This is a genomic window from Pantoea sp. USMM079, assembly GCF_037153115.1.
Classification (GTDB): Bacteria; Pseudomonadota; Gammaproteobacteria; order Enterobacterales; family Enterobacteriaceae; genus Pantoea; species Pantoea communis.
The window spans coordinates 1-57,015 of sequence record NZ_JBBCKX010000002.1 but is presented as its reverse complement, the minus strand read 5'-3'; the positions used below and the strand labels follow the sequence as shown (position 1 = coordinate 57,015).

The window sequence follows — 57,015 nt, the reverse complement described above, 5'->3', positions numbered from 1 at the left end:
TATGCAGCGCCATTAATTCCGAAGGAACGGATCATGACCCAGGAAAATGGCACGGTTAATACACAACATAAAAACATCTTCTTAGCCAGGTAGTTGTATCCGGACTCTTTAATCATATACCGGTAGCAGATCGTTCCCAGTGACGAGAACATCGTGCCAATAATGATGATGGGTATAATTTCGGCAGATTCCATATACTTATTGCCATAAAGCAAATGGATAAAGTCATCACCAAACAGATAGAACCCACCTAGCACAACAAGAGACAGCAGGATAACAATCCTGTTGATTTTACTTAGTAATTCATCTACAGCAGGTTGATTCTTTTCATTGTAAATCTTTGAGAAGAAACTCGTTATTAATGCCAATACGATAAATGACCAGGCGCCTCCTATGGTTAATGCAACGCTATAGATTCCCAGATTTGAGTAAGAGATCATTTTAGCCAGAAAAATACTCGAAATCTGCGTGTAGATATCCGCTGATATGCTCGACAGAATTAAGGCCCCGCCGGTATAGAACATATGGCGGTTATACATCACAGCACCTTTACTACTTTCATTGACTGCTGTGGTCTGCCTAAAGTACACAAGACGCATAACGTAAGGGACCAGAGGGATAATGATGATAGGTATCGTGAAATAGTAAATCGGCAGTTCAAAGTGTGATATGTAGAATCTGGCCATCAGTGCCAAAGACAATCCGATGACATTGGTAATCGTATTGATCTTTGATTTTAATTGAGTGTTGTTATAGATCGAAAAGAAGTCCATCACGATGTAATACGTCGCGATGCAGTTGGCAACGCCAAAGATAAAGACCGTGAGATCCGTAAAGAAGTAGAGATACGTGAGTACTGCACTTGAGGAGATGAGAAAGAAAAAACGTCTCTGATTCTGCGTATGCATCGCCAAAGAGATACCTGAACGGGCTCTCTCACTCATGCGTTTAAAAATAATATTCTGGCCACCAAACCATGACAACGTCTGTACAAATATAAACAACGAGGTGGCGATGTTTATCTTGCCAAAGTTATCCGGGCCAATGTATTTAGCCATTAACGAATTGATATATATCAGTCCGATGATATTGACTGACTTCTCCAGCATGATCCATATCGCGTTAGAATACATGTCACGTCTCACATACACTTATGTTGAGTTGCAGTTGTTTATGCTTGATTGATGTTCTACGCTCAAAAGCAACGGGATTTATATGCATTACTGGTATATTTATTTGTCAAAAGGTTATATAGTCAAATAACCTTCATATTCTCTCTTTACTTTACGCTTTCATTTTAATTGGTCGATACTGTGACTGTTTACACAAAAATAGTGAAGGGTTTTCTGTTCGAATCAGATTAATAGCAGTCATTTATAATTATTAGTGCCAGACATTAATGAAGTGTTGTATTGAAGGAATTTATTAAATAGGAGAGTAATAATCAGGAAGATAGGGAATTAACTCGCGATTTTGAGCCGGCGTGCGCGCCTTACATGCCGCATAGCAGGGTTGAGTGATATGCCGATATAATCCTCTTACATAAAGAGTTCTCAGCATTTCGGCTGAAAAATCCCAATTACACGACCACCCTCTTCTTCATGACTGTGCCTCGTACCACTGCCAGCAATATCCCTCCTACAATCAGCAGCGTGCCGATCACTTTGCTGTAATCCAGCGATTCATGCAGAATTGCCACGCCCATTAACAGCGCCAGTGCCGGGCTCAGCAATGACCAGGGCAGAATCTGGCTGGCGGGGTAGCGTTTCAGCAGGCCGTACCACAATGAATAAGCGAGGATGGACGAACCCAGCGCGCTGTAGATGACCCCGAGCCAACCGCGCCAACCCGCTGCGAGTAGCAAAGTGAACTGGTGCTGCTCGGTGAGTAGCGAACTCACCCCCACCAATGGAATGGCAAACAGTGACAGCCATCCCGTCATCGCCAGCGGTGCAATCGGCGGCAAACGCTTGATCAGCACCGTGCTGCATGCCCAACCACAGGCGCTCATCAATAACCACATAATGCTTTGCCAGTGCGACAGCGCCGGACTGCCCGCAAGAATCATCACGCCCAAAAACGCCACCACTACGCCGCCGATTTGCTGATAGCGCAGCCGCTCTTTGAGCCAGAATGCTGCCAGCAGCATGGCGATCGGCGTGCCCATCTGGATAAACACGGCGGTGGTGCCCGCTTCGGTGGTTTGCATGCCAATCACCATTAACCCGAAATGCACAAAGCCAAAGGTGAATCCCAGCAGCATCATGCCAGGTAGCTGACGCCACGTCAGGCGATGAAACGGCAGCAGCAGGCCCGCCACCAGCACAAAACGCAGCGTCAGCATGAACAGCGGCGGCAGTTCCATCAGGCCAAACTTCATGGCGATAACGTTAAAAGCCCAGCCGTTGACCACCAGCAGCAGGATTAACAGGTCGCGCAGCGGAATGGGTTTCACGCACGTAGCCGGGTTGGCGTTTGCAGATGATAATCGTGCTCCTGCTGGAATCGACGCGCAAAAGCGAGCAGTTTGCGCTCAGCGCCATCACGTCCAATGAGCTGCATGCCAATGGGCATCCCTGCATGATCAAACCCGGAAGGCAGACTGATAGCGGGCAGTGCTGACAGACTTGCCAGCGCGTTGTAACGCATGTTGCCGGTCAACACGCTCTCTTCGCGGTCTCCCATTTGAATCGCTTCCAGTCCTTTATGCGGTGCGGTAAACGGCAGCGTCGGCACCAGAATCACATCCACCTGATTCAAATGCTGCAACAACTGCTGGCGTAAACCGGTGCGGAAACGTTGTGCCTGCAGATACTCCACTGCGGTAATGGCGAGTCCCGCTTGCAGCAGCTTACGCACATCCGCACCGTATTCTTGCGGACGGTCAGCAAGCCAGGCGGCGTGCAATGAAGCCGGTTCCGCAAGGTTGATTAGCACCAGCGCATTCACCGCCTGCTCAAGCCCGGTCAAACTCAGCGTCTGGCAGCGTGCACCTGCTGCGCTAAACCACTGCACCATTTGATCATAAGCAGTGCCGACATCGGGCTGTACCTGCTGATGCACATCCGGCAACAAGCCAATGCGTAATCCGGCCAGTTCCGGTAATGCTGTCAGCGGCTGTGTTTTGCCGTCGAGCACATTAAACAGCACTTCACACTCTTCGGCATAACGAGCCAGCGGCCCGACGGTATCAAGACTGGTGGCGAGGGGAAAAATGCCCTCCGTGGAGAGTCGCCCCACGCCCGGGCGCAGGCCGGTGATCCCGTTCATCGACGCCGGTAAACGGATCGATCCCCCGGTATCGGTGCCCAACGTTGCCAGCGCACTGCGCACCGAGGCGGCGACACCCGAACCCCCGCTGGATCCGGCAGGAATGCGGGCATCATCCCAGGGATTGCTGCTGGCACCGTAGTGCGGATTGTTGGTGGTGCCGCCCCAGGCGAACTCATGCATATTGGTGCTGCCGATGATTAACGCGCCCGCCTGCTTCAGACGTTGCACCACCACCGCATCACGCTGGGCGATATTGCCGCTGAGTATCTGACTGCCCGCGTGCATCTCCTCACCGGCCAAATCGATATTGGCTTTAATGGCAATCGGCATGCCATGCAGCGGGCCCAGATCGTAGCCCTGTTCCAGTAAGCGTTGGCTGGCTTTGGCCGTCTGACGGACCTGAGACACATAGACCTCATTGAAAGCATTGAGATCGCGTGTGATTTCCTCACGCGCCAGACAGGCTTCAACCAGTTCTGGCACGCTGGTCTGCCGCATGCGCAGCTGTTGCGCCAGCGTCAGCATCGAGACATCGATCAACTCACTCATGGGGCAACTCCAGCGGCGGCTGCAAAGCGGAAACCCAGGCGTTTGCCGGCAGCAGCGTTGGCGCGAAATGTTGCGCATCAAAGGCGCTAACGCCCGCCGCACGCGCTTCACAATCGGTAAGCAGGTGTTCCAACTCAACCGCATCAGCCGCGCAATGGCGCTGTATCAACGCCAGTCGAAGTGTCAGTGCATCCATAATCAATCCTCTTTTATTGCGGGCGCACAGCGTTGCCCCATCACTTTTCGAAGGTAGGTGAGGACTTACTTATCGCCCATCGCATCGACCGCTTCTTTGGCCTTAGTCGCCAGCGTCGTGTTCACGTTGTTCTGATATGACGTGGCTTCAGAGGGATAGGCTTTGATGTTTTTGGCATACAGCGCGATGTTCATGTTGTTATCCCAGGCCTTCTGCGACACCAGCACGTTCTCCGGATAGCCTTTGGCATCGATTTCACGCTGCACTGCGGTTTTCACCACCTCCTCGGGCAACGCCGGGAAGTATTTACGTGCAATAGTCACCGACTCAGCCGGATGCTTGTAGATAAAGCGTGAGGCCTGTTCAAAGGCGGTCACGACGGCCTGCGCGGCCTGTGGATTCTTATCAATATATTGTTGTGTGGTCGTCAGGCTAGAGAAGGCAAACGGATACCAGGATTGCGCGGCTGAGAACGAGTAAGCCACATGCAAGCCGTTTTGCTTTTCGGCCATGGTGACCTGTGGCTCCGCCGCTAACGCGTAATCTGCACGACCTGCCGCCACCGCCGGGATCTCATTGCCAATCGCCACATGCACCAGCTTCACGTCTTTGAGGTTGTTCTGTTTGATCAGATAACTCATAAACGCCCAGGTGGTATCAGGTTGCGGGCTGGTCACCACACGTTTGCCCGCGAGCAGTGACAAATTGTCCTGCAAAGAAGCCGCTTCTTTGCCGAAGATGAAGATGGTTGGCGCGTTCTGTACCCCGGCCACCACCACCCCTTTGCCGCCGTTTTCACGGGTTTTCGGCACAAACACCGGATCCTGAATCGAGAAATCTGCCGAGCCGCCAATCACCGCCGCCCAGGATTGCGCCCCGCCGCCACCGGTGCTGATTTTCACATCAACGCCCTGCTGTTTAAAAAAGCCCTGCTCCTGTGCCACATACAACGGCAGATAGAGCAGCGATTGAAACGCCTGGTTGATGCGCACTGGCGTGTCAGCCGCGTGCGCACTTACCAGAGAAGCCAGACAAACTGCGGCAGAGATCGTAGCTAAACGGAATTTTTTCATGATTATTTCCTGTCCCAGGAGAGAATGAGGCGTTCAATAAATGCCACCAGCGCGTTGAAACACAGCATCATCAGCATGACCAGCACGATGCCAGCCAGCACAATGTTCATACCGAAATTGGAACTCCCCAGCAGGATCATGTGACCCACGCCGCTATCTGAAGAGATGTATTCACCGACGATGGCACCGACCAGCGCGAAGCCAACGTTAAGCCTTAAGCCCGACAGCACCCACAACATCGCGGATGGCACCACCAGCTTGAAGAAAATGGTGCCGCGTCCTGCGTTGAAGGATCGCAGGAGGTTGATGAGATCGGGATCGGTGCGCATCGCGCCTTTATAAGAGGTGGTCAGTGACACCACCACGCAGGAAAACGCCACAATCACCACTTTGGAAAGCATCTCCGTGCCGAACCAGATGATGGTCATCGGCGCAATCGCCAGCACCGGGATTGAGCCAATCGCGGCGATAAACGGCGCGGCAAGGTCAGAGATAAAGCGCGAGTACCACAGCAGCAACCCCAGGATCGAGCCGCCAATCGCGCCCACGGCAAACCCCACCAGAGTTTCAACGGCGGTGACGCGCACATCAGTCACCATTTCACCGGACTGAAAGCGCTGGACCAGCACCTCCCACACTTGCGAGGGGCTGGAGAACAGGAAGGCGTTGATGTTGCCACTGCGCACACCGAGTTCCCACCCTCCCAACAGCAGCACCACAATCGCCATCTGTAAGAACAGCAGCGTGTAGCGACGTGCGTTAGCTGAGCGGAAAAAGGTTTCTCGCGAACTGCGATTTGCCGTCGCCGCAACCGTAGGGCGTGTAGACACTGAGTTCATTGTCATGTCGTCCTCTCGTTAGTTAACCGGCTCAGGCTGAATGCCGATGCTGCGCCAGATATGCTCGTAATACTCATTGAAACGCGGCGACAGGCGGCGTTCGGGTATCGACAGGCTATCCGTGCCGAGATCGACCTCAATCTCCTGCACAATTTCACCGGGGCGCGCTTTCATCACGTAAACACGATCCGACAGCGTGACCGCCTCTTCGATATCATGCGTAATGAAGATCACCGTCTTGTGCTGCTCTTTCACCACACTCAGCAATTCACTTTCCAGCGAGATTTTGAGCGGGTAGTCCAGCGCCTTATAAGCCTCATCCATCAGGATGATTTCCGGGTTGGTGACCATGGTGCGCATCAATGCCACACGCTGTTTCATGCCGCCGGAAAGCTGCGACGGATACTTCTGCTCGTAACCGGTCATTTTGTAGAGTTCGAACAGTTCACGCGCTTTGGCTCGCGCCTGTGCTTTGGGCATGCCGCGCACTTCCAGACCGAGGATCACGTTGTCGATCACCGTACGCCACGGGAACAGCAGGTCTTTTTGCAGCACATAACCAAGTTCCGGTGACGGCGTGCCGGTGGTTTCGCGATTCTTCAGCAAAATGCTGCCGCTGTCGGGCATCAGCAGCCCGGTGATGATGTTGAACAGCGTCGATTTTCCGCAGCCGCTGGGCCCGACAAATGAGACGAATTCATTGCGATTGGCATGGAAGTTGAGGTTGCGCAGCACCGTCACCTCACCCTCCGACGTGGGATAGCTTTTGTGGATGCCAGCGGCTTCCAGAACTTTACTCATGGTTTTCCCCCAAAGGTCGCGCGTGGCGATTGTGAACCGTCAACGTCGAAGGCGGGGCCTGCACCGCAACGTAATCTTTCAGGAAGTGATAGCCGAGATAGTCGCTGCTGCGGGCGCGCAGGATGGCGGACTGCACCTCGACGCGGGCAATCGCCATGCCTTCCGTGGTGCCACTGTCGGCCACGATATTTCCCAGCGGATCGATAATGCGGCTGTGGCCGTGATAGTGAAGATTGCCGTGCTGGCCGCACAGATTGGATTCGATCATCCAGCATTGATTTTCCAGTGCGCGCACACGGCCAAACAGCGTGTAGCTATCCACCATCGGATCGGCATCGCCTGCACTGCCGTCTCCGGCATAGCCCCATGCGGTGGGCATGATCATGATGTCCGCGCCTTTCAGCGCCAACTCGCGAGTGCTTTCCGGGAACACTTTGTCGTAGCAAATCAACATACCAATGCGGCCAATTGGCGTACTGAACACCGGGAAATCGCTGCCGGGATAGTAGACGTGCTTCTCATCGCCCGGCTGATGCACTTTGCGATACACGCCGAGCAAACCGTCTGGCCCCAATAGCACCGCGCTGTTAAACAGCACTTCGGCACGTTCAGGATGGCGCTCGGTCATGCCGAAAACCACATGCAAGCCCAGTTGCGTGGCGAGCTTTTGCATGGCCTGCACGCTCTCACCTTCGGTCACCACTTCGGCTTGCGCCATTTGCCACGCCACCGCTTCACCGTTCCAGTTAAGCGTATCCGGCAGATAGCCTTGTAAAACCTGCTCCGGGAATACCACCAGGTCGGCACCTTCCTGTGCCGCCTGTTCCATCCAATTCAGCAGGTTGTTGAGGCTGCGGGCTTTATCGTAAAACGCGGGCAGTGTAATGCTGGCGATGGTGGTTATGTTCATAGCAGCTCCCAGAAGTTTTCTTTTAAACTGCTACTCTGCTCACATTTAGACCAATACAATTTTCTTATGTGATAATTTTTATCATATGTGAGAAATTAACTGTCCAGTTCACTTATCAGAAGAATCATTGCCAATGAAAACCACCCGACAGCATGAAGCCTCCGGGCTGGGCGCCGCCTTAACCGGCGAACAAGATTTTGGACTGCGAATCAAAACGATACGTCAGGCGCGAGAATTGACGCTGGAGCAGGTCGCCGAGTTGAGTGGCGTGTCGATTTCGACACTTTCGAAGATTGAGAAAGGCCAGGTGTCCGCTTCATTCGATACTATTGCCAAGATTGCCAGCGCGTTTGATTACTCTCTGGCAGAACTGTTCGCCGAAGAGTTGCCCCTGCCTTCGGTGGCGAGCACCGCCATTCAGGGCCGCCGCACTTACACACTGGCCGGTAAAGGATTAGCCTTTACCAACCCCTATTTTCGTTATGAAGTGCATGCCGCTGAATTGCTGGTGAAAGGGATGATTCCGGTGGTGATGGGAATTGAGACGCGCGAGTTGCCGCCGCCGGAAGCCTGGTCCCAGCATGCCGGTGAAGAGTTCATTTATGTTTTGTCAGGCGAAGTGATGTTGCATACGCAGCTCTATGCACCGCTGCGGCTGGCACAAGGTGACAGCGCTTACATCGACAGTACGATGCGCCATACCTTTGTACGGCTAAGTGATGAAGCCGCCAGCCTGATCTCCATTTGTCAGACTGAAACGCTGGATATTGAGGATTTGACGCGCGGTGGCTGATCAGAGCCTTCCCGCCACGCCAGCAAACACAGTAAACTGACCGCCGATTACCCCACAAAAGGAACTTCAGCTATGGCACGGGAACACCACTATCAGGTCACGGTCCGCTGGACCGGCAATCGCGGCACCGGCACCTCCTCTTACACCGCTTACGATCGTAACAGTGAGATGGTGGCAGACGGCAAACCCATAATGCCTTTGAGCGCCGATCCGGCATTTCGTGGCGATGCCACGCGCTGGAATCCTGAAGAGTTATTGCTGGCTTCAGCCTCCGCCTGTCACAAACTGTGGTATTTGCACCTGTGCGCGGACGCGGGAATTGTGGTGGAAGCTTATGAGGATGCCGCGGAAGGCACCATGGTGGAAGGCGCTCGGGGTCGTTTCACGCAAATTACGCTGAAACCGCGCATTACGCTGCGCGATCCGGCAGATGCGGATCGCGCACGTGAGTTACATCATCAGGCACATGAGGCCTGTTATGTGGCCAATTCACTCAACTTCCCGGTGAATTGCGAACCGACGTTTGCCTGATCAGGCGGCGCCGGCCAACGGTGGTTGCGGAGGGACCCACAGCCGCACACCATTTCGTCCGGCGCGTTTTACCTCGTATAACGCTTCATCTGCATGGCGTAACCAATGGCGCAAGGACTCGGCGTTGGCGGCTGAAGCAATGCCGATACTCACCGAGCAGCGAAACTCCGCCGACGCTGGCAGGCGCACCTGAGCGATTTTTTCCTTTAAGCGATTTGCCAACGCTACCACCGTCTCATCGGTCGCATGGTGCACGATCACGCCCAGCTCATCACCGCCGAAACGCGCGGGAATATCCTGCAATCCCACATGATTACGAAGCAGTGCCGAAATCTCTGCCAGTAAAAAATCCCCGGCTTCGTGGCCCCAGGTATCATTCACCGACTTGAAGTAATCAAGATCCATCAGCAGCAGATACCCCGCACTGTCGCCACGACGCGTACTCAAGAATTCGCTCTCCAGACGACGTTCAAACAGGCGGCGGTTAGGGATCTCCAGACCAGGGTCCATTAACGCAATACGCTCCAGTTCACGGTTTCGTTTACGCAATTGCCAGGTCAAATTGTAGGACGTCACGCTCAATACCAGCATATAGCAGGTTGCCAACGGCAATGTCAGCCAGACGGTTTGCGGACTGAATGTGAGATTGACACCCGCGCCATCCACCAGCCAGACCATAACGAAAGCGCAGAGGAAAGCCTGCATGGCAGCGATTAACTGCGCTGCGCCTCCTGCCGCATAACGATCCGAGGCCAGCACCGCCATAATGATAAATGACGGCAATGGGCTAAGCGCCATCAGCGCTACCCAAATACCGCCAAATGCCGCGTCCAGCGTTAAGTTATGCCGTTCGGTGCCGGTGGAGTCTTCGGCACGCAATGCCCGGCGATAAGCCACCCACGGCCAGATAAATGCATTGATAAATAACAGGGCGCTGAACGCCAGACCGCGATCCATCTCCATCAATACCGAGAGAATTGGGAAGAAACATAAAATTGTGCCAAGCTGGCGCATGATAAACATACGACGAACGAAGCGCTGTGAACGCCGCTTCAGATGGCTATCATCAGGTGAGTAATAATTCATTCACTGGAAAAGTCTGATCGACAAGAAAAGCAGTTTAACGGGAAAAGGGGATAGCAGGTCGGAATATTTTAAGAATATTTACCTTGTGCTGAGGCAATAGTACAAAAACTCTTCGTTATGCTGAAAAGTCCGGCAAACATCAGCATGGAATAGCGCCCTTTCACATTAAAACTTTGAACCCACAGCGATTTTCAGCAGCTGATTAGCGCCAGCGGTTGTCACATCAGAAGCTTGAACGCAGGATGTTCACTGCCCCCTGTTGATAGGAAAACGTCATGTCTCTTTCTGCGGCACACAAGCGCGTGCTCATTGCCGGATCCGTCGGCAATTTTATTGAGTGGTATGAATTCGCCGTTTACGGTTTTATGGCCACGCTGATGGCTAAAAACTTCTTCCAGCTTGAGGGCGAAAGTGCCCTCACCAGTCTCATCCTGACCTATGCGGCATTTGCCGTGGCCTTCTTTTTCCGTCCTTTAGGCGCGGTAGTGTTCGGCAGGTTGGGCGATCGTTATGGACGCAAGCCGGTATTGATCGCTGTGTTGATATTGATGACGCTCGCGACCGCTGCGATCGGTCTGGTGCCGGTTTATGCCTCCATTGGCGTTGCTGCACCGCTGCTGATTACCGCGTTACGCATCCTGCAAGGGTTGTTTGCCGGGGGAGAGTACGGCGGCGCAGTGTCACTCATGACGGAATTTGCACCTCCGGGCAAGCGCGGCTTTTACGGAGCATGGCAGTCTCTGACCGTAGCGTTTGGATTACTGGCGGGCGTGGCCGTGGTGGCGGTTTTGCCGTTGCTCATCGGAGACGCAGCTATGATTAACTGGGGCTGGCGCATCCCTTTCCTGCTCGCACTGCCTCTTGGCGCTATCGCACTTTGGCTACGGTCGGGCTTAGAGGAGTCTCCACAGTTTGAGCAAGCAACAAATGCAGAAAGCGCGTCGGTCAGTGCCACTGTACGCGCCATTGTGCTGGGGATCGGACGACTGATGGTGTGGTCCGCAGCGGGCTATACCTATCTGGTGATCATGCCTACCTATTTGCAGGCAGCGCTGCATACCGGCTTCAATCAGGCGCTGCTGATTGCGGTGATCTCGAATCTCGGCTTTGCGGCGACTATCCTGCCTGCGGGTATCCTGAGCGATCGCGTAGGACGACGCACAGTGATGTTACTGGCGACCTTCTTGCTGCTGGTGCTGGCATTTCCGCTGCTGAAAGTATTGCAGGACCCACTAAACGGTTTGCTGATCAAAGCGGCGGTGGTGTTTGTGGCCGGGGCATTGGTCGGCATGCTTGCAGGGCCGGGGCCCGCGATGCTGGCGGAGATGTTCCCGACGCGCGTGCGCTACACCGGGCTTGGGTTAGCCTACTCGCTGTCGAATGCGCTGTTTTCTGGCTGTGCGGGGCTGATTATTACCGGTTTGATGAAACAGACCGGTAATGCGGATATTCCGGCCTGGTATGTAATGGGCACAGCGCTGGTGAGCTTTGCCGCGCTGTGGACGTTGAATAAAGACGATCACCGCAGGCCGTTATAAAAGGAGGCGGCTATCAGGCCGCCCCATCTTTCAACAAACTTAACGCCCCGCCCCCTGCAAGCGGAACTGCGCGACCAACCGCTCTAACATCATCGCTTGTTCTTCCAGCGAGTTTGCCGAATGCGAGGATGCGCTCACCAGCGTGGCGTTTTGCTGGGTAGTGGTATCAAGTTCACCTACCGCGCGAGCAATTTGCTCAATGCCACGGCTCTGCTCATCGGAAGCAGCAGAAATTTCCTCCATGATCTCATTCACGCGCGCAATGCTACCGAGAATTTGATCCATGGTTTCGCCAGCACGCGCTACCTGCTGATGCCCGTTGCTGATGCGGCTCACCGATTCACTGATCAGCTGTTCAATATCTTTTGCCGCACCGGCGCTACGCTGTGCCAGGTTGCGCACTTCACTGGCGACCACGGCGAAACCACGCCCCTGCTCACCGGCTCGTGCCGCTTCAACTGCCGCGTTCAATGCCAGAATATTTGTCTGGAAAGCGATGCTGTTAATGACGGCAGTAATGTCGGCGATTTTCTTCGAGCTGTCGGAGATTTCCCCCATGGTGCTGACCACATCGCGCACCGCTTTACCGCCCTGATTCGCATTGTGTGAAGCTTCTGCGGCAATCTGGCTGGCCTGCCGCGCGTTCTCGGCGTTATTTTTAACGGTAGCCGTTAACTGCTCCATGCTGGCAGCCGTTTCCACCACCGCCGCCGCCTGCTGCTCGGTACGTGATGACAAATCGAGGTTGCCCTGATTGATCTCGCTAGCGGCTTGCGACACGCTGCTGACGCTATGCAACACATCGCCAATCATACTGCGCAGACGGTCGTTCATCCGCCCCATCGCCGAGGTCAGCTTGCCGAGTTCATCATGACGATCGGTGGTAAACTGCGAGCTTAAATCGCCGCTGGCAATGCGCTCCGCCAGCTCAAGATTATGGAATACCGGACGCGTAATCTGACGGATGATGTACCACGCTACCAGTACGCCAAACAGAATCGCCAGCCCCCCAATCAACAGGGATAGCGTTGCTGAACCGTTCGCCAGTTCATCATTGCGCTCCTTGACGATAGCAATGATCTTTTTGATCGCCGCACTGCTCTTATCACCCGCGACTTTTACCGTGTCTTCTGAAGCACGCAGCTGACCATAGCTGTCCGCCGCTTGCAGGCTAAGATCTTTAAAGCGTTCGGTATCCTGCCACAGCGCGGTAAATCCGCCCTGCTGTTCCGGTGGCAGCTGAGCCAACAAGGCTTTCATACCCTGATCGGCCTGCTGGAAATGGGTTTGCAAGGTATTGCGCAGGGTATCGGAGACATTGAAGCGCAGCGCCCAGGCTTCTTCACGCACGTTGCTGATGGCGAAGAGCTGTTCATAGATCTGATTGGTCAGTTCTGGATTGGTCACTGGCGTGCGGATCAACTGCATATAGCGCGAAGTCATGTCTTGCTGGCTCAGGGAATCGAGCTGTGCTCGCTGGCTATTTAGCTGCTGCGTGGCTTGCGTCATCGCGCCAATACTGTTTTGGAAGCTGGCGAGATGAGTATCCAGTTCATCCACCAGCGCGCGGGCATTGTCTGTCCAGGAGAGTTGTTTAGCCTCGCGATTCAGCTGCTGTGCATGAGCGACATAGTCGGCCATCACCTTGCCGGATTTATCATCACCATAAAGGTATTTGAGGCGGTTAATTTTCGCCTGGAACACCTCGATATTGATGTCATAGATCAGATTGGTTTTCTGATAGATGTCATGAATCGCATTGAAACGCTGCACGCTGATGCCGGTGGCTAATGCCACTAACAGCAACACAATGCCAAATCCTGCTGACAATTTTCGGGTGATGCGTACATTACGTAAACGGGATACCAGCCCCATGTTCCCTCTCCTGCGAATGTTGTTTTTGTAAATTCTGGTAAGGGAGTTATCGGAGCGAAGCGGGATTTGTTTATCGCGGAGATCACAAAAAAACGATTACAGGATGTTATGCGCCGCCGGGCAGCGGCGCGAGCAGGTTATCGCGCGGATTGCGGGGCTAACTGGCTGATAAACAGGCCTGCCGCACTCACCGCATCCACCGCCACTTTCCCTAACTGCTGGCGAATGCTGTCGCCTAGCGCGATGGTGGAAAAACCGGTGCATGAGAAGGCGATGACTTCAATGCCATCGCGATAAAGACTATCCGCACAGGCCAGGGCGCTGGCGCGACCTTCTGCGCTCAGCAAGTCCGTAGTGTTCAGCACCCCTTCCGGACGCGCGTAGCGCACGGATTCACCCAGCAACTGACGGAAAGGCGCCGGGGCCGCCGCGCCAATCCCCATCACCGCGACAGGACGCTTGAGCATACGCGCAATGCTTGCCGATGCCGAACCGGCGCTGATGACGGGAATCGATACGGCATCGCGCAATGCCGCAAGGCCAGGATCGGCGGCGCAGCTGAGAAACAGCGCATTGCAGCCGTCGGACTCTAATTGCCGCCCGAGCGTAACGATCTTAGGCACCGCTAGCGCTTCACTGGCATCATCGAAAATGCCTTTGTGCTGATCGGGGATCGCCCGGCTAATTGAGTTGATAGCGTACTCCTGATGAATCAGCCGACCATGTTCTTCGACAAAGTGCTGATCTGGATGGGTTAGTACGCGGATTATCCCCAGCATGGCTGTTACTCCTGGTCTGATGTTAAACGGGTTTGCAAAGCGGCCTGGTTTTTTATTGTGTCGAGTAACATGGCAGGTTTATGCAAAAGCGGCAACACGTACCCGCCGCTGGTTTGATCTACAATGCTGCTCCTACTTCCGCGATCACACCGCGTAACCACTGATGCGCCACACTGTCCTGCGTCCTGCGATGCCACAGCAGATCAAATGGAATCGAGGGCAGCGCCAACGGCGGTTCAAACATGATGATGTCGCCCTGGCTGGTGCCCACGCGGCGCAGTACCGTAGCCACATAATCCGTTCCCGATAAGAGCGAGGGCACGGTAAACATGGTGGGCAACGTCAGACTAATGGTGCGCGCTAAACCTTGCTCTCGCAATTGTTGGTCCACCAAGCCGTAATGGTTGCCTTCCGGTGACACCAGGATGTGGCGCATTGATAGAAACGCTTGCAGGTTCATGCCTTTACGCGCGGCTTCGTGGTCGCGCCCGACTAAGGTGACAAAGTCATCACGTAGCAATGGCTGGGAAAGAATTCGGTTCTCTGCTTTGGTTGGCGGTACGCCTACGGCAATATCAATCTTGCCCGCATCGAGTAGCGCAACAACCTCATCGCGATCAATAAAATAACGCACATGAATCGTGCAATGAGGTGCCACCGCCGCGAGCTTTTTGGTTAGCGCAGGCAGCAGCACATGCATCGGATACTCCGTCAATCCCAGGGTAAAACTGCGCTGTTTGGCTGTGGGATCAAAGACCTCTGCGGGCTTCATTAAATGACGCACCTGCCCTAACGCATCGGCCACCGGTATCGCAATCTCCTGCGCTTTCGCCGTGGGTAACAAGCCTTCTGCGCTGCGGATAAACAAAGGATCGTCAAAAACACGACGCAGGCGAGAAAGCGCGGCACTCATCGCCGGTTGGCTTACGCCAGCCAGTGCCGCCGCTTTAGTGACGTTGCGCTCCAGCATTAAGGCATTAAATGCCACCAGCAAATTGAGATCGAACCCTTCAAAATTCATATTTTGTATAATGCTCTTTACCAATCATTTGTTGGATGGATAGTGTCAGATTCAGGAATACTGCACAAGCCGGTGAGATGCACCGCTAACTAATCCAATAAGGTTTCCAACATGTCTGCGACACAACCACTGAACCAACGCCTGCAAGCTGAACGTACTGCGGTAGAAAACCTCTATCGCGCTTTTAGTGACAAAAATCCCGATCTGCTGGATCTGGCGGTCACACAAGATTGGGATGACATCCCACTGGCGCCAGGTCAGGGGCCGGGACCAGAAGGATTTAAGCCACTACTGGCAGGTTTTATCGCCGCGTTCCCGGATATCAACATCACCGTGCACGACATGCTTCAGGAGCCTGGAAAGATTGCTGTGCGTGCAGAAATTACCGGTACGCACCAGGGTGAGTTTATGGGCATTGCACCAACCGGTCGTCGCATTAGCGTGCGCCTGCACGAATTCCACTTGCTCAACGGCGAGCGCGTGACCACCACCTGGCATATGGAAGATTGGTTTGCCATGTTCCAGCAGATTGGGCAATTCCCAACTCTCTGAAAGAAGCACTGCAGACAGCGTATAAGTCATGGCAGAAGTCCGCTGCTTAGTTAGTCACTAATAACGCAGCGGAAAGTGAGGGACATAACAAGCCTTTGACGAATTAAAAGCGATCAACTGCACGGTTTAAGCCAGGCATAATCTTCCCCTGCTATGCTAAGCACCAGACGTTAATCAGTGTTCACAGGCGGAAGAATGAAAGTCGTGTTATGTGCGTATCATGAGATGGGATGCGCGGCGCTGGAAAGTTTGCAGGAAGTGGGATTTGAAGTGGTGTGCGTGTTCACCCACGCGGGAGCCCATCAGGAAAATAGCTTCTTTGACTCGGTTGAAGCCATGGCGCTGCAGCAACAGATCCCGGTGTTTTGTCCGGACGATATCAACACGCCAGAATGGATTGCCAAAGTAGCGTCGCTGCAACCCGATGCGATTTTGACCCTGTCTTATCGACAAGCGCTCTCTCCTGCCATGATTGCTACCGCCAAAAAAGGCGCATTCAATGTGCATGCTTCGCTGCTGCCCGCCTATCGCGGACGTGCGCATCTCAACTGGGTGATTATCCGCAATGAGCGTGAAACCGGGGTGACGCTTCATCGCATTAATGACGTGCCAGATGGCGGGCCAATTCTGGCGCAAAGCCGTGTCGCTATCACTGATGAAGATGAGGCGCTTTCATTACATCGCAAACTGGTACGCACCACACGTGAACAGTTGCCAAACTGGCTGCGCGCTCTGCGGGCGGGTAGTTTGATTGAACGCGTGCAGGATGAAAGTCTCGCCAGCGAACCGGGACAACGAAAGCCTCAGGATGGGCAGATTCACTGGCATCAGTCTGCCGATGAGATTCATGCTCTGATTCGCGGCGTTGCTTATCCGTGGCCTGGTGCGTATAGCCTGATGGGAGAACAGCGTTTTATCGTGTGGAAAAGCCGCGTGATTACCCAGTCGCATCAGCACGCAGCGGGCAGCATTATTTCCATCGATCCGCTGTATATCGCCTGTGGCGAAAATGTGCTGGAAATTGTCGCGACGGGGTTATCGCATCACGACAATCTTAGTGCGGCGCAGCTCGTGCAGCACTTCTCACTGTGCGTGGGGATGCAACTGAAGTCATGTTGAGCTGGCGATTTCAGGCTGAAATCGCCAACTTTTATCACCAGCGGGTCGCTGCCATATCAATCACAAAGCGATATTTCACATCACCTTTCAGCATGCGCGCGAATGCATCTTCGACTGCTTCACCCGCAATCAATTCGATATCTGCCGTGATGTTGTGTTCGCCGCAGAAATCCAGCATCTCCTGCGTCTCTTTGATGCTGCCGATGGATGAGCCGCTGATGCTCAGGCGACGGAAGACCATCGGCGTGACGTCAGGTGCCTGATGCGGTTGTTCCGGAATGCCTACCAGCACCAAACGACCATTGGTTTTGAGCGTGGCGAGGTAGGGATCGAGATCGTGAGGCGCGGAAACGCAGTCGATAATGAAGTCGAGAGAGGTTTGCGCCGCTGCCATCTGTTCCGCATCGCGTGAGACCACAACGCGGCTGGCCCCCAGGCGTCGCGCATCGGCACCTTTTTCCGGAGAGGTAGTGAACAGCGTCACTTCCGCACCCATCGCACTCGCCAGTTTTACCGCCATATGCCCAAGCCCGCCTAAGCCCACTACGCCGACTTTGTCGCCGGCCTGCACCTTGAAGTGACGCAGCGGTGACCAAACGGTGACGCCCGCACACAGCAACGGCGCAACGCCTGCCAGCGGCAGGTTCTGCGGCACTGACACCACAAAATGCTGATCGACCACCACATTCTGTGCATAGCCGCCCCAGGTGCTGTCGCCAGTGTGTTTGTCGATACCGTTATAGGTCGCGGTAAATCCGGCTTCGCAGTACTGCTCTTCCTGCTGCTGGCAGAAATGGCATTCACGACAGGAATCGACCATCACGCCGACACCCACCACATCACCGACCTTGAAGTTTGTGACCGCTGCGCCGGTTTCCCGCACGCGACCGATGATTTCGTGGCCCGGCACCAGCGGATAACGACTCACCGCCCATTCGTTACGTGCCATATGCAGATCGGAGTGGCACACGCCGCAGTACAGGATATCGATTTTAACGTCCTGCGGTTGCAGTGGACGCAGCGCGATCTGGCTGGATACTAAAGGTTTTGCCGCGTCGTGTGCGACTAATGCGTTGATTTTCATGGTGCCTCCGCAAGGTGCTGGCGTTATTGAGTTGAAGGCGGCAGACTATAGTCAACGTGGTGCGGAAATGATAGTAGTCACCATTTGGTGACCATAGAGGAGTGACACTGATGCCAGCCTGGGTTGACGGCAAGCTGTTTTTTTATGCGGATTCCCCGCCGCGTCGCTTGATGGATTTGTTCTCGCTGAAGTGGAGCAGCATGGTGCTGCACGCGCTTTATCACTGGCCGGGACAGCGTGCGCGCACCGGCGAGTTGCAGCGCAGCCTGCAGGGAATTTCGAAGAAGATGCTGTTTCAGACACTGAAAGAGCTGGAGCAGCGCGGATTGATTGCCCGCCATGTGTATGACGTGATTCCACCGAAAGTGGATTACCGTTTGACGCCGCTGGGACAGACCTTTGCAGCCCCAATCGAACAGATGTACCAGTGGGGACTGGAGAATCAGGCGGCGCTGGATGCAATGGACGCCAACCTGCGCGCGGCTACGGACGTGCCATTAGACGCGCCACCGTCTCACGATCTCTCGGCAAGCGAGGATTAAACACCACCAGGCTCAGGCCGGGCTTACCCTCAACGGCGAAGGTGCTGTATTCGAGTTCCAGCACGCCTTCGTCCGGTAGCCACAGTTGCTTTATCCCTTCGCCATGCTGGCTCACTTCCTGCGATTGCCAAAGCAGACGGAAGGTTTCGCTCATCGCGCTGAGTTCTTCCACCAGCGTGCGCACATGCTCGCTGGCACCGGTACGTGCTACGTCGGCACGGAAATTCGCCACCATGTTACGCGTGACCTGATGCCAATCCGGCAGGCGTTTTTTCATCTCTTCGTTGCTGAACATCATTAATAGAATATTGCGCTGTTCCGGCGGCAGTTGGGCGTAATCCACAAATACTTTGGTCGCCGCATGGTTCCACGCCACCACCTGCCATTCAGCGGTTTTCACTAGTGCGGGCGTGTGCGTCATGCTATCCAGGACGCGTTGCAACGAGGGTGAAACATCCACGCCCGCCTGCCAGGTGACGCCCGGCAAACGATTCTGTGCCAGCAGAAACAGGTGGTCGCGCTCGGCGGCACTTAGCTCCAACGCTTTGGATAACCGTTCCAATACCTCTTCGGAGGGCGCACCGCCTCTGCCCTGCTCCAGCCAGGTGTACCAGGTGGTGCTGACGCAGGCGCGCACCGCCACTTCTTCCCGACGCAATCCGGGCGTACGACGCCGCAGCAGAGGATAGCCAAGTTTGCCGGCATCCAGTCGCTGACGTCGTTCACGCAGGTAGTTGCCGAGCAGATTGTCGTCTTGTTGGGTCATGGTGTTATCCTGTTAGTGCCTATACCTGTATAAGCTCACGACTTTTCGCCGCGCCGCAGACTTTTATCATAGTGCTTCAACAGCCAGAAATAGGAGTACGAATATGCGACTTTTTGTGACCGGCGCAAGCGGCTTTATCGGTTCGGCCATTGTGAAAAAACTGCAGGCACGCGGCGTGGACGTGCTTGGACTGGCACGCAGTGACGCGTCAGCAGAGAAACTGCAACAGCAGGGAGTCCAGGTGATGCGCAGCGATTTAGAAGATATTGCCAGCCTGCGTAGCGCCGTTGAACAGAGTGACGGTGTGATCCATGCCGGCTATATCCATGATTTCAGCCGCATGGATCACGCAGCGGCTATCGATCAGCAGGCGATTCTGGCGATGGGTGAAGTACTTGCCGGGTCAAACCGTCCGCTAGTGGTGACCACCGGTACTGCATTGGTCTCGCCAGGACGTCTCGCGGTTGAACAGACTCAACCGGTTTCCGGCGGCCATCCTCGTTCCGACTCCAACATCGCCGCACTCGCGCTGGCGGATAAAGGGGTGCGCGTCTCGCTAGTGCGTCTTCCGCCCACGGTACACGGCGCAGGCGACCACGGCTTTGTGCCGATGATCATTAATATGGCGAAAGAGAAAGGCGCGGCGGTGTATATCGGGGATGGTGCGAATCGCTGGCCTGCGGTGCATCGTGATGATGCGGCGGAGTTGTTCTGCCTCGCCGCCGAGCACGCCGAAGCCGGCACGATTTTGCATGCGATTCAGGAAGGAGGCATCCCATTTCGTCAGATCGCCGAAACCATTGGTGCAGGTTTGTCTCTGCCGGTGAAAAGCCTGAGCATGGAAGAAGCGAGGGAGTGGCTGGGCTGGATGGCGTTCTTTGCTTCCATTGATAATCCGGCTTCCAGTGAATGGACGCGCCAGACCTTTAACTGGCAGCCCACCGGACCGGGACTGCTGCAGGATATGCGTGAGGCGGGTTATTTTTCGCGTTGATTCCGCACCGCCTCTTGCAGGAAATCAATAAACGCGCGGCTTCTTGCGGGAAGAAAACTCCGTTCCTGGTAGAGCAGCGCAATCTCAAGGGGTGCGGGAGCGAGTTCAAGCTCAATCACTTCTAACTGCCCACTTCGAATATAAGGCTCACAAGCCTGCGCTGAAAGGATGGCAAACCCGATGCCTTTCAGTGCAGCTTGCATCGCCATCTCACCACTGTCGACACGGAAAGGACTCAGCACATTGATGTGTCGAAATCCTTTGCCAGTGGTTATAAATTGCCACGCTTGCCCCTGAAGTGCACTTACGGTGGTGATGCAGGGCAGAGCCAGCAATTGTTCTGTATGCGTTGGTCTGGCGTATTTTTGCAGTAAAGTCGGCGCCGCAACAATCTGGCAGGGCAATGAAGCCAGCGGTCGAGCTATGACATCACTGCTGGCGCGCGTACCGCGACTGATATCAATGACAACATCGCAGTCATCCCACAGTGCCTCTGCTCCCTGCAGACTGGTAGTACAATGGAGTTCAATTCTGGGATATCGCATTGCAAAGTCAGCCAAAAGATTGCCGAAGATCACCGGCCCGACTCCATTCGGTAAACATACGCGTAGCAGCCCTTCCGGCTCAGTTTGTGCGTGGCTTAATCTGGCTTCCGTCTCATTCACCGAGTCCAGCAGTGGTCGCATGCTGTCAAAAAACATCTGCCCTGCTTCAGTAAGCTTCATTTGACGCGTACTTCGCTGTATGAGTCGCATCCCTAATCGTTCTTCCAGCTGCGAAATCTGGCGACTCACATTCGATGCAGGTATATTCAAGGCACGCGCGCCGCCGATAAAACTGCCCTTCTCTGCAACGGTGACGAATACCCGCAAAACATTTAAATCGATTCTACTGCGCATCGATTATCCCATTATTGATAATTAATCCTCTCACTTTATCGCTCTAATCATAATGATGCACGGGCAATAGACTAGGCCTCCTGTAACTTAATGGAGCAAACTATGCCTGCCCTCACCCCGCAATCGGGTTCATTCGCTGTGATCCGCATCGCTGTGATTATCGCTTTTGTTCAATTCACGAATGCCCTCGAATACATGATGTTTAATCCGCTGTTTGCCTACATGGCGTCTCAATTTTCAGTGCCTGTCACTTATGCAGGTTATGTCACGGGGACCTACACCCTGGGTTCAGTGCTATCCGGGTTATGTATTTGGAAATGGATTGACCGCGTTAACGCCAAACGGTTTTTACTGTGGAATATGGCGCTTTTAGGCGCTCTGACGGTGCTGATCACCTTCACGAGCGATTATACCCTGCTGCTGGTTCTACGATTTATGGCGGGCTTAGTGGGAGGAACAACCATGGGTGTGGGGATGAGTTTATTAATCAGCCTCGCGCCAGCGGCATTACGAGCACGGATGATTGCCACCGTCATTGCCGCTTTCTCTGTGGTCAGCATTGCAGGGATGCCGACCATGCTGTTTTTGAGCACACATTTCGGCTGGTATAGCGCAACGAGACTCATTGGTTTGCTGTGCCTGATAGCTTTGCTTCTTATTGCCGGGTTTATTCCTGATGCCCCGCGCAAAATCGCCCCTAAATCATCGATAACAATGACGCCAGAATGGTTGTTTTTCGCCAGCGGGAACGCCATCGCGCAATTCACTCCTATGCTCATCATTCCTGCTTTAGTGCCTTTATTGACCCAACACATGCAGGCTGTGAGCGCCTCGCTGCCCATGCTGTTCTTCATCGGTGGCATCGCTGGGTTGATGGCGACAAAGCTGACCGGAAAACTATTGGCTCACTGGTCCAGCTACACCTTAGCCGTTGTCTCAACGCTGATATTACTGGTCAGCATGCTGCTTCCCGTGACAGGTTTGCATGCCAGCGCATTATTCATGGGGCTGTTTCTGAGCGGGGCTTACGGACGATTGGTGGTGGTGTCGTGTGTGACGACGAGGTTTCCAAATGAGACCAGTCGGGCTGGTTTCCTGTCCCTGCAAACGGCGCTGATGTCATTGAGTACCACTGTCGCCTTTTTTGTTTCGGCCATGACTTTTGAGATAGCAGGGCCACTACCGATCATATTCTGGGTGCTGGTTGCCGGCAGCGCATTACTCTTGCCACCGCTGATTAAGAGGATGGAAAAAAGGTTAGCGAGACGTGAGGCCTGAGGTGATAAAGGTAGCGGCAGAATCGATCGCCCAGCTAAAAGTTTAGATCTGGTTCGATAAACTCTGCCGCGAGGGATTAGCCAAACGGCTCTTCGCGTGCCAGCAAGCGTGCTATCACGTTAAGCGCACCTTCGTCGTTGTTGCTGTCGGTTTTGTAACGTGACACTGCCTTAACCGCTTCGGCGGCATTGGCCATCGCAAAGCTGTAGCAGGCCTGACGCAGCATTTCGAGATCGTTAGCGCTGTCGCCAATCGCCAGCACTTCGCAATCGTCGATGCCCCATTTTTCCTGCAGCAGCGCAATGCCGTGCGCTTTATGGCAACCAGGAATGATCAGATCGACAAAGCCAAAACCGCTTGAGACCGGATGCATGATATTTTCAATCGCGCCCAGTTCTTTGTGCAAACGCTCCATCAGGGCGTCCACTCCTTCGTGTGCCAGATTCAACGAGAACTTAAAGATGGTGTCATCGATATCGTACAGATTGTCGCGCTTTTCCAGGCGATGATAGTGATTCGCCAGCATCGCAATCACCTCTTCCGGCATCGAGGTGTGCACATAAGCGCCGTTGCGACCGCACACCACGGTGCTGATATCCGGCTCTTTAGCCAGAATATCCAAAATTTGATGGACGCGTTCTGGTGCCAGTTCGCCGCAGAAGATCTCTTCATTGCTGTCTGACACCCAGGCACCGTTCTCGGCGACAAAGGCGATTTCATCTTTGATATCCGGGAAGTAGCGTTGTAACTGGTAATATTGATTGCCACTGGCGACCACAAAACGAACGCCTTTCTCTTTCAACAAGGCGTACTGGCGCGCGAATCGTTGAGCGTTGTACTGTTTGTTGTCATCGAGAAAAGTCCCATCCATATCCACCGCAATCATTTTTACTGCCATCTTACTCTCCCGTATCGTTTGACCAGCATTCCATCCAGCTGTGAAAAGGTTTTCATAGAGCTTACTCGCGGTGTGGATTAATGAGAATGGTAATAATGAGATTGTTAACCGCTTTCAGAGATTTCCAGTGCCATCTTTTACTGCAAATCCGCCCCTTTTTCCCTGATCCAGACACAGAACATCTCTGCCATGTCCTTTGCGTAGTCGAGAATCTCCGCCTCAGTGCGCGGTGTTTCGGAAAAATGCTTGCCCACGTTACCCAGTGTGCTGTTGATCAGGTCCGCAGCGCGCAGACGTTGTTTCTCTTCCAACTGGGGCAATAACTCATACAGGAAGTCACTCATCACGTTTTCACCCGCCGCGCGCGCGGCTGCCACTTCCGGTGCATCACGGTATAACGGCGCTGCATCGTTAAGTGCGGTCCGCATTGCCGCTTCTTCACACTCTGAGTGCAAGAAAGCGAGCGTGAGTTGGTGCAGACGTTCACCCGCAGGCACATCCTGATTGCGCAGGATCGATCCTAAAAGATCGCCGGTACGTTGCCATTCCTCACTTTGTAAGCGGAAAAGGATAGCCGCTTTATTGGGAAAGTATTGATACAGCGATCCAATACTGACACCCGCCCGTTCCGCCACACGTGCGGTGGTAAACCGCGTGGCGCCTTCCTGCTCTAAAACCTGAGTAGCCGCTTGCAATATTGCGGAAACCAGCTCGCTGGATCGCGCTTGTTTAGGAATTTTTCTCTCTGAAATCCTGGTGTTACGACGTTCAGCCACCTGATACTCCCGAACACGAATAGTGAAATGCGAATGATTCATCGTATTCTGTTCGCATAGATTAATCCACGGAGAATCGTCATGACTACCTTAACTTCCGCGCCCCTGGCACCGCTGCTTAATTACCTGTTTGAACTGGCCGACAATATGTCGCATCCAACCAACGAAGCCTTCCGCGTGATGTCCGATGAAGAGCAAAATCGCCTGCTGCAGAGCAAAACCGATTACCTCGAACTTTATGGTCACCTGAAAGATGTGCCCCTGGCGGTATCGCGTGAGACCGGCAAGTTGCTATACATGCTGGCGCGCAGCAGCAAGGCTCGTGCAGTGGTGGAGTTTGGCACCTCATTCGGGATCTCGACGCTGCACCTGGCGGCCGCAGTGCGTGATAACGGCGGCGGAAAGATCATCACCAGTGAATTTGAGCCGGGAAAGGTGGCGCTGGCGCGCAATCATTTTGCCGATGCGGGCGTAAGTGATTTGATTGAAGTGCGCGTGGGTGACGCGCTGCATACGTTGAGCCGCGACCTGCCTGCTGCCATCGATATGCTGGTGCTGGATGGCGCCAAGGCAATTTACCCTGAGATACTGGCGCTGGTTGAACCACATTTGCGCCCTGGTGCGCTGATCGTCGCCGATGATGCGGATTTCAGCCCCGAATATCTCGAACATGTGCACAGCGGGCGTGGCTATCTGTCGCTGCCTTTTAACGACGGCGTTGAAGTGTCAATGTGGCTCGGACGTTCACAGTAATCAGCACCCAGAGCCTGTGCTCTGGGTGATTTTTATTTCCGATACTGCGCTTCGACCCGTTCCTGCTTGATCTTGGCATCAATGGAGAGTTCTGCGGTGGGGCGGAGCAACAGGCGAGCCAGTCCAATGGGATCGCCCGTATCACGACAGTAGCCATATTCGCCTTGATGGATGCGCTGCACTGCCGCATCAATTTTTGGTAGCAGCCGACTTTCACGATCGATCTGGCGAAACAACAAGCGCAGTTCTTCTTCGCGTATCGCTTTGTCCGCTTCATCCCCTTGCTGTTCACTGCGTTGCAGCTGCGTTTTCAGGTAGTCGATATGTTCGAGCAGTTCCTGCCGCTCAAAACGCAATAAGCGCAAAAAATAGTCACTTTGGTGAGGATTCATATACTCTTCTGGCGGCATACTGAGAAGGTTTTGCTGCTCGGCTGCTGTGGGTTTGGTCATGTTGAAATTCCTTAACAGCTTCGTGTTAATGTTATATCGTCACATTTCAAATCATTCATTGAGGTTGCTGCGATGAAGACCACTGTTCCTCTGTTACTTATCGCCATAGCATCGGCAAAAGCAGGTGCCTTTCAGGCAAAGATTGATACGTTAAAACTGGCGCAAAAACCGGATACCGCAGTGGCCAACGTCGATTTGACACAGCCTCTGGCGACGGCGGAAGTGCATGCGGCGCTGTTAAAGCCCGTATCTGGCTGCCAGTGTCCGTTCTGTACGCAAATGCTTGCGCTGGCGGGCTAACTCAGGCGGATACGCGCGCCACGCGCTGCGGCCAGGGATCGGCAAATTCACCGCCACTTTGCCACCATGCAAGCTCCTCTTCATTGAGAAAGCAGCGTTTCAGGGCGTCGGTGAAGGCTTTCACTTCATCCGGTTCACCAATCACCGTTAAACTGCAGCGCCGATCGCCAAATCGCCCCGGCATTTTTGCCACTGCCTGTTCGACCGCCGCACGCTCCTCTGCCGTCAGCGGACTATCACGATGATTCAGAATTCCCGCTTTCCAGTAACTGATAAATTCCAGACTGATGCTGCCCGTGGCCTGATTCCACAATAGCGCTAGATCATCGCGCGTCGGCAACCAGAAAAAGCCTTTACTGCGATAGATGCCCGCGCCCATAAAGTGGTGGCAGGTATCCCACAATCGCTGCGGATGGAATGGACGGTCGTCGTGAATCACTTCGGAAGTCATTTGCCACGCACCAGGATCAATGGCATCCACCTCATCCGCTAATTCTTCAATTAACTGCGCGACCCGCCCGAAATCGTAGGACGGCATCGCCATGAGTTCACTCAGAGAGAGGTTTCCCCGCGATACCGCCATCACTGCCACATAGGGATTGAGCGGATGAATGGCCTGGGCAATGCGGGTAATGCTGGAAGACGGCAGCCGATCATTTTTGGTGAGCAGCAGATGGCTGCAAAACATAATTTGTTCTGTCAGCAGATTCTCGATGCGCCGCTTGTGACGAGTCAGATTGGCCTGCAAACGAGGAATCAGCGCTTCGCCCTGCTGGTAATCATCATTCAGCATCACGCTGTCGACCAGCGATAAGAATCCATTGAGTTGCACTTCGGCATGATCGCGGAAATAACGCACCAGCGGCAACGGATGGCTGCTGCCCGAGGTTTCCAGCAGGATCAGATCCGGACGATGTGCGTTGAGCATCGACTCAAGTGCGGCATCGAGTTTTTCGATACCCGTTCGGCTGCTAATACTGTCGGCCGAGAGCGTAATGAAATTATGTTTACTGGCGTTGACGATTTCAGTGTTGGCAATCAGCACGCCATCGACGTCAAGTTCGCTCATATCATTGACGATGACGCAGACTGCAAGTTGCTGTTTGTGCGCCTGAACCAACAGACTTTTTAATAGCGTTGTTTTGCCTGCACCCAGAAAACCGTTGAGAATGGTAAGGGGGATTTTTTGCATCGTGACCTCTTGCTGCCGCACGTTGCGGCTGGGTTTGCCATCCATGGCGTCATGCCGTTCCGTTAAACCAGGTTCTGCCTAAGTACCCGCTGGGGAACTGCGCTTCGCTCAGGCAGAAATATGTGGCCGGGCGCTCAGTTCATTGCACCGTCAACGATCTGCCTGGTTCCTCGCGTTCATCTTCCTCAGTGAAACCAGGGTTCAAACGGGTCCGGATATTCGGCCCAGTTTTCCGGGCCCTGCGCCATCTCTTCGTCAGTCAGCAGCGCATGTTCCAGCTGGTTGCGCAGACGGGCTTCATCCATCTCAATACCAATAAAAACGATTTCCTGACGCGCATCGCCAGTGCCCTCGACCCAGTTCTGCATGATGTATTCCAGCGTCTCGGGATCTTCCGGCCAGCGCTCTTTCGGCGCGCTGGCCCACCACATGCCTGCTAAGCCCTGACGCGTCACGCCACCGGCCTGTGACCAGGAACCGGCATAATGAGGACGACTGGCGAGCCAGAAGAAGCCCTTAGACCGCACCACGCCTTTGAGATCGCCTTCGATAACGCTGGCGAAGCGGGAAGGATGAAAAGGACGACGCGCGCGGAACACAAAGTTGCGGATGCCATACTCTTCGGTTTCTGGCGTATGTGAACCGCGCAGTTCTTGCAACCAGCCGGGGGCTTGTGAGGCCGCATCAAAATCAAATAAACCGGTATTCAGCACTTCCTTCAGTGCAACCTTGCCAAACTCAGAGGTCACCACGCGTGCGCGCGGGTTGAGAGAATGCAATATCGCCAGCAAGCGGGCTTTTTCCGCTTCATCAATCAAATCGGTTTTGTTCAGAATCAGCACGTCGCAGAACTCAATCTGATCCACCAGCAGATCCACTACCGTGCGTTCATCTTCTTCACCCAGCGATTCACCGCGGGATTTGATGCTCTCGTTGGATTCGTAATCGCGCAGGAAATTGAAGCCGTCCACGACGGTCACCATGGTGTCCAGCGCAGCGACTTCTGACAGGCTCTGACCATCTTCATCGGCAAAGGTAAAGGTTTCCGCCACCGGGAGCGGTTCGGAAATACCGGTAGACTCGATCACCAGGTTATCGAAACGGCCATCTTTTGCGAGCCGATCGACCTCCAGCAGCAGATCTTCACGCAGCGTGCAGCAGATGCAGCCGTTACTCATCTCGACTAACTTCTCATCGGTGCGCGACAACTCCGCCCCGCCCTCACGCACCAGGGCGGCATCGATATTCACTTCTGACATATCATTGACGATCACTGCCACGCGGCGACCTTCGCGATTATTGAGAATATGGTTAAGCAGCGTGGTTTTGCCCGCGCCGAGAAAGCCGGAGAGGACAGTAACCGGCAACTTTTTAAAATTCGGGGATAATGATGACATTGCAACTCCTTCAACATGACAAGTGCAGGTGCGGTGACATGCCACACCAAACGTTATAATTGATATGTTATAACATAACAATTACGGTTGTCATTGCGTCGAAGAAAGATTGTTGTTCAAGGCAAATAAAAAGCGGGCCGTTTCGGCCCGCTATAAAGCATTACTTATTATCGGGATAGCTTAGATCGATCGCTTCATCCGGTAACTTAGTGAATTTTTGCACGATAGTGCGGAAGTCGGCGTTAGGCGTCAAATCGGCAAACTGTTGCGGATAAAGGTCTCTTGCCAAAATTTCCATCCCCACGATGTTGTAAGGGTGGTTATAGAAATGATGGTACACGCCATAAACACGGCCATTTTTCACCGGCTCGATCTGTGCCAGACCGGTACGTTTCAACAGTGTCTGGAAAGTGGCATTCACCTCTTTCGGCTGCACGCCGTAGCCGAATGGCAGCACGTTGGTGTTAGGACGTTTTGAACCGGTCATGATGTAAACATCCGGTTTCATCGCGATAATTTTTTCCAGCGCGATAAAGCCCACGTTGCCCGGCAACAGCTCGGAACCAATATTCTTACCCCCTACGGCTTCGACTAGTCCGCCCCAGCCATTGTGACTGTGAGTGAAGCAGCAGTTATCGCTGTTACCGGCAATCGGCTCAATAAACACCGTCGGCTTGTTCTTCACCTCAGCGACGCCTTTGGTGATGCGATCAAACCTCTGCTGATAGAAATCGGTATAGGCCTTAGCCTGGCTCTCACGGTTCAACACTTTGCCCAACAGCGTGACGCTGGGTGCCGTGTTTTGCGCGGGGTGCAGTTCATAATCTACAAACACCACGGGAATATGCAGATTATTCAGCGTACTCAATACACCTGACTGTTGCAGCGCCGGTTTCGCGCGCAGTTGGGCAATCATCATATCGGGCTTTTGCGCCAGCACGCTTTCCAGATTGACCTGTCCTTGATCGCTGAAGCCCATATCAACAATTTTGGTCGCTTCGGGCCATTTGCCCTTCAGCAGATCCCAGGTTTGGGTGTCTTGTTTCTTCGGCAGGTTATTCCACGCCACCACACGCTTGAACGGGTCATCACGATCCAGCAGCGCCAGCGTCAAAATATCGCGGCCATCCTGCAGGATAATGTGTTGCGGTTCTTTAGTGATGGTTTGCGTGTTGCCGTCCATATCGGTGACGGTTAACGGGTAAGTGGTAGCCGAAGCCGCCGTGGAAGCCAGTAATCCCATTGCCAGTAGCAGGCGCGTTTTCATCCTAAAACTCCGTGGTAAAAAGAATAGTTATTATTATCAATTACCTTAACACAACCTTAAGGGCCGAAAATAAACGCCAGGACAATGGGTTGTAACCGAGTGTTAATGCTGAGTGATGAAGGTTGGATGGCGGATGGCGGATGGCGGATGGCGGATGGCAGATGGCAGATGGCAGATGGCAGATGGCAGATGGCAGATGGCAGATGGCAGATGGCAGATGGCAGATGGCAGATGGCAGATGGATTATCCATTCCCTGCCGGCAGCCCGCAAGCCGCCGCAGCAGGGAAATGCGCGTCAGGTGAAATCGGACAGCTTCTGCCCGGAGGTAATCAACTCCTGCAACAGCATCTGCCGACGCTCTTGCGACGTATCACGGCTCACCATAAAGCAGATCGCCGCCACCGCCTGGCCGCTGCGTGAGCGAATCGGCGCGGCCATACAGCAGGTAAAGCTTTCAGAAAGCCCTTCCGTCATGCAATAGCCCAGCTTACCGGCATGATGGATTTCATCGAGAAACGCCTGCTTATCGAGAATCTGCCCGCTGGCCAGACGGTAATCTTCTTCTGGAATCAAATCGAGGATCGCGCTATCAGACCAGTTACTGAGCAGTAAACGCCCGGTAGCGGTCCAGGTGATGGGCACGCGTACGCCGATATCTGAGGTGATCTTGAAGGGGTGCGCGTTGCTGCTCTCGGACAGCACCACCGTGTACTTGTTGCCCTCCAGCATACAAAGCTGCACAGTTTCGCCATGGCGCGCCACAATCTCGACCATCAACTGATGCGCGCGCCGGATCAGATCGTTGTGCGCCATGTAATCCGCACCGTAATAGTGCATCTCGCGACCGAAAAACACCGCACCATCTGCATCTAATTCCACCAGCCCGGCTTCACTGAGCAGACTGACCAACTCATAAACGCTGGATCGGGGTGCGCCAGTGGCATCTATCAAATCGCGCATCGCCATCGGCTGACGGGCAATATGCAACTGACGGAAAATATCAATAACCCGGTCAACACCGCGCGCCCGTGACGGTTTTTCATCCGGCATACGCTTACTCCCCTGTTGCATTGGTGCGATTGGAATACATGAAAAAAGAAAAGCATCATACACCCCAACGCAACAATTACCCATCCCCGTAAAAATAAAAATTAGTCACTGACGTTATATTATGGCGATCTATTTTGGGGCCTCATTTTGGCGCAACGATTTTTTGCTGACATTAAAAATGTTCGACGAAGGTCACATTCTTATTAAACGAACACTCCGCAATAAATTTATTTTGCGATCCCGACTACATCACAAAAAATTAAATAGCCGATCACATATTGCAAAAGCAAATCCACTGTGCAAATCTTGCCCTATCCGGTATTGCAGATTCAAGTCTGGTATATCGGACAAACAAACAACTCCAGAAATGAGGCAATTTGCATGACGATAAAACGTTATGGCATTGAAGGCGGGACCGGCACTGGCGGGCAAATGTTGCCCTTCGCCCGTGCGGTAGAGGCCGATGGCTGGCTGTATATCTCAGGTCAGACACCGATGCGCGATGGTGAAGTGGTGGAAGGCGGTATCATTGAACAGACCCAGTTAGCATTTGATAACTGTCTGACTATCATGCGCGAGGCGGGTTATCGCGTGGAAGATGTGGTACACGTCACGGCGGTGTTGACTGACGCACGCTACTTCAGTTCCTTTAATAAAGTATTCAGTGAGATATTCAGTGGAAATCCACCGGCGCGTATTTGTAGCGTGCAGGATTTAGTGGTCGACTGCAAAGTGGAAGTGGATATGAAATGCTTCCGCGCCGATCGTAAATAATTATTACGATTAAAACAGGCTGACGAATTTTTAATTTCTTCGCCCACACCAGGACAGCCTGTTATTAATTGATGCTTTTCATTTTGCTGTGAAATATCGGTTTTACGCCGACTCATAACCATTTTATAGAGAGCATAAAATGAACACAACATCGCTTAAATTCGGCGCCGCTGCGCTGGCGTTACTGGTTTTAGCTGGCTGCACACCCACCGAAGAAAAAAAAGAGGCTGGCGCCGCACCGCAATCGGCCCTGCAGAACGTACTGCAACGCGGCACGCTGCGTGTCGGTGACTGCCTGAGCTTTGCCCCCTTTGGTTTTTATGACAAAGACGGCAACCCGGATGGTTATGACGTTGATTTGGCTAAAGCACTGGCCAAGGAGATGGGCGTGAAACTGGAGATGGTGAATACCACCAGCGCCAACCGTATTCCTAACCTGCAAACCAATAAAGTCGATGTGGTGTTCTGTAACTTCACCCGCAATCTTGAACGCGCCAAAGAGATCGGCTTCACCAACCCGTATGTGGTGGCCAGTGAAGCGATGCTGGTGCGCAAGAACAGCGGTATCCAATCTGCCCATGATATGGCAGGCAAAACCATCGCCACAGTGAAGGGTTCAACCAACGGTGATGAAGTGCGCAATCTCGGCATTGACGTGAAAATCCAGGAATACGATTCATCACAAGCCGCGATCCTCGCCGTGAAACAGGGTCAGGCCGATGCGATGATCGAAGACAACAACTTCCTCGCCTATCAGGCCAAGCTCGATCCGACGTTAACCGTGACCAACGAAGCGCTGGTACCACTGGAATATAACGCCTTCGGTGTGAAACAGGGGGATCAGGTGTGGACCAACTATCTGAATGAATTCCTGTTTGAAATCAACGCTTCTGGTGAAAACGCCCAGCTGTACCAGAAATGGTTCGGTAGCAAGCCACGTTACCCGCTGAATCCGCAATATTGATTGATGTGCGGCGCGGCAGTTGATGCCGCGCCGTTCGAAGGAGTCAAACCATGAGTTATCAATGGCTAACCCTCTGGCGCTATGCCGACACCTTTCTTGAGGCCGCATGGCTGACACTGCAGGTGACATTGCTGGCCTTCGTGCTGGCGGTAGCATTGGGTTTATTGTCGGCATTAGCGAAATCATCGCCTGTTGCTCCCCTGCGCTGGATCAGTCACTGCTACGTCGAGTTTATTCGCAACACGCCGGTGCTGCTGCAAATTTTCATCATCTTCTTTGGCCTGCCCTCGCTGGGCATCACCATGAGTGCCTTTACCGCCGGGGTGCTGGCGCTGGGCATCAACGTTGGCGCTTACTTGTCTGAAACCTTTCGTGCCGGGATTCAATCGGTGCCAAAAGGTCAGCTCGAAGCCGCTTATATTCTCGGCATCCCGCGTCGGCAAATCTTTCTCAGCGTGGTGCTGCCGCAGGCGGCACGCGCCGTATGGCCGGCGATCATCAACAACCTGATTCAGCTGCTGCTCGGTACTTCGCTGCTTTCTGCGATTGCCCTGCCAGAACTGACCGGCACCGCCACGGTGATCAACGCCCGCACTCTGCTGTATATCCAGACCTTTAGCGTGGTCGCGCTGGTCTATCTGGTGCTGAGCAATCTGTTCTCCTGGCTGGGCACGGTGGCAGGACGGCGCATGTTCCACCCGCCGCTGGTGACCCCGGTAAAAAAGTCCGCCTGGTGGTGGGCAAAAAAATGGCTGACTAATCCAGTGAAACAGGAGAATGCGCTATGAGCGAGCTTATCATCAGCTCTTTCCCCATCCTGCTGAAAGGACTGGGTATCACGCTGTTGCTGTCCATCGCCGCCATTATCGGCAGCACGTTACTGGGCTTACTGGCGGCAGTGTTGCGCACCAGCCGATTGCCGGTCGCCAAACAGATCGCCGTACTCTATACCGAGCTGTTTCGCGGTACGCCGGTGCTGATCACGCTGATGTTCATCTACTTCGGCGTGGCCTACTTCGGTTATGAGATCAACCTGTTTGCCGCCGGGATCCTCGGTTTGAGCATCTATCAAGGTGCCTATATCGCCGAAGTGTTCCGCGCCGGGATTGAAGCGGTACCGAAAGGACAGTGGGAAGTGTCCTGGATTCTCGGCCTTTCCAAACGTCAAACCTTCATGAGCGTGGTATTGCCCCAAACCCGTGGCATCGTGTTGCCGCCGCTGGCCGGTCAGTATCTTTCGCTGATTAAAGACACCTCGATCGTCAGCATGATCGGCATGTCCGAACTGATGCATCAGGGCCAGGCGATTGTCGATCGCATCGGCCAACCGGTGGTGATTTACGGCCTGGTTGCCCTGCTCTACTTCGCCATTTGCTTCCCGCTTTCACGTTGGGTTCAACATCATCAAACCAGGAGCCAGATATCATGAGCCAATCTGCGATTACGCTGAGCCGCATTACTAAATCCTTTGGCTCCACTCAGGTGCTGAAAGAGATCAGTCTGGATGTTTCACCCGGCGAAGTGCTGGTGTTAATTGGTGCATCCGGCTCAGGAAAAAGCACTGTGCTGCGCATCATGAGCGGCCTGGAAACCGCTGATGGCGGCGAAATATGGGTCAACAAAGTGCCATTGCACGACCGTAAGCGCAGCAGCGAAATTTGCGGCCATGTCGGCATGGTGTTCCAGCAGTTCAACCTGTTCCCGCACAAAACCGCGCTGGGTAACGTCACCCTGGCGCTGATTAAAGCGCAAAAACTGTCGGAAGCGGAAGCCAACAAACGCGGTATGGCAGCGCTGACTCGCGTTGGGCTGGCGGAACGCGCGCATCACTATCCGGCACAGCTTTCCGGTGGTCAGCAGCAGCGCGTGGCCATTGCGCGCGCGCTGGCGGTGGAACCGAAGATCATGTTCTTTGATGAGGCCACCTCCGCACTGGACCCGGAGCTGGTTGGCGAGGTGATGGAAGTGATGCGCAGCCTGGCACGTGAAGGCATGACCATGGTGGTGGTGACGCACGAAATGGGCTTTGCCCGTAAAACGGCCGATCGCGTGGTGTTTATGGATCAGGGCGTTATCGCTGAGCAGGGTTCGCCGGAGCAAATCTTTGTTAATCCGCAGAACCCGCGCACTCAGCAATTCTTATCGCGTGTGCTTGAGCACTAACAGGAGCCACTATGTCGATTCGTTTTCCACTGCAGGCAGACGGTTTGCTGGATGCCCAACAACCTGCGCCACGGTTTAAATCGGTAGCGGGAGCTGGCGATCAACCTTTAACGCCGGGCAGTAACGTTTTTACCAGTGATGAAGTATTCTCGCCGTTGATGGTGATGAAGCAATCAGCGCTGCAGAACAACCTCCACCAGCTTGCCACGTTTTGCCAGGAGAGCGGCATCATGCTGGCAGCACACGGGAAAACCTCAATGTCGCCCGCGATCTTGCGCCGCGCCATTAGCGAAGGTGGCGCGTGGGGATTGGGTGCTGCCACGCCAGCACAGGTGCGTGCGCTGCGTCAGTTTGGCATCCGCAATGTGTTTCTCGCCAATCAGCTGGTCGATCCGGCGGGCATTCGCTGGATTGGCCAATGGCAGCAGCAGCATCCCGACCACGGTTTCCTCTGCTATGTGGATTCACTGCAGGGCGTAAAATTGCTGGAGCAGCATCTCGGTGATGCTCAGATTTCCGTATTACTGGAGATGTCGGTGAGCGGTGGTCGCACCGGCTGCCGTTCCCAACAGGAAGCAATCAAGATTGCCGAAGCGATTAAAGCCAGCCCTTCACTGCAATTGGTGGGCGTGGCCGGTTATGAAGGTGCGCTGGGTGCGGGTCGCGATGAAGCCGGTATTCAGCGCGTGAAAGCGTATTGTCAGATGATGATCAGCACCGCTGCACTGCTGGCAGACCATCAACTCTTTAGCAGCAATCACATCATCCTCAGCGCTGGCGGTGGCGCCTGGTTTGACGTGGTGACCGAATGCTTTACTGCCGCGACATTACCGCTGCCGATGACACCCTTGATTCGATCCGGTGCCTATATGGCGCATGACAGCGGCTTGTATGCGCGCATTGCACCCTTCGCGCAACCGGGTTCGAGCCATCACTTCGATGCAGCGCTGGAGATTTGGGGGCGGGTATTGTCTCGTCCTGAGCCAGGATTGGCTTTTGTCGATTTTGGTCGGCGTGATGTGCCGTTCGACCAGGATCTGCCCAATCCATTGTGGATCCGCAACGCAGATGGCAGTGAACCGCGCGCGGCAACCCATCTGCGTATCAGTGACGTCAACGATCAACATGCGTATCTGCTGCTGCCCGATGATGAAACGTTGCAGCCGGGTGATTGGGTAGGATGCGGTATCTCTCATCCCTGCACCGCTTTTGATAAATGGCGCTATCTGCCACTGGTGGACGACGATTATTGCGTCACAGATTCACTGGAAACAGCATTCTGACCACAAAAAAGGCTGCCAACGTATTGGCAGCCAGTTCTGGCACATCCCTGTACGACCATGTGGGGTCAGACGTTGTGCCTTCAATGAGCATATAATAACACACAAAATAATTAGCAGGATAATTATTTTGTTGCCAGAGCCAGTTTCACCGCATCCTCGGCATGAATCAACGTGGTATCAAACAGCGGCACGCTGGCATCTTCGGGCCTCACCAGCAGGGTAATTTCGGTGCAACCCAAAATGATCGCTTCGGCGCCCTGCGCCACCAGCTCAGCAATCACCTCACGATAACGTGCTCGCGACGACTCACGAATAATGCCAAGACACAACTCCTGATAGATGATGTCATGCACCGTCTTCCGGCCCGATGCATCCGGTACCAGCACATTAATGCCGGACTGCGCCAGACGGCCTTTGTAGAATTCCTGCTCCATGGTAAATGCCGTCGCCAGTAAGCCCACACGCTTCACGCCAGCGGATTGAATACGCTGAGCTGTCGCATCAGCGATATGGAGCAGCGGGATAGCCACGGCACCGGTAATCTGGTCAGCGACTTTGTGCATGGTGTTAGTACAGAGCACAATGAAGTCCGCCCCGCCCTTTTCCAGACTGCGCGCGGCTTCTGCCAGAATCTCGCCGGCTCGCTGCCATTCCCCCGCCACTTGCAGCTTCTCAATTTCCTGAAAGTCGACGCTGTACATCAGGCTGCGCGCCGAGTGCAATCCGCCAAGTTGCTGCTTCACCTGTTCATTGATGATGCGGTAGTAGAGCGCCGTCGATTCCCAACTCATTCCACCGATCAAACCGATCATCTTCATCTGCGATTTTCCTTTATCAAGCCTGTTCAGCACTGTACGGGATTTGTCAGTCTGGTGCATGCCCCCCAGCTTAAATACAGGGTTTGCGGCACACTTATGCGCGATCAACCTCAAGTGACGCGTTTTCCGGCCAGCGCGCTGAGGGAAACAGCGATAAGCGGATATTGAACAGATGGAACATCGGCGTAAACAACGCCTGTTCCTGTAATGTTCGCGCTTCTAAACCCAGCAGCAGGCGATTAAGTTCATGCAGCAACGCCGAATGGGGCTGTGTCTGCAGTGATTTCAGCCTGCGTTTGAGGAACACACTCAGCTCATGGAACATCGCCGCACTCTCAATGCCATTCTCGGTCAGCAGCGCTTTGTGCCGCGTGTAATAGTCGTAACAGTTGGCGCCAAGCCAGGCCTCGGCAATCAGATTGCCGCCGGAAACCAGATCGGGCGAGGGATCGACGCGCTTACGTGGCAAGATAATGTTCACCTTATCCAGCGTACGCGCCACAAATTGCTGGCGCGCCGTCATCGTTACCGTGTTGAGACGCAGCGCAGCGATAAACTGCAGCAAATCGCGGATCCCTTTACGCACCGCGCGTTTCGCCGTCCACGATGGACGCTTGTTACGAATAAGCAATGTCAGCACCAGGGCGATGACAATGCCCACCAGCGTCGAAATCATGGCGTTCACTATAAGCAGAAGATCGGGCTTGAAATGGTGGCTCATACCAATCAACCCCGGAATCTGCGTGGCGACAATCAGGCCAATCAAATTGGTTGCCGGGTTGGCAATCACCAATCCCAGCGCAAATAGTCCGGGCGCGAGGCAGATGATCATCGCTTCAAACGTTACCGCTTGTGGTATCAACACGGTAACGTAAAGCAGACTGATCGCCATTGAGATCAATACGCCTTTCAGGAATAGCTTCATCGGCGCGATAGGACTGTCCAGCCCGGCAAAGAATGAGCAGAGCACCGCCGCCATCATTGGCGCAGTCGAGCCATCTTTCCAGCCGCTGCCGATCCAGAACAAGCAGGTGGCGAAGGTGGCCAGAAACGCAGTAAAGCAGGAAAGCAACAGCAAACCTTTATCGACATGCTTATGCGCACGCACGGTTTTTCCCGGCTTGACGGTCGGTGTCCATTCACTCACGCGCTCGCTGACGCTGTGATAGGCATTAGCGATACGCACGAAGTTGAGCAGGCGCTCCAGCAATCCAATCAACAAAATACTCTCTTCACTGTTGAGCCGCCCCTCCTGCCAGGCCTGCTTCAACTGCGCCTGTGCAACGGTCAAAACATCGTGAATCTGAACCTGATCATCGCCGTTCAGCCATAACAAAAACTGCTGGAATGCCTCTGCAACATAGTCCGGAAAACGGATTTCCTGCTGCGCCAGCAAATTAAGCCGCGACTCAATCGCTGTCAGCGTTGGAATCAAATAGGAGAGGTGTTGATACTGCACGCTGACCAACCGCACCAGACGTCGCGCGGCATCGCCTTCATATACACAGTGTGTAATCAGGGTTTCGACGTTGAGAGGATAGTTCGCCATCTGCACCAGGATATCTTCTCGTTCCACCGATTTATCAGCTGGCATCACCGTGACTAACTCGCTGCACAGCTTGCGCGCATTCTGGTACCACAGGCTGACGCTTTGCTCCAACAGACTGCGCATCGACACTGGCATGATTAAGCGGTGCACCAGGCTGCTGCAGATGATCGCCACCGTGATCTCTTCAATACGCGAAATCACCGTGTAGGTGATGGCCGAGGGTGACGTGACGTCGGGAAAGCCCATGATCGCCGCACTGTAACCGGCGAGCATAAACACATAGCTTTTCGGCGTGCGGTCATGCAGCGACAGATAGAGACATACCGCCACCCATAAAGAGATGCACAGGCTGAACAGCATCGGTGACTCTACCGTAGTGGGATAGATTAGCAGTGTAAACAGCCCACCCAGCACGGTGCCAAAGAAGCGAAACACCGATTTCGATACGGTCGAACCCGAATAGAGTTGTGAGGCAACGTACACTGTAGTCAGTGACCAGGCCGGTTTATCGAGATTGAGTTCCAGAGCAATGTAAAAAGCCAGAAAGGCGGCAAGACAAGTTTTGGCAGAAAACAGCACTGCGCTTTGTGAAAACCACTTCATAGAGCGAAAGAAACCCATAGCAGGCAACGTAAGCGCCTATCCTGACAGAAGCATATCGAGATGACATTTTGATTTGTTATACAAATTATTACCGTGCTAATTATCTGGGCATCTATGCAAATCAAGATGACATGCTGATTACAGTGAATGATCTTGATCACAAAAAATTAGGTTATAAGCGATCGAAATTCGTTATTTATTGGTTATATAAGCGCTTTGCTATGGTGAGAAAAAATCCACGAGAGACTCATCATGCAAACAAAAATTCCTGCTCTGAGCGCGTTGGCGCTTAGCTTTGGCCTGCTCTCTGCGCACGCCTTTGCCGCTAAACCAGAAACCGTGACCATCGGCTATCAGAAAGCCAATATCTTTGCGCTGCTGAAGTATCGCGGCACGCTGGATGAAACCTTCAAGAAGGAAGGCATCAATGTCCGCTGGGTAGAATTTCCGGCCGGGCCGCAGATGCTGGAAGGGCTAAACGTGGGCAGCATCGATTTAGCCGCCACCGGCGATGCTCCACCCGCTTTCGCGCAGGCTGCCAAAGCGGATTTGATTTACCTCGGTCACTCCCCTGCTAACCCCAAAACCGAAGCCATCGTGGTACCTAAAGATTCGCCGATCAAAAGCGTGGCGGATTTGAAAGGTAAGCGCGTTGGGTTGAACAAGGGTTCTGACGTGAATTATTTGCTGGTGAAAGCGCTGGAAGATGCCGGACTGAATTATAAGGACGTGAAACCCGTTTACCTGCCACCAGCTGATGCGCGCGCCGCCTTCCAGAAAGGCGCGATTGATGCGTGGGTGATTTGGGATCCGTTCCTCGCAGAAGTGGAAGCGAACGCCGACGCGCGTGAAATCCGCAATGCAGAAGGTTTGGTGCCGCATTACACCTTCTATCTCGCCAGCCGCCCCTTTGCCGAAGGCCATCCTGACACCGCGAAACAGGTGGTGGATGAATTGAGCAAATTGAGTGACTGGGCGAACGCCAATCAGGATGAGGCTGCCGCGATTCTGTCCAAATCGACCGGGTTAGATAAGGCAATCTGGCAGACCACCTTGAAACGCCTGCCGTATGGCGCTACGCGTATGACGCCGCAGGTGTTCGATGAACAGCAGGCGTTAGCCGATACGTTTACCCGTGTCGGACTGCTGCCGGTGAAAGTGGATGTGCGCAGTGCGACCTGGTCACTGGATAAGCAGTGACCAGATAGTGTGCGGCCTTGCGGCCGCACACTGTTAAACAGTTATAAACACTCTGCCTAAACGCCCACGCGTTTCTGCTCGTTGATGCGCTTCAACCACCTTTTCCAGCGGGAAAGTACTATCGATAGGCACGATCAGTTCGCCTTTCGCCGCCATCACCATCAGTTCATTCACCAAATCGCGGGCAATCTGTTTTTCACCCCATTCTGGTCCCAGCAAGCATCCGATCAACGTAATACGGTGCAACAGCAGATATTCCGCATTGACCATCTGATTACGTCCAGCGAGAATGCCGATCAGAACCGCCGACCCGCCGTCTTTTAATACTTCAATGCCATCTGACAATGCTGCGCCGCCGATGGTATCGATCAGTAAATCCACTTTATTGCCGCCCAGCAATTCCCGCACCTGCTCGCCAGCCTGCTTGTCACCCACCACAATGGCGTCATTGAGGCCAAATTCACGTAATTTTTCCAGTGATTCGGGACGCGTACCGGTTCCGATCACCCGGACACCCATTCTAGAGGCCAGTTGGACCGCTGCCATGCCCACCCCACCCGCCGCGCCGAGAATCAGTACGGTTTGGCCTGGCTGCAGCTGACCTAAATGAAACGCCCATGCAGCGGTGCCTGGCCCAACCGGAATGGCAGCAGCAATGCGCGCATCGAGGCCTTCTGGAACAGGAAAGCAGTTATAGGCAGCGACAGCGCGACGTTCTGCATAGGCACCTCGCCAGTTGAACGTTGCCACTTTCTGACCAATCTCAAATCCCGTCACGTTTGAACCGATATCAAGAATGGTTCCTGCCGCCGCATAGCCAAGCGACTCACCCGCTTGTAAGTGCTGACTATTGCGCGAAATGATATCGCCACCCTCAACACTAATGGCTTCCACCGCCACCAGCAGCTCATCCTGCGTAATCGAAGGTTCAGCGACATCCATCAGTTGTAAAACCTCCGGACCTCCTGGTTGGGGGTAAGTGACTGCTTTCATCTCTGCTCTCCACGTTTCTGAATACGAATAATGATTGGTCGTTAAAGCGTAGCGAAGCCGATGATATGTTGGTAGGCTGCATTCACATGTATCAGACATAATCACATCATGATATCGGACAATTTTGAACCCGCGCTGCTTCGTACTTTCGTTGCCGTTTGTCATCACCGCAGCCTGACACGCGCCGCCGAACAGGCAGGACGCGCGCAATCCGCTCTCAGTGCACAGATCCGCCGACTGGAAGAGCATACGGGCCAACGTTTGCTGCGTCGGACTGGGCGAGGCGTTGTGCCCACCAAAGAGGGAGAAGTGCTGCTCAGTTTTGCGGTGCGAATTCTCGCGTTGGGGGAAATGGCGGTCGCGCAACTGAGTGAAAGTACGCCCGCCGGCACACTTCGCATCGGTATGTCCGAAGATGTGGCATCGAGTTTGCTCCCCTTTGCACTTGGCAGGCTGAGAAGATTGTGTCCGGGTCTGCACATCGAGCTTTCCATTGAGAGCGATCACATCCTCGCCAGGCGTTGGCAGGAGAGCGCGTTTGATATGGTCTTGGGTCTGACCGCCGGTTTCAGTGAAGACCCGTTAACCAGTTGGGAGATCGACCTGCATTGGGTGTGCGGAATTGACTATCCCTGGGATAGCGCGCTGACGGTCGATGCTATTGTTTGCGGTGAACCTTGTTCATGGCGACGCTTGATGTTTGATGCGCTGATTGAAGCAGGCAAGGAGTTTAGGATCGCGGTAACCAGCTCCAACCTGGGTGCGATCATCCCCGCTGTTGAAGGCGGATTGGGTGTGGCCATGCTGCCAGCGGAACTCATTCGTCATGACAGTATGCGTCTGGTGAATGTCGCGCAGGCTCCGGTAAAAGTGACATATGGTTTGTTTGTCACGCGGCGGCCGAATTCCAATGTCACCACGGCGCTGAATGTGATTCAGGACAGTTTAAAAACGTTGTATTAGAAGTGGGCGGCTCAAGCCGCCCGGCATGAAATGTTTTACCCTTCCCCGCGCCCAATTTGCCAGATCCCTGTCGGCGGCGTCCCGTTAACCTTCCAGCCACCGATGTCACGTGCTTTATAGATCACCGGATTGTGTGACGAGACGGTACGCGCATTACGCCAGTGGCGGTCTAGCGCTTTGCTGATACGCGTATCCGACGCGCCGATCGCGTTAAACAACTCAGTTGCTGCGCGTGGTACCAGCTCACTGGCGATCACCTGTGCCTGACCCGCTTCAGCTTCTGCCAGCGCATTCACTGCCAGAAGTTGCGCTTCGTCGCTGCTTAAGTGCGCTTCATACGCTGATTGCAGTGAATGTGCGGCGCGGATCACCGTCGCTTCGACGGCAAACGCCAGGCTGGTGATCTCACCGATGACCTGTAGCACCTGCACATCCTGACGTGATGAATCGCCGTTGCTGTGGCTGTAGATACGATTGCGAGCGGCCACCGCTTTTGCACCATCGCGTGCGACTGCCCTCCCGATCCCGGCTAGTGTTGCCAATAGCACATGTTGATAGAACGCGGTTTGATATTGGAAGCGCGTGGCGAAATCGAAGACGTGTTCCTGCTCGACGTGAGCGTTGTCAAAGCGTGTGGTTCCGCTGCCGGTCAAGCGCTGGCCGAAACCATCCCAATCGTCTTCACGCGTTATACCAGGTTGGTGAGTGCTTACCAGAGCGATGACATCACCCTGGTTATCGTTGCGTCGTGCATACACATCAATCCAGTCCGCAAACAACGTGCCCGTGCTGTAAAACTTCTCGCCGTTGAGCGTCCAGCCATTTGAGACGGGCGTGACGCGGGTAATCACATCCCCGAGTTTGACTGTGCCAATTTCTGTCCAGCCACTGCCCACCAGCTCGCCATCGTTAAAGCGGCGGAACCAGCGATCGCGCTCTGCACTCGCGGGCTGGTTGAGGCGGTCCTCGACAAATGCAAAGTGCGCACGTAATGCCTGCGGCAGATTGGAATCCGCTTCCGCCAGTTCGGTAAGCAATTGGAACAGCTGCGGTAGCGATGCGCCCCACCCGCCCTGCTCTTTAGGGATGCGTACCGTGCCGAAGCCCGCCTCTTTTAACCAGGTGATTGCTTCATGGGGCAAGGTGCGGCTGCGTTCGCGCTCCACTGCGCCTTCAGCAATACGATCAAACAGTGGGCGGAAATGCGCCGCCAGCGCAGCGTAATCGGTGCCTGTAGAAAGTTGGCTCATAATCACTCCTGATGAGAAAGATCGTCGATGTCGTGGCGCGTCGGTTCGTGGCGCACCGCGAGCAGGAAAAAGATCGGGATGATGGCGGCAAGCGACACCACCCAGAACATATTGGTGCCCAGCGCCGCCTGCAGAATCGGCAGAATAAACAGCGCCAGCGCGCTGCCAATCCCTGACAGCGCACGACTGAAGCCCACGCCAGTAGCGCGAATGGAAGTTGGATAAGAGAGCGCCGGATAGACCATCAGCTGCGCACCCGGACCAAAGCCTTCAGCAAACAACCACAAGCCAAGCATCAGCACCGCAAACACAATCCCCGTAATCGCTTCAGGGTGCCCAATCAATGCCAATGCAATCAGTGCGAAGAATTGCAGTGCAAATCCGGCCATTGCCACATGGCGAGACGGATATTTCCAGGCCAGACGCATGCCCAGCAGACCGCCGGTGAAAGCAAACAGCGCGTTCAGGCCGAGCGATGCGGAGATCGTTTCAAACACGCCCGCGCCGAGGAACTGTGCGAGGATCGAAGGCAGGAAGAAGGCGATCGCGGTGTATTCAAACGAAATGCAGATGTTCATCACGCCTGCCACGATAGTGCGTTCACGCCAGGGTTTCTGGAACAGCACGCGGAAACTTACTTTGGGTGCCGCTTCTGCTGGTGGTGCTTCGGGTTCCGCTTCATGCGCATGAATACCGTAAGAGTCACGCAAAATGCGCACCGCAGACTTCAGATCGCCCTGATTGGCTGCCCACAGCGGTGATTCGTTCATAAATTTGCTGCGTACCGCGATGATCAACAACGCAGGAACGGCCCCGAACAGCAGCGATGCGCGCCACAACCAGTCAAGATGCTCTTTCGGTAACAGGAAGTAGAGCGCGAAGATCAGCAGGAAACACACCGTTGACGCGGCGTACCACATCGGGCACCAGGCGGCGAGTCGCGCGGCTTTGTTGCCTTTGCCTGCGAATTTAGAAAATTCCGCCAGGTAGGACATCGCCACGGGTAAATCGATACCCACGCCAATCCCCATCAGGAAACGTGCGCCAATCAGTACCCAGACATTGGGCGCTAATCCCGCTGCGATGGCCGAGACCACGAAGAACAGCATATCGGCCATAAACACCGAGTAACGGCCATATTTGTCGGTCAGCCAGCCACCAATGAGATTACCGACGATGGTGCCGACCATGATTGAGGACGTCACCAATCCGGTGAGAAGAGGAGAAAGCTGGAATTCGCGTACCACATCGTCAATTCCATAAGAGAGCGTGGTGAGATCGTAGGCATCGAGGAAGACGCCGCCGAGCGCGAGGAACACAATCATGCGCGCATAATTGTTTTTGTCACTGCGGGTGTTGATCAGCCTTGCCACATCACTGACCGAACGAACCGGCTCAGACGTCGGTAAGGTGTTTTCGAAAGAAACGGTACTCATAATGCCTCACGTTGTTTTTTAGTTGTGCAGGTGAGGTTGTTATAAGCGGTTACCTTTCAGGTCCAAAGCAACAAATATTGATATTTAATTGTTTAAAATCAATAACATAAAATACACTCAAACACAAAAGCCCGGACGCGCATCGCGAGCCCGGGTGAAGGGTAACACCAGGAAATTAGTCTGCAGAGACCGGCACTAATACGCCTTTAACTAACGGATCATCCGTCGTTTTCAGCCACTGCTGAACGCGAGGATCGGAGAACGCCTGTTTTAGCTTAACGATGTTCACCTGCTCCAGATAGGGCGTACCAATCACCAACTGCGAGGCAAAAGTACGCGGTGCCGGAGGGAACAGAATGCCTTTATCACGCGGCACTTTTCCGGCATCAAACTGCGAAACATAGCCAATCGCCGCGTCCACCGAATTCAACGCGCGTGGCATGGTTAGCAAATCGAGTTCTTTGAAGACGAAGCCATGCGGATTACCGATAATGTTTTTTAATTTGGCGGTACGCGGTTCAACGTTGGGATCGAGTGTGATCAAACCCTGACGTGCCAGCAGCCACAAGGCCTGGCCCTGGTTGGCTCCATCATCCGGCACCACAATGGTGGCCCCCTGCGGCAGGTCGGCTATGGATTTATAGCGATCGGAGTAGACGCCAAATGCCCACTGGAACAGCGGTAAGGCAGAGGTGAGCTGGAAACCGTTGGCATCCACCACCTGCTTCAACCACCACTGGTGCTGATAGACGGTTGCCGCATATTGTCCTTGCGCCACGGCGCGATCCGCCTGCACCGGATCCTGCACGCCCACCGCTTCCAGCTTCAGACCATAATCCGGCGCGATGTGCTCGCCAACATACTCAATCAACTTCTGTTCTCCCGCCATTGCCGGTTCAAAGTGGATTTGTAGCGTGGTGCCAAAGACCACCGCTTGCGGTTGCTGACTGCGCCAGAACCCTGCGGCGGCGGCCAATGCAATGACCACTATAATCAGTAGCAGCCACGGCCAGCGGCGCGTCTTACGTAACTCAAATTCTTGTGTTGTCATCGTGATATCCCCTGAGGATGGCGTAGAATTGCGACTAAACGGTCACCGATAAATTGAATGGTTTGTATCAAAGCGATCAGCACCACGATGGTGGCGATCATGATGTGGTTGTCGAAGCGCTGATAGCCGTACACCACGGCTAAATAACCGATACCGCCCGCGCCGATGGTGCCGGCGATGGCGGAGTACTCGATCATGGAAATCAGGTTGAGGGTGATGGCGGCAACAACAGCAGGTAAGGCCTCACTCAGCTGCGCCGAACGGATGATCTGCCAGCGCGACCCGCCGCATACCAAACCCACCGAGGTCACTTCGCCTGGCAGTTCACGCAACGCGTTATCCACCAGACGACCAAAGAACGGAATGCCCGCCGCAATCATCGGCACAACCGCCGCAGGGATGCCGATGGTGGTGCCGGTCAGCCAGAAGGTGAACGGGATGATCGCGGCCATTAACACCAGAAACGGCAACGAGCGTCCCATATTCACTATCCAGCTCAGCACCCGATGCACGCCGCGATGGGGAAACAGTCCACGTGCTGAGGTGTTAAACAACACCACGCCAACGATACCGCCGAGGCTCACCACGAACAGCATCACGATGCCGACCATCAGCGCGGTCTCACCTATCGCAGGTAACATCAATGCCGGAATTTCCAGCCACGGCGTGTCCTGACTTATCACGGAAACGCTCATACCGCCTCCCGCAGCTGATATACGCTGCCCGAGACGCTGGCAACCAATCCAAACTGTTCAAGCTGCGCCAGCAATCGCGCCAGTGGCACACGCTCTTGCTGGAAATGAATGCCTACCTGTAAGCGTCCGGCCTGAATACCATTGACCTGCTCAACATGCGCGCCGAGCAGATCGATGCGCAGATTGAACTGCACACTCAGACGCGAGATCCAGTCGCTGATGACCGGTACATCTGTGCGATAACTGAGTTGCAGAATCAATTCCGCCACGCCAGGTTGCGCCACCAGTGGGAACAGACGTTGCCCCAGTGAGGAATCGGGCTGCGCCAGTAACTGTTTCAGCACGCCATACTGCACAATCTGCCCATCGCGAATTTCGGCAACCGCATCCGCCGCCTGACGCACTGCATCCATCTCGTGGGTGATCAGCACGATTGCCAGCTTATAGTCGTCACGCAGTTTCTTTAGCAAATCCAGCACCGCCACCGTGGCTTCAGGATCGAGACCAGAAGTCGCTTCGTCGGCCAGCAGCACGGAAGGCTTTAGTGCCAGGGCTCGCGCGATGCCAATCCGTTGACGCTGTCCCCCCGAAAGCTGGTCGGGATACGCTTTGGCTTTATGGCTCAGTCCAACACTCTCCAGCAACTCACCGACACGCGCAGAAATATCCCGCTCGACCACACCGAGATAACGCAACGGCAGCGCGATGTTTTCCCAGGCACTTTTGCGCTGCAGTAAGGCAGAAGATTGAAAAACGGTGCCAATCGAACGGCGCGCGCGACGCAGTGCCTCGCCATTCAGCCGCGAGAGATCGCTGCCATTGATGCGAATGCTGCCCGCGCTGGGCTGCTCCAGTAAACTGATGCACTTCGCCAGCGTGGATTTGCCCGCGCCGCTGGGCCCAACGACAGCAGTGATGTTGGCCTGTGGTACCTGCAGGTTGATGGCTTTCAGCACCTCGGTGATGCGTCCATCCGCGGTGCGGTAATGCTTACTCAACTGGTCAATTTCAATCATATGACCTCCGGCAGTACCGAATTTTTCACCCGATAGCCCACGCCGGGATGCGGTGCGGTTAACTGTGGTCCGGCGTTAAACAGCTTCTCGCGCAGCGTACCTTCCGCATACGCCTTCTTATAAACACCGCGCTTTTGCAGTTCAGGTATTAGCAGTTCAACCACATCTTCAAAGGTTTCATGCGTTAATGCGTAGGCGAGGTTGAAACCATCAACGTCAGTGTCTTCCACCCAGCTTTGCAGTTCGTCGGCCACAGTTGCTGCACTGCCGACAATCAGCGGGCCAAAGCCGCCAATGCCCACCCAATCCGCCAGCGCTTTTACCGTCCACTGACGATCAGGGTCGGCGGTGGAGAAGGTTTCGACGGCTGACTGGATGGCATTGGTGTGCAGGTACTTCAGCACCTGATCCGGCTGATATTGACCGAAGTCGATACCCGTCCAGCCAGATACCAGCGCCAGTGCCCCCTCGTAACTGACATAGCTTTGGTATTCTTTCCACTTCGCCTGCGCGGCGGCATCGGTCTCCCCGACGATTACCGTTTGCAGATTGAAGATCAGGATGCTGCGCGGATCGCGCCCTGCTTCTGCTGCACGGCGACGAATATCCGCGACGGTTTTCTTCAGCAGCACTTTCGACGGCGCGGCAACAAACACGCATTCAGCGTGCTCAGCGGCAAACTGTTTGCCGCGACTCGATGCTCCCGCCTGATACAACACCGGCGTGCGCTGCGGTGACGGCTCACACAGGTGAATGCCCGGTACGTTGAAGAAGGTGCCCTGGTGATTGATGGGGTGAATTTTGCGGGGATCGCTGAAGATACGCCGTTCACGAGCGCGCAATACCGCATCCTGTTCCCAACTGCCCTCCAGCAGCTTGTACACCACCTGCAAATATTCATCGGCATAGTCGTAGCGGCTGTCGTGATCGCTCTGCGCCTGATGACCAATATTGCGCGCCCCGCTCTCCAGATACGAGGTCACAATATTCCAGCCGATGCGCCCTTTGGTCAGGTGATCGAGCGTCGATAAACGGCGCGCAAAGGGATAAGGATGCTCAAACGATAGCGATGCGGTGAGACCAAAGCCGAGATGCTCGGTCACCAGCGCCATTGGGGTAATCAACGCCAGCGGATCGTTAACTGGCACCTGTGTGGCCTGCCGAATCGCAGCATCACCGTTACCGTTCAGCACATCGTAAATACCCAACACATCGGCGATAAACAAACCGTCAAATTTGCCACGCTCCAGCAGGCGCGCCAAATCGACCCAGTACTCCAGATCTTTGTATTGCCAGGAACGGTCGCGCGGATGCGCCCACAGGCCCGGTGATTGATGTCCGACACAGTTCATATCAAAAGCATTCAGGCGAATTTCACGTTGCGATGGCATAGCAATCTCCATAGCGAGGCCGTGATCGTGCGACGACCCGGCGTTCGTTAGTGTGTTTTTAGGATGTTTGAGAGATTAAGAAGCGTAAGGGGGACATCGCTCGTCTTGAGCGATGTGAAGATCTTCAAGAATTTGCTGAGCAACGGCAGCGGCGTGATCAGCAACCTGTGGCAGGCCCATCAACTCACCGAAACGCGCGCGGGCGGCGGGTCCGACTACGAGCAGGCGGGCGTTGGGCAAGCCTTGGTGATTCAGTGCGTGTGACTGCGTATCAACGTCGAGGCCAAAGCCAAGCTGATCACCGCGAATCAGGCCTTGATTACTCAGCGAACGTAGCAGCGGCTGGCTTTGTGTCAGCGCATCATGCCCCGGTCCGGTGGTGACGATCAGATGGTCGAGCACGCGCGTTTCAATTTCACCGTTGCGCGTGTGCAGAGTGATTGCCAGCTGGTGGCCCTGCGCTGTAATGGCCTGCAGTCTGGCTGCCATCACCTGCAAACTCCCCTGCTGCTGTCGTCTGATGATTTCCGCTGACACCTGCGGCGCGATACGATAACGATGTACATCCCACCACGCGCGCAGATGGCGCACAAAGCGCTTTTGCTCGCGCAGCGGCAAGGTTTGCCAGATGGTTTGGCCCTGTGCGCGTACATCGTCCAGCACGCGTTGCCAGGGTAATTGCTGCCGTGCAGCTCGGGCAACCTCATCCCTGATGTGATGCAGCCACAGACGCGCGCTGGGGACGTTCTGAGGCGCTAACGTCCATTCAGGCCACTCACCCTGCAGATTAGCGCGTGAGAGCTGTCCACGGCGTGAGAAAGCGGTTAACGGGCCTTGATGATGCCGAGTGCCTAATGAGGCAACCACATCCGCCATACTCAGGCCGGTTCCGATAATGGCAACGGCGGCATCATGATCTATCGCATCCAGCACGCCGGCTTGCCATGGATTGGCAATGAGCGCTGGGTGATGGGCAAAGGGCTGCAGCGAGCGAGGCAAGGATGGCGGTGGGTGACTGATCGCTAATGCCAGCACATCGCCCTGTAGTGTCTCGCCATTGCTGAGTAACAGCTGCTGCCCTTCCCAAGCCATGGCACTGGCCTGAACGTGCCGTAACTCAATCTGCGGATGCCGTTTCGCCGCGAGGGCAAACTGCTCTGCCAGGTAGCGACCAAACATCGCGCGCTGCGGATAGACTGATCCGTCATCACAATGGGCTACTGAATCCAGTGAACACTCAGGCTGCTGACGATACCAGCGGTCAAAGGCGCCCTGCTCATCGCCGCTGAGTTGCATGCGCGAGGCAGGTACATTGATGCGATGCGCCGGTTCCTGCGTGGAGTAGGCCACCCCACCGCCCAGTTGCTCACGCGGTTCGACCACTGTAATCAGTAATGGAGAGGACGATTGCCGCGCGAGATGAATCGCCAGCGCCGTTCCGCTGAACCCGCCACCTGTGATGATAATGTGAGGTCGTGCCATCGTCTTCTCCTGCATTAGCTGGCGCTCGCCTGTTTTGAAGGACGTTTATCGCCACCAATGGTTTCGCCAAACGGGCCGGTGTTAATGGTGCGCGCACGCTGCTGCTGACCATTTGCCAGCGGTAATAGCGGCAGCAGCAATTCTGCCACACGATGCGCCTCTTCCAGATGCGGATATCCCGACAGGATGAAGTTGGTCACACCCAGTGCCTGATATTCCCGTATGCGTTCGGCCACCTGCTCAGGACTTCCTACCAATGCCGTTCCGGCTCCGCCGCGCACCAGACCAACGCCTGCCCATAAGTTTGGTGAGATGTAGAGATTATCGCGCGAGCCTTTGTGCAGCGCGCTCATACGCGCCTGACCTGCTGAGTCCATTCGCGCAAAGATCTTCTGCGCCTGCGCGATGGTGTCTTCATCCAGATGACCAATCAGTTTCTCCGCAGCCGCCTTCGCTTCCTGCTCTGTCTCACGCACAATGACATGCAGGCGGATGCCGTATTCCAGTTTGCGTCCGCGTGCTGCTGCACGTTCCCGGACCACCGCCAGCTTCTCTGCGACCTGCTCAGGAGGCTCACCCCAGGTCAGATAGGTATCGATTTGCTCAGCAGCAACATCAATGGCGGCCTCGGACGAACCGCCAAAATAGAGCGGTGGGCCATTGTCCTGCACCGGAGGGAACAACACCTCTGCGCCTTCAACGTGAATGTGCTGCCCTTCATAGTCAACCTTCTCTCCACGCATTAAGCGGCTATACACGTCGAGAAACTCTTTGGTGACTTCATAGCGTTCACTGTGATTGAGAAAGATGCCGTCGCCTTTATTTTCTACCGGGTCACCGCCGGTCACCACGTTAATCAGCAAGCGTCCTTCAGAGAGGCGATCTAAAGTGGTAGCCATGCGCGCGGCTAATGTCGGCGGCTGTAACCCTGGACGCACGGCAACCAGGTAACGCAGTCTTTTGGTGATGGGTGCCAGTGCAGAAGCAACCAGCCATGAATCTTCACAACTTTTTCCGGTGGGAATCAGCACACCGTAGTAACCGAGATTGTCGGCGGCCAATGCCACCTGCTGTAAGTAAGCTAAATCAACCGGGCGCCCACCTTCTGTGGTGCCGAGATAGCGACCGTCACCGTGCGTCGGGAGAAACCAGAAGACATTGATGTTCTTGTTTGCGGATTCGGCCATTATGCTTTTCCTATATAACTTTATTAAAAAATGATCATTTTGGGATGCTTTTTTAGTTATATAGCTGTTAGCGAAAAACGTGCCAGCTTTGCCGTTTTTGATAATCACGGTTTTTCAGCAGGTTAGACACTTAGCCACACTTCTGCTTGTTGCATTGGCAACTTACCGCCTACAGCTATTGCTGCATATGCAACTGCTTATGCTTTTTTCCTGCTGTTCACAGTGAATAGCAACGATTAGCGTGTGCTGATACTCCTTAATGGACATCAAACTATGCTGACCAACTATAGCAATTACGCCGACTCACCGCGTTTAGTCGACCCGGCTTCTCTCGCTTTTCAATCATTGCTCGACAAATTCGCCCCCACTGACGCCACGGTATTGATTGTCGGCGAGACCGGCACGGGTAAGGAAGTTGTCGCACGCTATCTCCATCATCATAGCCAACGCCGCCATGGCCGCTTTCTCGCCGTTAACTGCGGTGCTTTAACTGAAAGTCTTGCCGAAGCCGAACTCTTTGGTCATGAGAGAGGGGCATTTACCGGCGCGACCCAGGCGCATCCCGGTTGGTTTGAATCTGCGCAGGGCGGCACTCTGCTGCTGGATGAGATTGGAGAGCTGAGTTTGTCGCTACAGGTCAAGTTACTACGCGTATTACAGGAGCGCGAGATTACGCGCGTGGGTTCGCGCAAGCCGATTAAAGTCGATGTGCGTGTTATTGCGGCCACCCATGTTGATTTGGCACAGGCGATCCGCGAACGGCGATTCAGGGAAGACCTTTACTATCGCCTCAATATTGCGGTGGTGCCGCTGCCTCCGTTGCGACAGCGTCGTGATGATATCCCGCTGCTGGCGCAGCATTTCCTTTCGCTGTATGCACGTCGTTTAGGTCGACCGGTGCGTCGTTTGTCACCGGATGCTTTAGAAGTGCTACTGGAGTACAGTTGGCCGGGCAATATTCGCGAGCTGGAAAATACGCTTCACAACGCAGTACTTCTGAGTCGGGAGGAGACGCTAACGCCAGCTCATTTGCGACTGACAAGATACAATGAACAGGGATTTAACAACGCGGAAGCATCAACGCTTGATAACTTCCTGCGTCAACAACTCTCCACTAAGCCCAATCAACTGTTTGATAGCGTCATCACCAGCCTGATTACTCACGCGCTGGATTTCACTGAACACAATCAGACACAGGCCGCGGCGTTGCTTGGCATCAGCCGCCACACGCTGCGTACTCATCTTGCTCATCAGGGAATGATAAAAGGACGGCGTAAGGCGGCGAGTTACATTGCAACTGCCTCTGCTGATGAGCCTCATCAGGAACGCGAGTTACGTATCGGTTATCAAAAATTCGGTAATCTTGGGGTATTAAAAGCACGGCAAAGTCTTGAGCAGTGCTTTGCACAGCAGGGCGTCAGCGTGTTGTGGAGCGAATTTCCTGCCGGGCCTCAACTGCTTTATGCCTTACAAAATAACGAGATCGATTTCGGTACCACCGGCGAGGTGCCGCCTATTTTCGCCCAGGCGAATGGCAATGCAGTGACCTACATTGCCTGGGAACCCCCTGCGCCCAGTAGCGTGGGGATAGTTGTCCCAATCGATAGCAATATCCGTAGCATTGCTGATTTACGTGGTAAACGTATTTCGGTCAATAAAGGTTCTAACGTTCACTGGTTATTGCTGCAGCTGCTGGAAGAAGCAGGTATCGCCCTTGATGAACTCAAAGTGGTGTATGCGCCGCCGAAATATCCTCTGACGGCCAGTGATTATCTGGCGGTCGATGCATGGATGATGTGGGACCCCTTACTCAGTGCGGCGGAGAGCAATCCTGAGTTGCGCGTGCTGGCCAACGGTGAGGGGCGTGTGCGCAACCACCAATTTTATCTGGCACGTCGCGATTATGTGGAAAAACATCACGACGTGGCCCATCAGCTAGTGGAGAGTTTACAGCAGACCGGCATTTTTATTGATAATCATCGGCAGGAAGCTGCTGGTCTGCTTGCGCAGGAATTGGGTCTTGACCTTATGGCCGTTGAAAGAGCTTTAACACGACGCAGTCATAAAACCCGTTCAATGGTATTTGAAGTGATTAAAGAGCAACAAATCATCGCCGATCGTTTTTATGCATTGGGTCTGATAAACAAGCCTGTCCGTGTTCGGGAAGCGGTTTGGCAATCGCCCAGCGTTTTGTCACTGACAGCCTAACGACCCGAATAAAGTTATCCACCTTTTCTGTGGATAAATCATTGAATATCATCTGGCTAAACCGGGTTAGTACCCTCGATGCAGCGCTGAAATTTGCTGAAATGCTGGCGATTTCAGCCTGAAATTAATTTAAAAAACACTTTTAATTCAATTTATTAGCTGTGAAATCCTGATGGCGAATGAAGAATATTTCAGGGCATTCGCAATCTGATTTCCTCCCCTGGATAGCCTTTGTTGATTTCCTATCCAGCTGGTTATTTTGCCTTCACCACAGATTCACTAAACTCTACGGCGCAAGAATGTTATGCATATAGACGGTGAAAAAGTTGGCGATTTCAGCCTGAAATTTCTAAACAGGTTAGATATTTTTCATACAGTTAGCAATGAAATAGCACTGGCGAAAAGCTGAAATTCAGGCAAAAAAAAACCGCCCGAAGGCGGCATTTCGCTACTGATTGAGATATTTATTGAGTGTCTCGTTTATCACCCGATCCAACTCATCTTGCAATTCTTTCGACTGGCGATTGAATTCGTAGCTGAACATGCGGCCGCGTGTCTTCTTGCGGGCATAGCGATCTTTATCAGCAAACGTCCAGAGAGGCGTGGCGACCGCTTTGTCCTTTGCTGGCGACTGGATCAGTGTTTGGCTACCATTACGCACCAGACGCAAAATCCCATTTTTTACTTCATCTTCAGCCAGACCATCACGTGCGCAGACCGTATCGACATCCATGCCAATGGTATCAATTAAGGCTTCAACCGACTGACCAATCTCCTGAAGCTTCTCATACGCCTGCAGCAGCGTTTTGTAATCCGGGTAAGTTAACTCGGAATGATTTGGGAACAGGGTAACCAACTCCAGTGGTACGCTCGCGGCTTGCAACGCACGCGTAACTTTTGCCTGCGAGAGGCCTTCGCTCTGAGCAATCTCTTTCTGTGACAGGCCACTCTCTTTTAATGACAGCAGGCGCATCCCCACTTCACGCAGATTATGTTCGCGTGCGGTTTGGATGTCCTGCGCCAGACGACGTGCTTCATCTGCCGTGATGGCAACCTCAGTGACCAGCACATCCAGCCCAGTTTTGCAGTGCAGAGCGGCGGCACGGCGGCGGGAACCATCCAATATTTCGATACGATCGCCGCGCTTCACACCAATAGCAGGGAAGAACTGCTGCAATTTAATGGTGCGGATAATGTCGCGCAGCGATTCAGGCGTCAAGCCTGACTGGTCGCGGCCATTTGTTTCCATTACCACATAGGTTTTTTCTTCAATTTCCTTCGCCGTAATGTGTTCAAGCGTGAACAGGGCACGTTTACCGGTCGAAAGGATAAAGGTTTGAGAATGTCCGTCTGAGGCATCCTCAGTCTGCAAAGGTGTCTGGCTGAAGGTACGGCCAATCGTGATTCGTTTTGCGCTCATAGTAACCTCAGTTCAGGCGAATAAATTCAATGCGATCAAATACGGCTTTAGCGAAATCTTCCGCTGCCGAACGCGCATTCTTTAAGGCTTCGGTGCTGCCCACATAGGTCGATGGGTTCGCAGAGATCACCGTATCAAACGACTCTCCACAGCGCTCAAAGCCGTCCAGCCGCGGTAAAGCAGCATCCAGCATGTCGCCGCCAAAGATCTCTTTCGCCAGGCTGTGACAAAGCTTGTGGTCCGCTTTATTCGATAGCTTGGACATAAAGCCGATGTTGCCTTGCAAGCGGCAGGATGCGCCTGATTCCTCAATGATGCCAATCAGTTCCGGCAGGCGCGTCAGATACTTCAACGTCGAGTGGAAATCAACTTGTGCTGGTGGAACTGGCGTCATCAGTAAATCAGATGCGGCGATGGCGTTCTTCAGGAAGGCATCCAGATGTGGGCCACTGTCGATGAAAATGAAGTCATAGTCTTTCTTCAGTTTTGCTACGACGTTGTCATACAGAACCGCATGCACATTCTGCGTAGGCAGATGCTCAGCACACAGTTCTTCCCAACGTGATGCAATGAAGGCGTCGTCAATGGAGGCCGGCAGTACGTCGACACCAGGAATAATCGATGGCACGATGAATTCATTAAGCAACTCTTCGCGGCCCACGTTTTGCAGCATCGCTTGCGCAGCTGTGGCTTCTACCAGTCCGACCGAACGCTCATGATTGAGGAACATGGTGGCAGAGGATTGCGGATCGAGGTCGATAACCAGAATGCGCAGATCTTCATACAACAGATGTGGGTGCGCACGCAGCGCATGGGCCAGTGAGACCGTTGAGACGGTTTTCGATACGCCACCTTTGAGATTACCAACAAACAGCGTGAATGCCTCTGCGTGACGATCGCGATACTTTGGCACGCCGCGATGATGGTAGATATCAATGATGTTTTGGATGGACATTGCGTACTTGGTAGAGCTGCCCGCCGCGCGTTTATCGAATGGATAGCCGTTCTCTTCCATTTCATTTACGGCGTAATCAACGCTCGCACGCGTTAATTTAGGGAGTTTGGCTAACGCCGCTTTGGCGTAAACCTGATAAAAAGTGTTTTCCTGCAACTCTTCTTTCTGCGCCTGAATCTGTTCCGTCAGGCTCATTAGCATTTTTTCTGAACGTTGTGCGACTTTCAGAACTTGCTTCTCATCGTTAGCCATACTTGCTCCACACATGTAGGATTTATGACTTTATACCGAAATCCTGCACATGAGGCAAATCTATCTCATCTAATGCGAAACATTTAGCGCTGTGAAAATACCTTGAGTAAGAGCGTGTTAGTGCAAACATTCACTGTAATCAGTGGAGATGTTTTAATCAGAACGGAATAATGGATGAAAGTGTGAGCAACGCCTCATTCGCGTATTTGCTCCAGCATTCACTGTAATCAGTAATTTGATCGTCCGTTGCACGAGATTTGCGGGCAAGGTGATATGGCTGAAATCACAGCCTGCATTCACTATATTCGGCATAAGATTCACTGTAATCAGTAAACGTTCACTGTAAGTGGCAATAGGTTCACTGTAATCAGTAAACAACTGCGCTACGTTCACTGTAATCAGTGATATTGATTTTCACGATGAGCAGTTGAAAGCCAGGGCTCTCCATGACGAAATCGGCTGCAAGCGTTTTCGGTTAGTAGAGACAGCTTAGTCCTAATATAAGCATTCACTATAATCAGTAGACTGCATGTGGGGAGCATTGATTTAATCCGAGTGTTCACTGTAATCAGTAATTAACAGCTCGTATGGCTAGCTAGCATTCACTGTAATCAGCAATTTGTCTAAGCCACATTCAGACGTTCACTGTAATCAGTAACCCAAATCGTGTAATAGCCCCCGTTTAAACCGGACACTTCACCAGTAAGACATAGTCATAGAGCTATGTTTAAGGAGTGTCCTGTGCAAAGAATCGAAGTGATCACTGGCGAGCAAAAAC

General features: G+C 53.8%; 55 protein-coding genes (1 of these 55 only partly in view). 19 read left to right on the top strand and 36 right to left on the bottom strand.

The features are described 5' to 3' along the window. From WFP70_RS04765 to WFP70_RS04730, 8 genes are all read right to left on the bottom strand, one after another. Positions 1–1,133: the 5' portion of an oligosaccharide flippase family protein gene (locus WFP70_RS04765; RefSeq protein WP_337022775.1), read on the bottom strand. Its footprint begins 103 nt before the window's first position; 1,133 of the gene's 1,236 nt are visible here — the first part of the coding sequence; it begins with the start codon at positions 1,131–1,133; its stop codon lies beyond the left edge, outside the window. Positions 1,134–1,579: 446 nt separating this feature from the next. Further along, positions 1,580–2,446, bottom strand: a complete 867-nt coding sequence (locus tag WFP70_RS04760; protein ID WP_337023036.1) for a DMT family transporter — start codon at positions 2,444–2,446, stop codon at positions 1,580–1,582. 5 nt (positions 2,447–2,451) lie between these two features. Further along, on the bottom strand, positions 2,452–3,822 hold the full coding sequence (locus tag WFP70_RS04755) for an amidase (protein WP_337022774.1): 1,371 nt from the start codon (positions 3,820–3,822) through the stop codon (positions 2,452–2,454). After that, entirely contained in the window at positions 3,815–4,018 is a 204-nt protein-coding gene (locus tag WFP70_RS04750) for a hypothetical protein (protein ID WP_337022773.1), read from the bottom strand. The genes WFP70_RS04755 and WFP70_RS04750 overlap by 8 nt, the downstream gene beginning before the upstream one ends. Positions 4,019–4,083: 65 nt before the next feature. After that, positions 4,084–5,091 carry an ABC transporter substrate-binding protein gene (locus WFP70_RS04745; protein ID WP_034822438.1) on the bottom strand — a complete coding sequence of 336 codons (1,008 nt, stop codon included), beginning with the start codon at positions 5,089–5,091 and terminating at the stop codon, positions 4,084–4,086. 2 nt (positions 5,092–5,093) lie between these two features. After that, positions 5,094–5,936: an ABC transporter permease gene (locus WFP70_RS04740; protein WP_097117673.1), complete on the bottom strand. Its 843-nt coding sequence runs from the start codon at positions 5,934–5,936 to the stop codon at positions 5,094–5,096. 12 nt (positions 5,937–5,948) lie between these two features. Beyond that, a complete protein-coding gene (locus WFP70_RS04735; protein ID WP_337022772.1) occupies positions 5,949–6,731 on the bottom strand; it encodes an ABC transporter ATP-binding protein in 783 nt (260 codons plus the stop codon). Next, positions 6,724–7,641 (bottom strand): carbon-nitrogen hydrolase family protein, encoded by a 918-nt coding sequence (locus WFP70_RS04730; protein ID WP_337022771.1) that lies wholly within the window; start codon positions 7,639–7,641, stop codon positions 6,724–6,726. Before WFP70_RS04730 ends, WFP70_RS04735 begins: the two co-directional genes overlap by 8 nt. A gap of 133 nt (positions 7,642–7,774) precedes the next feature. Here WFP70_RS04730 and WFP70_RS04725 point away from each other — a divergent pair, with 133 nt between their 5' ends. Next, positions 7,775–8,434, top strand: a complete 660-nt coding sequence (locus WFP70_RS04725) for a helix-turn-helix domain-containing protein (RefSeq protein ID WP_034822430.1) — start codon at positions 7,775–7,777, stop codon at positions 8,432–8,434. A gap of 72 nt (positions 8,435–8,506) precedes the next feature. Beyond that, positions 8,507–8,965, top strand: coding sequence for an OsmC family protein (locus WFP70_RS04720; protein WP_337022770.1), 459 nt, complete (start codon positions 8,507–8,509; stop codon positions 8,963–8,965). On the opposite strand, the gene WFP70_RS04715 is transcribed toward WFP70_RS04720, so the two are convergent. After that, complete coding sequence (locus tag WFP70_RS04715; protein ID WP_337022769.1) at positions 8,966–10,051, bottom strand: diguanylate cyclase; 1,086 nt, start codon at positions 10,049–10,051, stop codon at positions 8,966–8,968. Between the two features lie 275 nt (positions 10,052–10,326). On the opposite strand from WFP70_RS04715, the gene WFP70_RS04710 reads away from it, so the two are divergent. Continuing rightward, complete coding sequence (locus WFP70_RS04710; RefSeq protein ID WP_337022768.1) at positions 10,327–11,589, top strand: MFS transporter; 1,263 nt, start codon at positions 10,327–10,329, stop codon at positions 11,587–11,589. 39 nt (positions 11,590–11,628) lie between these two features. Here the strand turns inward: WFP70_RS04710 and WFP70_RS04705 are convergent, their stop codons facing one another. The 3 genes from WFP70_RS04705 to WFP70_RS04695 form a co-directional block, all read right to left on the bottom strand. Beyond that, entirely contained in the window at positions 11,629–13,464 is a 1,836-nt protein-coding gene (locus tag WFP70_RS04705) for a methyl-accepting chemotaxis protein (RefSeq protein ID WP_160866925.1), read from the bottom strand. A 137-nt stretch (positions 13,465–13,601) separates the two neighbouring features. Beyond that, complete coding sequence (locus WFP70_RS04700; protein ID WP_160866926.1) at positions 13,602–14,243, bottom strand: aspartate/glutamate racemase family protein; 642 nt, start codon at positions 14,241–14,243, stop codon at positions 13,602–13,604. A 118-nt stretch (positions 14,244–14,361) separates the two neighbouring features. Then, entirely contained in the window at positions 14,362–15,264 is a 903-nt protein-coding gene (locus tag WFP70_RS04695) for a LysR family transcriptional regulator (protein ID WP_337022767.1), read from the bottom strand. Positions 15,265–15,375: 111 nt separating this feature from the next. Here WFP70_RS04695 and WFP70_RS04690 point away from each other — a divergent pair, with 111 nt between their 5' ends. Next, positions 15,376–15,816 carry an ester cyclase gene (locus WFP70_RS04690; protein ID WP_034822419.1) on the top strand — a complete coding sequence of 147 codons (441 nt, stop codon included), beginning with the start codon at positions 15,376–15,378 and terminating at the stop codon, positions 15,814–15,816. 195 nt (positions 15,817–16,011) lie between these two features. Further along, positions 16,012–16,935, top strand: a complete 924-nt coding sequence (locus WFP70_RS04685) for a formyltransferase family protein (protein ID WP_337022766.1) — start codon at positions 16,012–16,014, stop codon at positions 16,933–16,935. 34 nt (positions 16,936–16,969) lie between these two features. Here the strand turns inward: WFP70_RS04685 and WFP70_RS04680 are convergent, their stop codons facing one another. Then, entirely contained in the window at positions 16,970–18,019 is a 1,050-nt protein-coding gene (locus tag WFP70_RS04680; protein WP_337022765.1) for an NAD(P)-dependent alcohol dehydrogenase, read from the bottom strand. A 110-nt stretch (positions 18,020–18,129) separates the two neighbouring features. Between WFP70_RS04680 and WFP70_RS04675 the strand changes: the two genes are divergently transcribed. After that, positions 18,130–18,561: a winged helix-turn-helix transcriptional regulator gene (locus WFP70_RS04675; RefSeq protein WP_337022764.1), complete on the top strand. Its 432-nt coding sequence runs from the start codon at positions 18,130–18,132 to the stop codon at positions 18,559–18,561. Here the strand turns inward: WFP70_RS04675 and WFP70_RS04670 are convergent. Further along, positions 18,503–19,327 (bottom strand): helix-turn-helix transcriptional regulator, encoded by an 825-nt coding sequence (locus tag WFP70_RS04670; RefSeq protein ID WP_337022763.1) that lies wholly within the window; start codon positions 19,325–19,327, stop codon positions 18,503–18,505. The genes WFP70_RS04675 and WFP70_RS04670 overlap by 59 nt on opposite strands. 103 nt (positions 19,328–19,430) lie before the next feature. Here WFP70_RS04670 and WFP70_RS04665 point away from each other — a divergent pair, with 103 nt between their 5' ends. Continuing rightward, positions 19,431–20,321: an SDR family oxidoreductase gene (locus WFP70_RS04665; protein ID WP_337022762.1), complete on the top strand. Its 891-nt coding sequence runs from the start codon at positions 19,431–19,433 to the stop codon at positions 20,319–20,321. Here WFP70_RS04665 and WFP70_RS04660 read toward each other — a convergent pair. Then, on the bottom strand, positions 20,306–21,220 hold the full coding sequence (locus WFP70_RS04660; protein ID WP_337022761.1) for a LysR family transcriptional regulator: 915 nt from the start codon (positions 21,218–21,220) through the stop codon (positions 20,306–20,308). The genes WFP70_RS04665 and WFP70_RS04660 overlap by 16 nt on opposite strands. 102 nt (positions 21,221–21,322) lie before the next feature. Here WFP70_RS04660 and WFP70_RS04655 point away from each other — a divergent pair, with 102 nt between their 5' ends. Then, a complete protein-coding gene (locus WFP70_RS04655) occupies positions 21,323–22,498 on the top strand; it encodes an MFS transporter (protein ID WP_337022760.1) in 1,176 nt (391 codons plus the stop codon). Between the two features lie 76 nt (positions 22,499–22,574). Here WFP70_RS04655 and WFP70_RS04650 read toward each other — a convergent pair whose 3' ends face one another. Then, on the bottom strand, positions 22,575–23,396 hold the full coding sequence (locus tag WFP70_RS04650; protein WP_337022759.1) for a Cof-type HAD-IIB family hydrolase: 822 nt from the start codon (positions 23,394–23,396) through the stop codon (positions 22,575–22,577). 137 nt (positions 23,397–23,533) lie between these two features. Next, positions 23,534–24,172 carry a TetR family transcriptional regulator gene (locus WFP70_RS04645; RefSeq protein WP_337022758.1) on the bottom strand — a complete coding sequence of 213 codons (639 nt, stop codon included), beginning with the start codon at positions 24,170–24,172 and terminating at the stop codon, positions 23,534–23,536. An 81-nt stretch (positions 24,173–24,253) separates the two neighbouring features. On the opposite strand from WFP70_RS04645, the gene WFP70_RS04640 reads away from it, so the two are divergent. Further along, the gene (locus WFP70_RS04640) at positions 24,254–24,925 is read left to right on the top strand and encodes an O-methyltransferase (RefSeq protein ID WP_337022757.1); all 672 of its coding nucleotides are present in this window, start codon (positions 24,254–24,256) and stop codon (positions 24,923–24,925) included. 32 nt (positions 24,926–24,957) lie between these two features. Here the strand turns inward: WFP70_RS04640 and dksA are convergent, their stop codons facing one another. Beyond that, complete coding sequence (gene dksA, locus WFP70_RS04635; protein ID WP_182058542.1) at positions 24,958–25,377, bottom strand: RNA polymerase-binding protein DksA; 420 nt, start codon at positions 25,375–25,377, stop codon at positions 24,958–24,960. A gap of 72 nt (positions 25,378–25,449) precedes the next feature. Here dksA and WFP70_RS04630 point away from each other — a divergent pair, with 72 nt between their 5' ends. Next, positions 25,450–25,677: a hypothetical protein gene (locus tag WFP70_RS04630; RefSeq protein WP_337022756.1), complete on the top strand. Its 228-nt coding sequence runs from the start codon at positions 25,450–25,452 to the stop codon at positions 25,675–25,677. Between the two features lies 1 nt (position 25,678). On the opposite strand, the gene WFP70_RS04625 is transcribed toward WFP70_RS04630, so the two are convergent. The 5 genes from WFP70_RS04625 to WFP70_RS04605 form a co-directional block, all read right to left on the bottom strand. Continuing rightward, positions 25,679–26,869, bottom strand: a complete 1,191-nt coding sequence (locus WFP70_RS04625) for a CobW family GTP-binding protein (protein ID WP_337023035.1) — start codon at positions 26,867–26,869, stop codon at positions 25,679–25,681. A gap of 185 nt (positions 26,870–27,054) precedes the next feature. Beyond that, positions 27,055–28,266 carry a zinc metallochaperone GTPase ZigA gene (zigA, locus tag WFP70_RS04620; RefSeq protein WP_337022755.1) on the bottom strand — a complete coding sequence of 404 codons (1,212 nt, stop codon included), beginning with the start codon at positions 28,264–28,266 and terminating at the stop codon, positions 27,055–27,057. 160 nt (positions 28,267–28,426) lie between these two features. Beyond that, on the bottom strand, positions 28,427–29,533 hold the full coding sequence (locus WFP70_RS04615; RefSeq protein WP_337022754.1) for an ABC transporter substrate-binding protein: 1,107 nt from the start codon (positions 29,531–29,533) through the stop codon (positions 28,427–28,429). Positions 29,534–29,589: 56 nt separating this feature from the next. Further along, entirely contained in the window at positions 29,590–29,784 is a 195-nt protein-coding gene (locus tag WFP70_RS04610) for a hypothetical protein (RefSeq protein WP_337022753.1), read from the bottom strand. A 44-nt stretch (positions 29,785–29,828) separates the two neighbouring features. Next, positions 29,829–30,584, bottom strand: a complete 756-nt coding sequence (locus WFP70_RS04605) for an IclR family transcriptional regulator (RefSeq protein ID WP_034822379.1) — start codon at positions 30,582–30,584, stop codon at positions 29,829–29,831. A gap of 381 nt (positions 30,585–30,965) precedes the next feature. On the opposite strand from WFP70_RS04605, the gene WFP70_RS04600 reads away from it, so the two are divergent. The 6 genes from WFP70_RS04600 (at position 30,966) to WFP70_RS04575 (ending at position 35,768) form a co-directional block, all read left to right on the top strand. After that, positions 30,966–31,358: a RidA family protein gene (locus tag WFP70_RS04600; RefSeq protein WP_058960439.1), complete on the top strand. Its 393-nt coding sequence runs from the start codon at positions 30,966–30,968 to the stop codon at positions 31,356–31,358. Between the two features lie 139 nt (positions 31,359–31,497). After that, a complete protein-coding gene (locus WFP70_RS04595; RefSeq protein ID WP_034822375.1) occupies positions 31,498–32,322 on the top strand; it encodes an ABC transporter substrate-binding protein in 825 nt (274 codons plus the stop codon). Between the two features lie 50 nt (positions 32,323–32,372). After that, positions 32,373–33,110 (top strand): amino acid ABC transporter permease, encoded by a 738-nt coding sequence (locus tag WFP70_RS04590; RefSeq protein WP_045833600.1) that lies wholly within the window; start codon positions 32,373–32,375, stop codon positions 33,108–33,110. Continuing rightward, positions 33,107–33,751, top strand: a complete 645-nt coding sequence (locus WFP70_RS04585) for an amino acid ABC transporter permease (protein WP_045815500.1) — start codon at positions 33,107–33,109, stop codon at positions 33,749–33,751. The genes WFP70_RS04590 and WFP70_RS04585 overlap by 4 nt, the downstream gene beginning before the upstream one ends. After that, on the top strand, positions 33,748–34,485 hold the full coding sequence (locus WFP70_RS04580) for an amino acid ABC transporter ATP-binding protein (protein ID WP_034822369.1): 738 nt from the start codon (positions 33,748–33,750) through the stop codon (positions 34,483–34,485). The genes WFP70_RS04585 and WFP70_RS04580 overlap by 4 nt, the downstream gene beginning before the upstream one ends. Positions 34,486–34,496: 11 nt before the next feature. Beyond that, the gene (locus tag WFP70_RS04575) at positions 34,497–35,768 is read left to right on the top strand and encodes an alanine racemase (protein WP_337022752.1); all 1,272 of its coding nucleotides are present in this window, start codon (positions 34,497–34,499) and stop codon (positions 35,766–35,768) included. Between the two features lie 122 nt (positions 35,769–35,890). Here WFP70_RS04575 and WFP70_RS04570 read toward each other — a convergent pair whose 3' ends face one another. Both WFP70_RS04570 and WFP70_RS04565 read right to left on the bottom strand, forming a co-directional pair. Beyond that, positions 35,891–36,586 (bottom strand): aspartate/glutamate racemase family protein, encoded by a 696-nt coding sequence (locus WFP70_RS04570; protein ID WP_337022751.1) that lies wholly within the window; start codon positions 36,584–36,586, stop codon positions 35,891–35,893. Positions 36,587–36,680: 94 nt separating this feature from the next. Next, a complete protein-coding gene (locus WFP70_RS04565) occupies positions 36,681–38,738 on the bottom strand; it encodes an FUSC family protein (protein WP_337022750.1) in 2,058 nt (685 codons plus the stop codon). A gap of 252 nt (positions 38,739–38,990) precedes the next feature. Here WFP70_RS04565 and WFP70_RS04560 point away from each other — a divergent pair, with 252 nt between their 5' ends. Next, the gene (locus tag WFP70_RS04560) at positions 38,991–39,938 is read left to right on the top strand and encodes a sulfonate ABC transporter substrate-binding protein (RefSeq protein ID WP_166935264.1); all 948 of its coding nucleotides are present in this window, start codon (positions 38,991–38,993) and stop codon (positions 39,936–39,938) included. Positions 39,939–39,971: 33 nt separating this feature from the next. Here WFP70_RS04560 and WFP70_RS04555 read toward each other — a convergent pair whose 3' ends face one another. After that, positions 39,972–40,931 carry a quinone oxidoreductase family protein gene (locus tag WFP70_RS04555; RefSeq protein WP_337022749.1) on the bottom strand — a complete coding sequence of 320 codons (960 nt, stop codon included), beginning with the start codon at positions 40,929–40,931 and terminating at the stop codon, positions 39,972–39,974. Between the two features lie 108 nt (positions 40,932–41,039). Between WFP70_RS04555 and WFP70_RS04550 the strand changes: the two genes are divergently transcribed. Beyond that, positions 41,040–41,894 carry a LysR family transcriptional regulator gene (locus WFP70_RS04550; protein WP_072226533.1) on the top strand — a complete coding sequence of 285 codons (855 nt, stop codon included), beginning with the start codon at positions 41,040–41,042 and terminating at the stop codon, positions 41,892–41,894. A 35-nt stretch (positions 41,895–41,929) separates the two neighbouring features. Here WFP70_RS04550 and WFP70_RS04545 read toward each other — a convergent pair whose 3' ends face one another. From WFP70_RS04545 to ssuD, 8 genes are all read right to left on the bottom strand, one after another. Next, positions 41,930–43,144, bottom strand: coding sequence for an acyl-CoA dehydrogenase family protein (locus WFP70_RS04545; protein WP_337022748.1), 1,215 nt, complete (start codon positions 43,142–43,144; stop codon positions 41,930–41,932). 2 nt (positions 43,145–43,146) lie between these two features. Beyond that, a complete protein-coding gene (locus WFP70_RS04540; RefSeq protein WP_211728749.1) occupies positions 43,147–44,580 on the bottom strand; it encodes an MFS transporter in 1,434 nt (477 codons plus the stop codon). Positions 44,581–44,755: 175 nt separating this feature from the next. Further along, positions 44,756–45,631 (bottom strand): MetQ/NlpA family ABC transporter substrate-binding protein, encoded by an 876-nt coding sequence (locus WFP70_RS04535; RefSeq protein WP_337022747.1) that lies wholly within the window; start codon positions 45,629–45,631, stop codon positions 44,756–44,758. Continuing rightward, on the bottom strand, positions 45,628–46,326 hold the full coding sequence (locus tag WFP70_RS04530) for a methionine ABC transporter permease (protein ID WP_097117643.1): 699 nt from the start codon (positions 46,324–46,326) through the stop codon (positions 45,628–45,630). The genes WFP70_RS04535 and WFP70_RS04530 overlap by 4 nt, the downstream gene beginning before the upstream one ends. Then, entirely contained in the window at positions 46,323–47,342 is a 1,020-nt protein-coding gene (locus WFP70_RS04525) for a methionine ABC transporter ATP-binding protein (RefSeq protein WP_337022746.1), read from the bottom strand. Before WFP70_RS04525 ends, WFP70_RS04530 begins: the two co-directional genes overlap by 4 nt. Continuing rightward, positions 47,339–48,733, bottom strand: coding sequence for an LLM class flavin-dependent oxidoreductase (locus WFP70_RS04520; RefSeq protein ID WP_337022745.1), 1,395 nt, complete (start codon positions 48,731–48,733; stop codon positions 47,339–47,341). Before WFP70_RS04520 ends, WFP70_RS04525 begins: the two co-directional genes overlap by 4 nt. Positions 48,734–48,808: 75 nt before the next feature. Then, positions 48,809–50,215, bottom strand: a complete 1,407-nt coding sequence (locus WFP70_RS04515; protein ID WP_337022744.1) for an FAD/NAD(P)-binding protein — start codon at positions 50,213–50,215, stop codon at positions 48,809–48,811. 14 nt (positions 50,216–50,229) lie between these two features. Further along, positions 50,230–51,402 carry an FMNH2-dependent alkanesulfonate monooxygenase gene (gene ssuD / locus WFP70_RS04510; RefSeq protein ID WP_337022743.1) on the bottom strand — a complete coding sequence of 391 codons (1,173 nt, stop codon included), beginning with the start codon at positions 51,400–51,402 and terminating at the stop codon, positions 50,230–50,232. Positions 51,403–51,678: 276 nt separating this feature from the next. On the opposite strand from ssuD, the gene WFP70_RS04505 reads away from it, so the two are divergent. Further along, the gene (locus tag WFP70_RS04505) at positions 51,679–53,610 is read left to right on the top strand and encodes an aliphatic sulfonate ABC transporter substrate-binding protein (RefSeq protein ID WP_442956334.1); all 1,932 of its coding nucleotides are present in this window, start codon (positions 51,679–51,681) and stop codon (positions 53,608–53,610) included. Between the two features lie 448 nt (positions 53,611–54,058). Here WFP70_RS04505 and WFP70_RS04500 read toward each other — a convergent pair whose 3' ends face one another. Together WFP70_RS04500 and WFP70_RS04495 are read right to left on the bottom strand one after the other, a co-directional pair. Next, complete coding sequence (locus WFP70_RS04500) at positions 54,059–55,030, bottom strand: ParB family protein (RefSeq protein WP_160866954.1); 972 nt, start codon at positions 55,028–55,030, stop codon at positions 54,059–54,061. Between the two features lie 7 nt (positions 55,031–55,037). Further along, a complete protein-coding gene (locus tag WFP70_RS04495; RefSeq protein WP_058960453.1) occupies positions 55,038–56,237 on the bottom strand; it encodes an AAA family ATPase in 1,200 nt (399 codons plus the stop codon). Positions 56,238–57,015 lie beyond the last annotated feature (778 nt).

What these genes read in the sequence shown, in the direction of transcription:
- WFP70_RS04755 (WP_337022774.1), bottom strand. Translation starts at nt 3,822, where the DNA reads ATGAGTGAGTTGATCGATGTCTCGATGCTGACGCTGGCGCAACAGCTG.
- WFP70_RS04750 (WP_337022773.1), bottom strand. Translation starts at nt 4,018, where the DNA reads ATGGATGCACTGACACTTCGACTGGCGTTGATACAGCGCCATTGCGCG.
- WFP70_RS04745 (WP_034822438.1), bottom strand. Translation starts at nt 5,091, where the DNA reads ATGAAAAAATTCCGTTTAGCTACGATCTCTGCCGCAGTTTGTCTGGCT.
- WFP70_RS04740 (WP_097117673.1), bottom strand. Translation starts at nt 5,936, where the DNA reads ATGACAATGAACTCAGTGTCTACACGCCCTACGGTTGCGGCGACGGCA.
- WFP70_RS04735 (WP_337022772.1), bottom strand. Translation starts at nt 6,731, where the DNA reads ATGAGTAAAGTTCTGGAAGCCGCTGGCATCCACAAAAGCTATCCCACG.
- WFP70_RS04730 (WP_337022771.1), bottom strand. Translation starts at nt 7,641, where the DNA reads ATGAACATAACCACCATCGCCAGCATTACACTGCCCGCGTTTTACGAT.
- WFP70_RS04725 (WP_034822430.1), top strand. Translation starts at nt 7,775, where the DNA reads ATGAAAACCACCCGACAGCATGAAGCCTCCGGGCTGGGCGCCGCCTTA.
- WFP70_RS04720 (WP_337022770.1), top strand. Translation starts at nt 8,507, where the DNA reads ATGGCACGGGAACACCACTATCAGGTCACGGTCCGCTGGACCGGCAAT.
- WFP70_RS04715 (WP_337022769.1), bottom strand. Translation starts at nt 10,051, where the DNA reads ATGAATTATTACTCACCTGATGATAGCCATCTGAAGCGGCGTTCACAG.
- WFP70_RS04710 (WP_337022768.1), top strand. Translation starts at nt 10,327, where the DNA reads ATGTCTCTTTCTGCGGCACACAAGCGCGTGCTCATTGCCGGATCCGTC.
- WFP70_RS04705 (WP_160866925.1), bottom strand. Translation starts at nt 13,464, where the DNA reads ATGGGGCTGGTATCCCGTTTACGTAATGTACGCATCACCCGAAAATTG.
- WFP70_RS04700 (WP_160866926.1), bottom strand. Translation starts at nt 14,243, where the DNA reads ATGCTGGGGATAATCCGCGTACTAACCCATCCAGATCAGCACTTTGTC.
- WFP70_RS04695 (WP_337022767.1), bottom strand. Translation starts at nt 15,264, where the DNA reads ATGAATTTTGAAGGGTTCGATCTCAATTTGCTGGTGGCATTTAATGCC.
- WFP70_RS04690 (WP_034822419.1), top strand. Translation starts at nt 15,376, where the DNA reads ATGTCTGCGACACAACCACTGAACCAACGCCTGCAAGCTGAACGTACT.
- WFP70_RS04685 (WP_337022766.1), top strand. Translation starts at nt 16,012, where the DNA reads ATGAAAGTCGTGTTATGTGCGTATCATGAGATGGGATGCGCGGCGCTG.
- WFP70_RS04680 (WP_337022765.1), bottom strand. Translation starts at nt 18,019, where the DNA reads ATGAAAATCAACGCATTAGTCGCACACGACGCGGCAAAACCTTTAGTA.
- WFP70_RS04675 (WP_337022764.1), top strand. Translation starts at nt 18,130, where the DNA reads ATGCCAGCCTGGGTTGACGGCAAGCTGTTTTTTTATGCGGATTCCCCG.
- WFP70_RS04670 (WP_337022763.1), bottom strand. Translation starts at nt 19,327, where the DNA reads ATGACCCAACAAGACGACAATCTGCTCGGCAACTACCTGCGTGAACGA.
- WFP70_RS04665 (WP_337022762.1), top strand. Translation starts at nt 19,431, where the DNA reads ATGCGACTTTTTGTGACCGGCGCAAGCGGCTTTATCGGTTCGGCCATT.
- WFP70_RS04660 (WP_337022761.1), bottom strand. Translation starts at nt 21,220, where the DNA reads ATGCGCAGTAGAATCGATTTAAATGTTTTGCGGGTATTCGTCACCGTT.
- WFP70_RS04655 (WP_337022760.1), top strand. Translation starts at nt 21,323, where the DNA reads ATGCCTGCCCTCACCCCGCAATCGGGTTCATTCGCTGTGATCCGCATC.
- WFP70_RS04650 (WP_337022759.1), bottom strand. Translation starts at nt 23,396, where the DNA reads ATGGCAGTAAAAATGATTGCGGTGGATATGGATGGGACTTTTCTCGAT.
- WFP70_RS04640 (WP_337022757.1), top strand. Translation starts at nt 24,254, where the DNA reads ATGACTACCTTAACTTCCGCGCCCCTGGCACCGCTGCTTAATTACCTG.
- dksA (WP_182058542.1), bottom strand. Translation starts at nt 25,377, where the DNA reads ATGACCAAACCCACAGCAGCCGAGCAGCAAAACCTTCTCAGTATGCCG.
- WFP70_RS04630 (WP_337022756.1), top strand. Translation starts at nt 25,450, where the DNA reads ATGAAGACCACTGTTCCTCTGTTACTTATCGCCATAGCATCGGCAAAA.
- WFP70_RS04625 (WP_337023035.1), bottom strand. Translation starts at nt 26,869, where the DNA reads ATGCAAAAAATCCCCCTTACCATTCTCAACGGTTTTCTGGGTGCAGGC.
- zigA (WP_337022755.1), bottom strand. Translation starts at nt 28,266, where the DNA reads ATGTCATCATTATCCCCGAATTTTAAAAAGTTGCCGGTTACTGTCCTC.
- WFP70_RS04615 (WP_337022754.1), bottom strand. Translation starts at nt 29,533, where the DNA reads ATGAAAACGCGCCTGCTACTGGCAATGGGATTACTGGCTTCCACGGCG.
- WFP70_RS04610 (WP_337022753.1), bottom strand. Translation starts at nt 29,784, where the DNA reads ATGGATAATCCATCTGCCATCTGCCATCTGCCATCTGCCATCTGCCAT.
- WFP70_RS04605 (WP_034822379.1), bottom strand. Translation starts at nt 30,584, where the DNA reads ATGCCGGATGAAAAACCGTCACGGGCGCGCGGTGTTGACCGGGTTATT.
- WFP70_RS04600 (WP_058960439.1), top strand. Translation starts at nt 30,966, where the DNA reads ATGACGATAAAACGTTATGGCATTGAAGGCGGGACCGGCACTGGCGGG.
- WFP70_RS04595 (WP_034822375.1), top strand. Translation starts at nt 31,498, where the DNA reads ATGAACACAACATCGCTTAAATTCGGCGCCGCTGCGCTGGCGTTACTG.
- WFP70_RS04590 (WP_045833600.1), top strand. Translation starts at nt 32,373, where the DNA reads ATGAGTTATCAATGGCTAACCCTCTGGCGCTATGCCGACACCTTTCTT.
- WFP70_RS04585 (WP_045815500.1), top strand. Translation starts at nt 33,107, where the DNA reads ATGAGCGAGCTTATCATCAGCTCTTTCCCCATCCTGCTGAAAGGACTG.
- WFP70_RS04580 (WP_034822369.1), top strand. Translation starts at nt 33,748, where the DNA reads ATGAGCCAATCTGCGATTACGCTGAGCCGCATTACTAAATCCTTTGGC.
- WFP70_RS04575 (WP_337022752.1), top strand. Translation starts at nt 34,497, where the DNA reads ATGTCGATTCGTTTTCCACTGCAGGCAGACGGTTTGCTGGATGCCCAA.
- WFP70_RS04570 (WP_337022751.1), bottom strand. Translation starts at nt 36,586, where the DNA reads ATGAAGATGATCGGTTTGATCGGTGGAATGAGTTGGGAATCGACGGCG.
- WFP70_RS04565 (WP_337022750.1), bottom strand. Translation starts at nt 38,738, where the DNA reads ATGAAGTGGTTTTCACAAAGCGCAGTGCTGTTTTCTGCCAAAACTTGT.
- WFP70_RS04560 (WP_166935264.1), top strand. Translation starts at nt 38,991, where the DNA reads ATGCAAACAAAAATTCCTGCTCTGAGCGCGTTGGCGCTTAGCTTTGGC.
- WFP70_RS04555 (WP_337022749.1), bottom strand. Translation starts at nt 40,931, where the DNA reads ATGAAAGCAGTCACTTACCCCCAACCAGGAGGTCCGGAGGTTTTACAA.
- WFP70_RS04550 (WP_072226533.1), top strand. Translation starts at nt 41,040, where the DNA reads ATGATATCGGACAATTTTGAACCCGCGCTGCTTCGTACTTTCGTTGCC.
- WFP70_RS04545 (WP_337022748.1), bottom strand. Translation starts at nt 43,144, where the DNA reads ATGAGCCAACTTTCTACAGGCACCGATTACGCTGCGCTGGCGGCGCAT.
- WFP70_RS04540 (WP_211728749.1), bottom strand. Translation starts at nt 44,580, where the DNA reads ATGAGTACCGTTTCTTTCGAAAACACCTTACCGACGTCTGAGCCGGTT.
- WFP70_RS04535 (WP_337022747.1), bottom strand. Translation starts at nt 45,631, where the DNA reads ATGACAACACAAGAATTTGAGTTACGTAAGACGCGCCGCTGGCCGTGG.
- WFP70_RS04530 (WP_097117643.1), bottom strand. Translation starts at nt 46,326, where the DNA reads ATGAGCGTTTCCGTGATAAGTCAGGACACGCCGTGGCTGGAAATTCCG.
- WFP70_RS04525 (WP_337022746.1), bottom strand. Translation starts at nt 47,342, where the DNA reads ATGATTGAAATTGACCAGTTGAGTAAGCATTACCGCACCGCGGATGGA.
- WFP70_RS04520 (WP_337022745.1), bottom strand. Translation starts at nt 48,733, where the DNA reads ATGCCATCGCAACGTGAAATTCGCCTGAATGCTTTTGATATGAACTGT.
- WFP70_RS04515 (WP_337022744.1), bottom strand. Translation starts at nt 50,215, where the DNA reads ATGGCACGACCTCACATTATCATCACAGGTGGCGGGTTCAGCGGAACG.
- ssuD (WP_337022743.1), bottom strand. Translation starts at nt 51,402, where the DNA reads ATGGCCGAATCCGCAAACAAGAACATCAATGTCTTCTGGTTTCTCCCG.
- WFP70_RS04500 (WP_160866954.1), bottom strand. Translation starts at nt 55,030, where the DNA reads ATGAGCGCAAAACGAATCACGATTGGCCGTACCTTCAGCCAGACACCT.
- WFP70_RS04495 (WP_058960453.1), bottom strand. Translation starts at nt 56,237, where the DNA reads ATGGCTAACGATGAGAAGCAAGTTCTGAAAGTCGCACAACGTTCAGAA.